The 57,671-nt window shown below is 33.1% G+C and carries 48 protein-coding genes (2 of these 48 cut by a window edge); 37 read left to right on the top strand and 11 right to left on the bottom strand.

Annotation, left to right across the window (positions count from 1 at the left end; genetic code table 11):
• Positions 1 to 979 carry the 3' portion of a dipeptide epimerase gene (locus PMI10_RS02970; protein ID WP_007804325.1) on the top strand. Its footprint begins 32 nt before the window's first position, so 979 of the gene's 1,011 nt are visible here — the last part of the coding sequence; its start codon lies off the left edge, out of view; the stop codon is at positions 977 to 979.
• A gap of 42 nt (positions 980 to 1,021) precedes the next feature.
• Positions 1,022 to 1,483 (top strand): DUF1456 family protein, encoded by a 462-nt coding sequence (locus tag PMI10_RS02965; RefSeq protein WP_007804323.1) that lies wholly within the window; start codon positions 1,022 to 1,024, stop codon positions 1,481 to 1,483.
• Positions 1,484 to 1,765: 282 nt separating this feature from the next.
• Here PMI10_RS02965 and sucC read toward each other — a convergent pair whose 3' ends face one another.
• On the bottom strand, positions 1,766 to 2,959 hold the full coding sequence (sucC, locus tag PMI10_RS02960) for an ADP-forming succinate--CoA ligase subunit beta (protein ID WP_035631260.1): 1,194 nt from the start codon (positions 2,957 to 2,959) through the stop codon (positions 1,766 to 1,768).
• Between the two features lie 416 nt (positions 2,960 to 3,375).
• Here sucC and gltB point away from each other — a divergent pair, with 416 nt between their 5' ends.
• The 18 genes from gltB (at position 3,376) to rlmF (ending at position 24,636) form a co-directional block, all read left to right on the top strand.
• Positions 3,376 to 7,890, top strand: coding sequence for a glutamate synthase large subunit (gene gltB / locus PMI10_RS02955; RefSeq protein WP_007804319.1), 4,515 nt, complete (start codon positions 3,376 to 3,378; stop codon positions 7,888 to 7,890).
• 4 nt (positions 7,891 to 7,894) lie between these two features.
• A complete protein-coding gene (locus PMI10_RS02950; RefSeq protein ID WP_007804317.1) occupies positions 7,895 to 9,349 on the top strand; it encodes a glutamate synthase subunit beta in 1,455 nt (484 codons plus the stop codon).
• A gap of 261 nt (positions 9,350 to 9,610) precedes the next feature.
• Entirely contained in the window at positions 9,611 to 10,615 is a 1,005-nt protein-coding gene (locus tag PMI10_RS02945) for a virulence RhuM family protein (RefSeq protein ID WP_007804315.1), read from the top strand.
• Between the two features lie 288 nt (positions 10,616 to 10,903).
• Positions 10,904 to 12,121 (top strand): diaminopimelate decarboxylase, encoded by a 1,218-nt coding sequence (lysA, locus tag PMI10_RS02940; protein WP_007804311.1) that lies wholly within the window; start codon positions 10,904 to 10,906, stop codon positions 12,119 to 12,121.
• Between the two features lie 429 nt (positions 12,122 to 12,550).
• Positions 12,551 to 13,501: a phosphatase PAP2 family protein gene (locus PMI10_RS02935; protein ID WP_007804309.1), complete on the top strand. Its 951-nt coding sequence runs from the start codon at positions 12,551 to 12,553 to the stop codon at positions 13,499 to 13,501.
• Positions 13,502 to 13,778: 277 nt separating this feature from the next.
• Positions 13,779 to 14,228, top strand: a complete 450-nt coding sequence (locus tag PMI10_RS02930) for a hypothetical protein (protein ID WP_007804307.1) — start codon at positions 13,779 to 13,781, stop codon at positions 14,226 to 14,228.
• 88 nt (positions 14,229 to 14,316) lie between these two features.
• A complete protein-coding gene (locus PMI10_RS02925; protein ID WP_007804305.1) occupies positions 14,317 to 14,694 on the top strand; it encodes a hypothetical protein in 378 nt (125 codons plus the stop codon).
• Positions 14,695 to 14,839: 145 nt separating this feature from the next.
• Positions 14,840 to 15,331, top strand: coding sequence for a YegJ family protein (locus tag PMI10_RS02920; RefSeq protein ID WP_035631258.1), 492 nt, complete (start codon positions 14,840 to 14,842; stop codon positions 15,329 to 15,331).
• Positions 15,332 to 15,526: 195 nt separating this feature from the next.
• Positions 15,527 to 16,708 carry a hypothetical protein gene (locus tag PMI10_RS02915; RefSeq protein ID WP_007804301.1) on the top strand — a complete coding sequence of 394 codons (1,182 nt, stop codon included), beginning with the start codon at positions 15,527 to 15,529 and terminating at the stop codon, positions 16,706 to 16,708.
• Positions 16,709 to 16,857: 149 nt separating this feature from the next.
• The gene (locus PMI10_RS02910; RefSeq protein WP_007804299.1) at positions 16,858 to 17,184 is read left to right on the top strand and encodes an ArsR/SmtB family transcription factor; all 327 of its coding nucleotides are present in this window, start codon (positions 16,858 to 16,860) and stop codon (positions 17,182 to 17,184) included.
• Complete coding sequence (locus PMI10_RS02905; protein WP_007804297.1) at positions 17,174 to 17,674, top strand: SRPBCC family protein; 501 nt, start codon at positions 17,174 to 17,176, stop codon at positions 17,672 to 17,674. The genes PMI10_RS02910 and PMI10_RS02905 overlap by 11 nt, the downstream gene beginning before the upstream one ends.
• A gap of 53 nt (positions 17,675 to 17,727) precedes the next feature.
• Complete coding sequence (locus PMI10_RS02900; RefSeq protein WP_007804296.1) at positions 17,728 to 18,231, top strand: SRPBCC family protein; 504 nt, start codon at positions 17,728 to 17,730, stop codon at positions 18,229 to 18,231.
• A 328-nt stretch (positions 18,232 to 18,559) separates the two neighbouring features.
• On the top strand, positions 18,560 to 20,938 hold the full coding sequence (locus tag PMI10_RS02895) for a TonB-dependent receptor (RefSeq protein ID WP_035631257.1): 2,379 nt from the start codon (positions 18,560 to 18,562) through the stop codon (positions 20,936 to 20,938).
• Positions 20,939 to 20,977: 39 nt separating this feature from the next.
• Positions 20,978 to 21,799, top strand: coding sequence for a DUF4249 domain-containing protein (locus tag PMI10_RS02890; RefSeq protein WP_007804291.1), 822 nt, complete (start codon positions 20,978 to 20,980; stop codon positions 21,797 to 21,799).
• Between the two features lie 12 nt (positions 21,800 to 21,811).
• Positions 21,812 to 22,297, top strand: a complete 486-nt coding sequence (locus tag PMI10_RS02885) for a GyrI-like domain-containing protein (protein ID WP_007804289.1) — start codon at positions 21,812 to 21,814, stop codon at positions 22,295 to 22,297.
• A 5-nt stretch (positions 22,298 to 22,302) separates the two neighbouring features.
• Positions 22,303 to 22,746: a DinB family protein gene (locus PMI10_RS02880; protein ID WP_007804287.1), complete on the top strand. Its 444-nt coding sequence runs from the start codon at positions 22,303 to 22,305 to the stop codon at positions 22,744 to 22,746.
• Positions 22,747 to 22,819: 73 nt separating this feature from the next.
• Positions 22,820 to 23,482, top strand: a complete 663-nt coding sequence (locus tag PMI10_RS02875; protein ID WP_007804285.1) for a thiamine diphosphokinase — start codon at positions 22,820 to 22,822, stop codon at positions 23,480 to 23,482.
• 203 nt (positions 23,483 to 23,685) lie between these two features.
• Positions 23,686 to 24,636 (top strand): 23S rRNA (adenine(1618)-N(6))-methyltransferase RlmF, encoded by a 951-nt coding sequence (rlmF, locus tag PMI10_RS02870; RefSeq protein ID WP_007804284.1) that lies wholly within the window; start codon positions 23,686 to 23,688, stop codon positions 24,634 to 24,636.
• A gap of 60 nt (positions 24,637 to 24,696) precedes the next feature.
• On the opposite strand, the gene PMI10_RS02865 is transcribed toward rlmF, so the two are convergent.
• Genes PMI10_RS02865 through PMI10_RS02845 form a run of 5 tightly spaced genes read right to left on the bottom strand, consistent with a single transcriptional unit; the run spans position 24,697 to position 31,438 of the window.
• The gene (locus PMI10_RS02865; RefSeq protein WP_202948177.1) at positions 24,697 to 25,776 is read right to left on the bottom strand and encodes a hypothetical protein; all 1,080 of its coding nucleotides are present in this window, start codon (positions 25,774 to 25,776) and stop codon (positions 24,697 to 24,699) included.
• A 1-nt stretch (position 25,777) separates the two neighbouring features.
• The gene (locus PMI10_RS02860) at positions 25,778 to 26,821 is read right to left on the bottom strand and encodes a hypothetical protein (protein ID WP_007804280.1); all 1,044 of its coding nucleotides are present in this window, start codon (positions 26,819 to 26,821) and stop codon (positions 25,778 to 25,780) included.
• A gap of 10 nt (positions 26,822 to 26,831) precedes the next feature.
• A complete protein-coding gene (locus PMI10_RS02855; protein ID WP_007804278.1) occupies positions 26,832 to 29,915 on the bottom strand; it encodes a hypothetical protein in 3,084 nt (1,027 codons plus the stop codon).
• 13 nt (positions 29,916 to 29,928) lie between these two features.
• Positions 29,929 to 30,420 carry a DUF4280 domain-containing protein gene (locus PMI10_RS02850; RefSeq protein ID WP_007804276.1) on the bottom strand — a complete coding sequence of 164 codons (492 nt, stop codon included), beginning with the start codon at positions 30,418 to 30,420 and terminating at the stop codon, positions 29,929 to 29,931.
• Between the two features lie 43 nt (positions 30,421 to 30,463).
• Positions 30,464 to 31,438, bottom strand: a complete 975-nt coding sequence (locus tag PMI10_RS02845) for a hypothetical protein (protein WP_007804274.1) — start codon at positions 31,436 to 31,438, stop codon at positions 30,464 to 30,466.
• A gap of 491 nt (positions 31,439 to 31,929) precedes the next feature.
• Between PMI10_RS02845 and PMI10_RS02840 the strand changes: the two genes are divergently transcribed.
• Entirely contained in the window at positions 31,930 to 32,874 is a 945-nt protein-coding gene (locus PMI10_RS02840; RefSeq protein ID WP_007804272.1) for an alpha/beta fold hydrolase, read from the top strand.
• Positions 32,875 to 32,954: 80 nt separating this feature from the next.
• Positions 32,955 to 34,946 carry an excinuclease ABC subunit UvrB gene (uvrB, locus tag PMI10_RS02835; RefSeq protein ID WP_007804269.1) on the top strand — a complete coding sequence of 664 codons (1,992 nt, stop codon included), beginning with the start codon at positions 32,955 to 32,957 and terminating at the stop codon, positions 34,944 to 34,946.
• 129 nt (positions 34,947 to 35,075) lie between these two features.
• Here the strand turns inward: uvrB and PMI10_RS02830 are convergent, their stop codons facing one another.
• The gene (locus PMI10_RS02830) at positions 35,076 to 36,572 is read right to left on the bottom strand and encodes a hypothetical protein (protein ID WP_007804267.1); all 1,497 of its coding nucleotides are present in this window, start codon (positions 36,570 to 36,572) and stop codon (positions 35,076 to 35,078) included.
• Positions 36,573 to 37,096: 524 nt separating this feature from the next.
• On the opposite strand from PMI10_RS02830, the gene tilS reads away from it, so the two are divergent.
• Both tilS and PMI10_RS02820 read left to right on the top strand, forming a co-directional pair.
• Positions 37,097 to 38,407, top strand: a complete 1,311-nt coding sequence (gene tilS, locus PMI10_RS02825; protein WP_007804265.1) for a tRNA lysidine(34) synthetase TilS — start codon at positions 37,097 to 37,099, stop codon at positions 38,405 to 38,407.
• Positions 38,407 to 40,494 (top strand): protein-disulfide reductase DsbD family protein, encoded by a 2,088-nt coding sequence (locus PMI10_RS02820; protein ID WP_007804263.1) that lies wholly within the window; start codon positions 38,407 to 38,409, stop codon positions 40,492 to 40,494. The genes tilS and PMI10_RS02820 overlap by 1 nt, the downstream gene beginning before the upstream one ends.
• Positions 40,495 to 40,774: 280 nt before the next feature.
• Here PMI10_RS02820 and PMI10_RS02815 read toward each other — a convergent pair whose 3' ends face one another.
• Complete coding sequence (locus PMI10_RS02815) at positions 40,775 to 42,091, bottom strand: ammonium transporter (protein ID WP_007804261.1); 1,317 nt, start codon at positions 42,089 to 42,091, stop codon at positions 40,775 to 40,777.
• 533 nt (positions 42,092 to 42,624) lie between these two features.
• Here PMI10_RS02815 and PMI10_RS02810 point away from each other — a divergent pair.
• The 5 genes from PMI10_RS02810 to PMI10_RS02790 all read left to right on the top strand — a co-directional run bounded on the left by PMI10_RS02810 (position 42,625) and on the right by PMI10_RS02790 (position 47,873).
• The gene (locus tag PMI10_RS02810) at positions 42,625 to 43,602 is read left to right on the top strand and encodes a Gfo/Idh/MocA family protein (RefSeq protein ID WP_007804259.1); all 978 of its coding nucleotides are present in this window, start codon (positions 42,625 to 42,627) and stop codon (positions 43,600 to 43,602) included.
• A 105-nt stretch (positions 43,603 to 43,707) separates the two neighbouring features.
• The gene (locus PMI10_RS02805) at positions 43,708 to 45,243 is read left to right on the top strand and encodes a YifB family Mg chelatase-like AAA ATPase (RefSeq protein ID WP_007804257.1); all 1,536 of its coding nucleotides are present in this window, start codon (positions 43,708 to 43,710) and stop codon (positions 45,241 to 45,243) included.
• Positions 45,244 to 45,298: 55 nt separating this feature from the next.
• Positions 45,299 to 45,931, top strand: a complete 633-nt coding sequence (locus PMI10_RS02800; RefSeq protein WP_007804255.1) for a hypothetical protein — start codon at positions 45,299 to 45,301, stop codon at positions 45,929 to 45,931.
• 50 nt (positions 45,932 to 45,981) lie between these two features.
• On the top strand, positions 45,982 to 46,782 hold the full coding sequence (locus tag PMI10_RS02795; protein ID WP_007804254.1) for a hypothetical protein: 801 nt from the start codon (positions 45,982 to 45,984) through the stop codon (positions 46,780 to 46,782).
• 53 nt (positions 46,783 to 46,835) lie between these two features.
• Positions 46,836 to 47,873, top strand: a complete 1,038-nt coding sequence (locus tag PMI10_RS02790; RefSeq protein ID WP_007804252.1) for a hypothetical protein — start codon at positions 46,836 to 46,838, stop codon at positions 47,871 to 47,873.
• Between the two features lie 318 nt (positions 47,874 to 48,191).
• Here PMI10_RS02790 and PMI10_RS02785 read toward each other — a convergent pair whose 3' ends face one another.
• From PMI10_RS02785 to trmD, 3 genes are all read right to left on the bottom strand, one after another.
• Positions 48,192 to 50,414, bottom strand: a complete 2,223-nt coding sequence (locus tag PMI10_RS02785) for an NADP-dependent isocitrate dehydrogenase (protein WP_007804250.1) — start codon at positions 50,412 to 50,414, stop codon at positions 48,192 to 48,194.
• A 278-nt stretch (positions 50,415 to 50,692) separates the two neighbouring features.
• Positions 50,693 to 51,043 carry a 50S ribosomal protein L19 gene (gene rplS / locus PMI10_RS02780; RefSeq protein WP_007804248.1) on the bottom strand — a complete coding sequence of 117 codons (351 nt, stop codon included), beginning with the start codon at positions 51,041 to 51,043 and terminating at the stop codon, positions 50,693 to 50,695.
• A gap of 220 nt (positions 51,044 to 51,263) precedes the next feature.
• Positions 51,264 to 51,944 carry a tRNA (guanosine(37)-N1)-methyltransferase TrmD gene (gene trmD / locus PMI10_RS02775; protein ID WP_007804246.1) on the bottom strand — a complete coding sequence of 227 codons (681 nt, stop codon included), beginning with the start codon at positions 51,942 to 51,944 and terminating at the stop codon, positions 51,264 to 51,266.
• Between the two features lie 246 nt (positions 51,945 to 52,190).
• Here trmD and PMI10_RS02770 point away from each other — a divergent pair, with 246 nt between their 5' ends.
• The 8 genes from PMI10_RS02770 to PMI10_RS02735 form a co-directional block, all read left to right on the top strand.
• On the top strand, positions 52,191 to 52,556 hold the full coding sequence (locus tag PMI10_RS02770) for a hypothetical protein (RefSeq protein ID WP_007804244.1): 366 nt from the start codon (positions 52,191 to 52,193) through the stop codon (positions 52,554 to 52,556).
• 265 nt (positions 52,557 to 52,821) lie between these two features.
• Entirely contained in the window at positions 52,822 to 53,694 is an 873-nt protein-coding gene (locus PMI10_RS02765) for a sugar phosphate isomerase/epimerase family protein (protein WP_007804242.1), read from the top strand.
• Positions 53,695 to 53,700: 6 nt separating this feature from the next.
• Entirely contained in the window at positions 53,701 to 54,567 is an 867-nt protein-coding gene (locus PMI10_RS02760; RefSeq protein WP_007804240.1) for an archaemetzincin family Zn-dependent metalloprotease, read from the top strand.
• 22 nt (positions 54,568 to 54,589) lie between these two features.
• Entirely contained in the window at positions 54,590 to 55,180 is a 591-nt protein-coding gene (locus tag PMI10_RS21505; protein ID WP_007804238.1) for a DUF7010 family protein, read from the top strand.
• 27 nt (positions 55,181 to 55,207) lie between these two features.
• Complete coding sequence (locus tag PMI10_RS02750) at positions 55,208 to 55,906, top strand: aspartate/glutamate racemase family protein (RefSeq protein ID WP_007804236.1); 699 nt, start codon at positions 55,208 to 55,210, stop codon at positions 55,904 to 55,906.
• 9 nt (positions 55,907 to 55,915) lie between these two features.
• Complete coding sequence (locus PMI10_RS02745; RefSeq protein WP_007804235.1) at positions 55,916 to 56,455, top strand: NADPH-dependent FMN reductase; 540 nt, start codon at positions 55,916 to 55,918, stop codon at positions 56,453 to 56,455.
• A gap of 16 nt (positions 56,456 to 56,471) precedes the next feature.
• Positions 56,472 to 56,819 (top strand): cupin domain-containing protein, encoded by a 348-nt coding sequence (locus tag PMI10_RS02740; RefSeq protein ID WP_007804233.1) that lies wholly within the window; start codon positions 56,472 to 56,474, stop codon positions 56,817 to 56,819.
• A gap of 224 nt (positions 56,820 to 57,043) precedes the next feature.
• A protein-coding gene (locus PMI10_RS02735; protein WP_007804231.1) for a peptidylprolyl isomerase crosses the window boundary here: on the top strand, positions 57,044 to 57,671 show its 5' portion. The gene runs 305 nt beyond the window's last position; the window shows 628 of its 933 coding nt (coding positions 1-628); its start codon is at positions 57,044 to 57,046; its stop codon lies beyond the right edge, outside the window.

The following is a 57,671-nucleotide window of genomic DNA, read 5'->3' as shown; positions in this document are numbered from 1 at the left end:
ATTAAAACACACTTTTAGAATTTCAAGAAAATCGATCGATTTTCAGCCTTCCCTTATAGTCGAATTACAGGAAGATGGGTTTTCAGGATACGGAGAAGCAACTTCAAATCCGTATTATAATATTACTGTTGAAATTTTGCAGAATGACATTGAAAGAATCCGTGATATTGTAGAGGCAGCTTCTGATGAAACGCCTGAGGAATTCTGGTCAAAAATAAATCCGTTACTTATCGAAAATCCTTTTGCTTTATGCGCTTTAGACAATGCGTATAACGATTTATATGCTCGAAAAAAAGGTAAAAAATTACACGAATTATGGAATTATGATATTACACATAATCCATTAACCAATTATACGATTGGGATTGATAGTATTGAAAATATGATTACTAAAATGAAGGAACTTCCATGGCCAATTTACAAAATTAAGCTCGGGACTCCTGATGATATTGCAATTGTAACCGAATTACGAAAACACAGCGATGCGATTTTTAGGGTTGATGCGAATTGTGCCTGGACTGTAGAAGAGACTTTATCGAATGCCGAAATCTTTAAAAAATTAGGTGTCGAATTTATAGAGCAGCCTTTAAAAGCGAATGATTGGGAAGGACAGCGTGAAGTTTTTAAAAATTCGGTTTTACCCATTATGGCTGATGAAAGCTGTATTGAAGAAGCAGATGTTGCCAGATGTCACAATCATTTTCACGGTGTAAACATAAAACTGATGAAATGCGGCGGTATAACTCCAGGCAGAAGAATGATTGCCGAAGCTAAAAAGCTAGGTTTAAAAACAATGGTAGGCTGCATGACGGAATCTACTGTTGGAATTTCGGCCATTGCACATTTATTACCCGAATTGGATTATGTAGATATGGACGGTGCATTATTATTAACCGAAGATATTGCGAGCGGTGTTATCATTAAAAATGGTAAGACATTTTATGCTGACGGAACCGGAACGGGAGTAATTTTGTTCTAACATTTCCTTTTAAAATAATGTACCTTTGTAAAAAATTAAACGATGACAAATAACGATATCCTAAAAAAACTTCGCGTGGCTTTAATGCTCCGTGATGACCAAATAGTTGAAATTTTAGAATTAGTAGATTTTAGAATTACAAAATCAGAATTAGGTGCTTTTTTCAGAGCTGAAGATCATGAGAATTACATGGAATGCGGTGATCAGGTTTTGCGTAACTTCTTAAACGGATTGGTGATTCATTTAAGAGGAACTAAGGAAAATCCGAAAAATCCAAATGATGTTTTAGCTAAACATAAAGCTGAAATTCCGAAGAAAGAAACTTCCAAAGAAAGACCTGAATTTAAAGCTAGCCCAAAAGACAGTGAAAGAGCAAGGGGCGATCAGAAGCCGTCAAAACCCGGAGCTGCTAAAAAACCTTTCAAGAAAAATAATTCGAAAGCTACACCTAAGATACAGGTTGTAGAAAAAGTAGTTTACAAAAACGGTAAAAACAAAAAATAATAGATATTATACAATATCATAATTTAATAAATCCCTTCGAGAAACAATCGAAGGGATTTTTTTATTACCAAAGATTTTATCGTAGAGGCGCACAGCAGTGCGTCTAACATGTCTCGTGAATCAAGATCGGTAACAAACATTGCGTAGACGCTGCTGTGCGACTCTACGTATATCTTGTTTTTCAAAAACATTTTGAAAACGGAATATTATTTGTGTAATAACTGCAAACAAAAATCCCTCCGATATTCGGAGGGATTTTTTATATAACTATTTCTTATTTGATTAAGATAATGCAGCTTTAACCTGATCTGCAGCTTCCTGAAATTGAACAGCAGATAAAATTGGCATACCTGAATTATCAATTAATTCTTTTGCAATTTCAGCATTTGTTCCTTGCAAACGAACAATAATCGGCACATTGATAGCATCACCCATATTTTTGTAAGCATCAACAACTCCTTGTGCCACACGGTCACAACGAACGATTCCACCAAAAATATTAATTAAAATTGCTTTTACGTTTGGATCTTTTAAGATAATACGGAAAGCAGTTTCAACACGTTTTGCATCGGCAGTTCCACCAACGTCAAGGAAGTTAGCAGGCTCAAAACCAGCATATTTAATTAAATCCATAGTTGCCATTGCAAGTCCGGCTCCGTTTACCATACATCCAACTGTACCGTCAAGATCTACATAATTTAGTCCTACTTCTTTAGCTTCAACCTCGATTGGATTCTCCTCACGGATGTCACGCATTTCAGCATATTTAGCTTGTCTGTATAAAGCATTATCATCGATATTTACTTTAGCATCAACAGCCATAATTTTATTGTCTGAAGTTTTCAAAACCGGGTTGATTTCAAACATAGAAGCATCAGAACCAATGTAAGCATTGTATAATGAATCGATAAATTTTACCATTTCTTTGAAAGCATTTCCTGAAAGACCTAAGTTAAAGGCAATTCTTCTTGCCTGAAAACCTTGTAATCCAACAGAAGGATCAACTTCTTCAGTAAAAATTAAATGAGGTGTGTGCTCAGCAACTTCTTCAATATCCATTCCACCTTCAGTAGAATACATAATCATGTTACGGCCTGTAGCTCTATTTAATAAAACAGAAACATAAAATTCAGAAGTTTCACTTTCACCAGGATAGTAAACATCTTCAGCTACTAAAACTTTGTTTACTTTTTTACCTTCAGCTGAAGTCTGAGGTGTAATCAATTGCATTCCGATGATTTGTCCAGCAATTTCTTCAACTTGTTGCAAGTTTTTAGCCAGCTTAACTCCACCACCTTTTCCACGTCCACCTGCGTGAATTTGTGCTTTTATTACATGCCATCCTGTACCGGTTTCGGCAGTTAATTGTTTTGCAGCAGCAACAGCTTCAACTGCATTATTAGCTACAATTCCGCGTTGAATGCGTACTCCGTAACTCGCTAAAATTTCTTTTCCTTGATATTCGTGTATGTTCATAATATAGAATTTGTCTGGTTCTGAATTTAGTTCAGAATAAAAGTGCGACAAAAGTAGCAAAATTCAACTTAAAAGTAAAATCTTTTTTAATTAATAATAAACCAGCTCCGGATTGTTAAATAATTTTATTTTAAAGTCAATATAAGGTTAAACAAATATGTTTTAAATGTTAATTCCGGGACCCTATATCGTTTTAGATTTAACATAAAAGCAATGTATTTCTGGTACTTCTTGTTGATTTTTCTTAATATAATTTAAAACAGATTATCATTTTGGCAATTCACAATGCGTTCTGTAAAATTATTATCATTTAAGAACCGTTTTTCTAATATTCCTATAAAAGTGTAAGCGAAATTATAATTTCGATACATTATGTTTAACGAAATCTTTATTTTTGTAAAAAAAAAATATCAAGAATGAAACTAAAAGAACAAGGCCTTTATTTGCCAGAATTCGAGCACGAAAACTGCGGAGCTGGTTTTATCTGCAATCTTAAAGGAGAAAAGACAAACCAAATTATTCATGACGCTCTTGAAATACTAGTTAAACTGGAACACAGGGGTGGAGTGAGTGCTGATGGTAAAACAGGAGATGGAGCTGGACTTTTAATAGATATTCCTCACGAGTACTTCAAGAGGGTGTCAGGTTTTGAATTGCCTGCTGCACGTGAATATGCTGTTGGAATGGTGTTTTTGCCAAAAATTACAAATCAATACGATTATTGTAAAGATATTTTTGAAAAAGAAGTCAAAGCACAAGGACTTTCTGTTTTAGGATGGAGAGAGGTGCCGGTTGATTCTTCTCAATTAGGTGAAATTGCATTAGCATCAGAGCCAAAAATCGAGCAACTTTTTATTGGAAAAAAAGAAGCTATTGAGGATGCTGTATTTAAAGCAAAATTATATGCTGCACGTAAAATTACGGAGCATATTATCAGAAGTTCAAAAATATCGCAAAGCTCTTATTTTTACGTTCCAAGTTTATCTACAACGACCATAATATATAAAGGTATCATTATGCCTGAAGATATTGGTCCGTATTATACCGATTTACAACAAACGGATTTGGTTACTCGTCTTGCATTAGTACACCAGCGTTTCTCTACTAATACAATGCCTACGTGGGAATTGGCTCAGCCATTTAGATATATGTGTCAAAATGGTGAGATCAATACTTTGCGTGGTAACGTGAGTAGAATGCGTGTTCGTGAAGAAATTATGAAAAGTGAGGTTTTCGGACCGCAAATCGATAAATTATTCCCAATTATTTTACCGGGCAAATCAGATTCTGCTTCTATGGATATGGTTGTGGAATTATTAACGCATACCGGAAGATCATTGCCTGAAGTAATGATGATGATGATTCCTGAAGCCTGGGAAAAACACAAAACAATGTCGCCTGAAAGAAAAGCATTTTATGAATATAATGCTTGTATCATGGAGCCATGGGATGGTCCTGCTTCTGTACCTTTTTCTGACGGTGATTATGTGGGTGCTTTATTGGACCGTAACGGACTAAGACCTTCAAGATATACTGTTACCAAAAGTGGTAAGTTAATTATGGCATCCGAAATCGGAGTTGTAGATGTTCCTGCAGAAGATGTAGAAAGCCATGGTAGATTAGAGCCGGGGAAAATGTTCCTGGTTGATATGAACAATGGACGCATCATTAATGATGAAGAAATTAAAAGCAAAATTGTTTCTGAAAGACCTTATCAGGAATGGCTTGATCAATATAGATTACATCTAAGGGATGTTCCTTCAACATCTGAAGTTTGTCCTATAGAAACTATCGATCTGCCAACAAGAGAACGTCTTTTTAACTATACCTTAGAAGATATTCAGGATGTGATTACGCCAATGGCTCAAACCGGTAAAGAGGCTTTGGGTTCGATGGGAACAGATACACCTCTTGCGGTATTATCAGACAGACCTCAGTTAATTCCAAATTACTTCAAACAGTTATTTGCTCAGGTTACCAATCCGCCTTTGGATGGAATCCGTGAAGAAATTGTGACTGATATTGCTTTGAATTTAGGCCAGGATCGTAATATTTTTGATATTACCAGTAAACAATGCCGAAAATTAAGAATTCAGAATCCGGTTATTTCTAATGGTGATTTAGAAAAAATCAGAACGATTTCTATTGATAATTTTAAAGCAGAAACGTTTGAAATTTTATATCCTAAATTGGAGGGTATGAATGGTTTGGAAAATGCTTTAGACGCAATTATTGTCCAAATAACAAAGGCAGTAGAAAGAGGTACAAATATTATTATTCTTTCAGACAGAGGGGCTAATAAAGAGTTTGCACCGATTCCTGCGTTATTGGCATGTTCCTATGTAAATCATCAAATGAACCGTTTGCGTAAGCGTTCTTATTTTGATATTATTATGGAATCTGCTGAACCACGTGAACCGCATCATTTTGCTACATTGTTTGGATATGGCGCCAGTGCGATTAATCCATATATGGTAAATGAAATTATTCGTGTACAGGTACAGGAAGGATTCATTACCGGAATCAGTGAACAAAAAGCGGTTGACAATTTCAATAAAGCTATTGGTTCAGGGATCTTGAAAATTATGAATAAAATTGGAATCTCAACATTACATTCATACAGAGGTTCTCAAATTTTTGAAATTGTTGGATTCAATTCTAAATTTGTTCAAAAATACTTCCCATATACTACTTCAAGAATTGAAGGTATTGGATTGTATGAAATTGAAAAAGAAATTACGGAAAGATACAAATATGCATACCCTGATAAATTAATTCCAAACAGATTAGGTTTAAATATTGGAGGAGAATACAGATGGAGACGTAATGGAGAAAGACACATGTTTAATCCAACTACGATTGCCAAATTACAACAGGCTGTTCGATTGAGTGATCAGGCTAGTTACGATGTATATTCGAATGCAGTTAACGATCAGGCTAAAAATTTAATGACTATTCGTGGATTATTTGAATTTGATAATTTAAATCCAATTCCATTAGACGAAGTTGAACCATGGACAGAAATTGTAAAACGTTTCAAAACGGGAGCAATGTCTTACGGATCTATCTCAAGAGAAGCGCATGAAAATTTAGCTATTGCAATGAACCGTATTGGAGGAAAATCCAATTCAGGTGAAGGTGGAGAAGACAGAAAACGTTTTCAGCCGGACATCAATGGAGACAGTCGTAACTCGGCTATCAAGCAAGTTGCTTCGGGACGTTTTGGAGTTACTTCCCACTACTTATCAAGCGCAAAAGAAATTCAGATTAAAATGGCTCAGGGAGCTAAACCCGGAGAAGGTGGTCAGTTACCCGGAGAAAAAGTATTACCGTGGATTGCAGAAGCACGTAATTCAACTCCTTTCGTAGGATTGATTTCGCCTCCGCCACACCACGATATTTATTCTATTGAAGATTTGGCACAATTAATCTTTGACTTGAAAAATGCCAACAGAGAAGCCCGTATCAATGTGAAATTGGTTTCTGAAGTTGGAGTTGGAACAATCGCTGCAGGTGTTGCTAAAGCGAAAGCTGATGTTGTTTTAATTGCAGGTTATGATGGTGGAACAGGAGCTTCTCCTTTAACATCATTGAAACATGCCGGACTTCCCTGGGAACTTGGATTGGCAGAAGCACAACAAACTTTGGTATTGAATAACTTAAGAAGCAGAATTGTTGTAGAATGTGACGGTCAGTTAAAAACTGGACGTGATGTAGCTATTGCTGCTTTATTAGGTGCTGAAGAATTTGGTTTTGCAACCGCTCCTCTTGTAGCTTCCGGTTGTATCATGATGCGTAAATGTCACCTGAATACTTGTCCGGTAGGAATTGCTACTCAGGATAAAGATTTGCGTAAAAATTTCAAAGGAACACCAGAACACGTTATTAATTTCTTCTATTATGTTGCAGAAGAATTGAGAGGTATTATGGCGCAATTAGGATTCAGAACTTTAGGAGAAATGGTGGGACAAACCCATAAAATCAATTCTAACAAAGCTATTGATCACTATAAAGCAAGAGGTTTAGACTTATCTTCTATTTTGTACAGACCGGCAGCGTATAAAACAATGCCAGTTTCAAATACAGAAAAGCAGGACCATAATTTAGAAGGTGTATTGGATTTCCAAATCCTGAAAGATTCTCACCGTGCTTTATACAGAAAAGAAAAAATGACTTTAGCGTATCCAATCAACAACATAAACCGTTCAGTTGGTGCTATTGTAAGTAATGAAATTTCTAAAATATATGGTCACCTTGGATTACCTGAGGATACCTTAAATATTAATTTTACTGGTTCTGCAGGTCAGAGTTTAGGGGCGTTTAGTGCTCATGGACTGACATTTACTGTAGAAGGAAATACGAATGATTATTTAGGTAAAGGATTGTCCGGAGCTAAATTAATCATTAAAAAACCTGCAAAAGCCACTTTTGTAGCTGAGAAGAATATCATTGTTGGAAACGTTTGTTTATTTGGTGCAATCGAAGGAGAGGCTTATATTAATGGTATAGCCGGAGAACGATTTGCAGTACGTAATTCTGGAGCGGTTGCTGTAGTGGAAGGTGTTGGAGATCACGGTTGTGAGTACATGACCGGAGGTAAAGTTGTAGTACTGGGCAGTACCGGCCGTAATTTTGCGGCAGGTATGAGTGGTGGTATTGCTTATATCTATGATCCTGAACACAAATTTAAGAACGGATTGTGTAATACTGAAACAATTGAATTCGAAACAGTCGAAGGCGAAGATGAAGCTGACTTAAGAGGATTGATTGAAAAACACGTTCTGTACACGGAAAGCAGCAGAGGGAAAGAATTATTAAATGATTGGGCAACAAGCTTAGACAATTTTGTAAAAGTTATGCCTACAGAGTACAAAAAAGCGTTAAAGCGTCTGGAAACAGAAGAACAAATGGTAGAAGAATTAACAGCATAATACAATGGGAAAAGTAACAGGTTTTAAAGAATTCGAAAGACAAGACGAATCATATCTAGCGGTTAAAGAACGTGTAGGAAATTATAATGAATTTACGATTCCTTTGAGTGAAGCTGAAATTACTACTCAAGGATCTCGTTGCATGGATTGTGGTATTCCTTTTTGTCACAGTGGTTGCCCTCTTGGGAATTTAATTCCCGATTTCAATCACATGGTGTATCAGGAAGAATGGCAAAAAGCCTCATGGATTTTACATTCAACCAATAATTTTCCTGAATTTACAGGACGTCTTTGCCCGGCACCATGTGAAAAAGCATGTGTGTTAGGACTTATTGAAGATCCAATTTCTATAGAGAATATTGAAAAAAATATCGTTGAACGTGCTTTTAAGGAAGGATGGATCAAACCACAGCCACCAAAGGTAAGAACTGGTAAAACAGTTGCAGTTGTAGGTTCCGGTCCTGCAGGTTTGGCAGCAGCACAACAATTAAACAGAGCAGGTCATACTGTTACTGTTTTTGAAAGAGACAATGCTATTGGAGGTTTATTGCGTTATGGAATTCCGAATTTTAAATTAGAAAAAGGGATTATCGACAGACGTGTGGCTATTTTAGAAGCAGAAGGAATTACTTTTAAAGTAAATGCTAATGTTGGTGTAAATTACGCTATTGAAGATTTAAAAGCATTCGATTCTATTGTACTTTGTGGCGGAGCTACAGAAAGAAGAGGTTTGCCTACTCCGGGAGCTGATGCTGATGGTGTGGTTCAGGCTATGGATTTCTTGTCTCAACAAACAAAAGTACTATACGGAGAGAAAATTGAAAATCAGGTATTGGCAACCGGTAAAGATGTTATTGTAATTGGAGGTGGAGATACAGGATCTGATTGCGTAGGGACATCAAACCGTCACGGGGCAAAATCGGTAACTAACTTCGAAATCATGCCTAAGCCGCCGGTAGGAAGAGATAAATCGACTCCTTGGCCTTACTGGCCGCTGCAGTTAAAAACATCAACTTCACACAAAGAAGGTTGTGACAGAAACTGGTTAATTAACACAAAAGAATTTATCAAGGATGCCAATGGTAAATTGATAGCTTTAAAAACAGTAAATGTTGACTGGAAAATAGTTCCCGGACAACGTCCTGAGTTAATTGAAGTAGAAGGTTCTGAAAAAGTATGGCCTTGTGATTTAGCTTTATTGGCACTTGGATTTACCGGACCGGAAAAAACGTTAAGCGAGCAATTAGGATTAGAACTTGATTTTAGAAGCAACTACAAAGCTCATAATTACCAGACTAATGTTCCAAACGTATTTACTGCCGGAGATATGAGAAGAGGGCAATCATTAATTGTCTGGGCGATATCTGAAGGTAGAGAGGCCGCCAGACAAGTTGATATTTACTTAATGGGTAAATCTGATTTGCCTACTAAAGAAGGTGGAGATTTATTGGGAGTATAATAACAAAAGAAATATTTTTAAAAGACCTTGATTCATTTTCAAGGTCTTTTTTTTGTTCAAAAAATATCTTGAAATGTAAAAATGAATAAACTAAATCTTCCTTATTGAACAGTATCTATTGATGAATTCCAAAAATAAATACCTCAAAAATTATTAAGTGTTGATAGATTATTTAGTTCAAAAAGGATTACTTTTAGTCGGTTTTAAAGATTATAAATTCTCAAGCAATAGTTGAAATTTAAGCATTTTTAATGAGACATTATGGAAGATAAAAATATCATTATATACAATACCCAGGATGGAAAATCTGCTGTTTCTCTTTATGTAAAAGAGGATTCTGTTTGGATGAATCAGCAACAACTTGCAGAACTTTTTGACACCTCTAAACAAAATATCAGCTTGCATATAATAAATATACTGGAGGATAGAGAGTTAGATGTGAATTCAGTTGTCAAGGATTACTTGACAACTGCTTCAGATGGTAAAAATTATAATGTAACTTTTTACAGTTTAGATATGATTTTGGCTATTGGCTTTAGGGTACGAAGCAAACGAGGTACACAGTTCAGGCAATGGGCAAATCACAATCTGAAAGAATATATGATTAAGGGATTTGTTATGGATGATGAACGCCTTAAAAATCCTGATGGAAGACCTGACTATTTTGATGAACTGCTTGCCAGGATAAGAGACGTTAGAGCTTCTGAAAAACGTTTTTACCAAAAAGTAAGAGATTTGTTTGCCCTGAGCAGCGACTATGATGCTACTGACAAAGCAACTCAAATGTTTTTTGCTGAAACACAGAATAAATTACTCTTTGCTATTACAGGAAAAACTGCTGCCGAAATTATAGTAAGCAGGGCTAATGAAAACGAAACCAATATGGCATTAACCAATTGGAAAGGAACTGTGGTAAGAAAACAGGATATTTTTATTGCAAAGAATTACCTAACCGAAGATGAAATTGACAGCCTGAATCGTTTTATAGTTGTCTTTTTGGAAACAGCGGAATTGAGAGCCAAAAACAGGCAGGATATTACAATGAATTTTTGGAAAGAAAATGTAGATAAAATTTTAGACCTGAACGACAAACCTATCTTACATGGCAAAGGCAGTATTAGTAATCCCCAAATGGAGGAAATAGCAGAAAAAGTCTATCGCACTTTTAATACAAAACGAAAAACAGAAGAAGCTAAAAAAGCAGATCTCGAAGATTTGCAAGAACTGAAAGCTTTGGAACAAGAGATTAAAAATAATAAAAAATAATAACCTGAAATTAATATTTTAACCATTGTTTTCTAATGTAAGTAAGATAGAATTTACTGATGATTATGGGTGTTCTTAACGAATATATGAACGTTTGGATAATCAAAGATAATTTGCAACTGGAAGTTACAAAAAATCAAATATTACTTTATATTACATTTGTTCCAAAAAACAATAATATAAAAGATAAATGTTTATTTTGAAACAATTTGTTATAATTTGTTATTTTTCTACATTTAATTTGTATACTCTCAAAAGAGTAATAAATTTGCTTAAAATAGTTTAACAATGCAAGCAAAAGATTTACTGCAGTTAGCAGACCAATTTGGAAGTCCATTATATGTTTATGATGCCGAAAAAATCCAATCACAGTACAACAGGTTAACGAAAGCTTTCTCTAAGGTAGAAAACTTGCGAATTAACTATGCCATGAAGGCTTTGTCTAATGTTGCGATTCTTCAGTTATTAAAGAACATGGGGTCAGGCTTAGATACTGTATCAATTCAGGAAGTTTTATTAGGGCTTCATGCTGGCTATGAACCTGAAAAAATCTTCTTTACACCAAACGGTGTTTCGTTGGAAGAGATCGAGCAAGTTGCCGAAATGGGGGTTCAGATTAATATTGACAACCTTTCCATATTAGAGCAATTCGGAACAAAATATCCAACCGTACCTGTATGTATACGTATCAATCCGCACGTAATGGCGGGTGGGAACGAAAATATTTCGGTAGGTCATATTGATAGTAAATTCGGAATTTCTGTACATCAATTACCTCATTTAGTGCGTATTGTAGAAAATACGAATATGAATATCGTAGGTATCCACATGCACACAGGATCTGATATTTTAGATATTGAAGTGTTTTTATATGCAGCCGAAATATTATTCGACGCAGCTAAAAAATTCAAAAACCTGGAGTTTTTAGATTTCGGAAGCGGATTCAAAGTACCTTACAAAAAAGACGATATCGAAACGGATATTGAGGAATTAGGTAAAAAATTATCAAAAAGATTCAATTCTTTTTGTGCTGAATATGGCAAAGATTTAACCCTGATTTTCGAACCTGGAAAATTCTTAGTGAGCGAAGCAGGTTTCTTTTTGGCGAAAGTAAACGTAGTAAAACAAACGACTTCAACAGTTTTTGCCGGAATTGATAGTGGTTTCAACCATTTGATTCGTCCAATGTTCTACGGTTCACAGCACCATATTGAAAACATCTCAAATCCAAAAGGGAAAGAGCGTTTTTACTCCGTAGTAGGATACATTTGCGAAACCGATACGTTTGCAAGCAACAGAAGAATCCCGGAAATTGCAGAAGGCGATATCTTAGCATTCAGAAACGCAGGAGCATATTGTTTCTCAATGGCATCGAACTACAATTCAAGATACAAACCGGCTGAGGTTTTATGGATGAACGGTCAGGGAATCCTGATTCGTCAACACGAAACATTCGAAGATTTGCTTAAAAATCAAATTCCGTTGCCTGTAGAAGCAACAGTTTAAAAATAAAAAAAAAAGAGAATATCAATGATGAAGTCCCATTCCCGAAAGGTGAATGGGATTTTTTTTGCTCAATAAGGTCAGGCTGAGCGAAGTCGAAGCTCTCATCCCGTTTGTCATAATGATGAAGGAAGACACGAGCGATAGCCAAATCCCTTTAAACAAAGAATTTTCACTGTCAATAGAGATAAATTCAACTACTTCTAAATCAGATATTTTATTTCTGTAAACATCTGATTTAGTCTAATTTACAATACAAAGAATTTATTATTTATAAAAATTCTTACATATTTTTTTATTAAATTTGAGATAGAGGGTGTTTTTGTGTTTCAAGATGCTGATTTTTAACATTTTGTGGAAGTATGTTTTACTTACAAATAATTGCATCCATAGATATGTATTAAATAAAGTTTTAATTTAAAATGGTTTACTATGAAATTTTACATTCTAATCTTTTTAAGCATACTTTCGGTTTCCTGCCTTTCTCAGAATGACAGCCTAAAGATAAAAAATGACAGCATAAAAATAAAAAAAGACAATCGGTTCAAAGTAGCAGGTTCCGTACTTGCAGACAGCTTTCATAGTGTCCCGGGTGATTTTTCAGCAATGGGACATAACGTGTCAGGTAACTGGAAAAGAACAGCTCTTTATACTGCGGGGATAATTGGTTTAATAGCCATTGACAAACAAACTACAGGTTTTTTGCACGATAAGATTGAACCGAATATTGATTATAGTTTGCCTGATATTGGACCAAAAAATACTAAAATTATAACCGGAGATGACCCCTATATTGTTTACCCAATCATTGGACTGTATGCAGGTTCATTAATTATTAACAACAAAAAAGGACAAGTTGTTGCTCTTAATGCTGCTAAATCTTTAGCATATTCTTATGTTATAACTCAGATATTTCTAAAAACGATAACATCGAGAAACAGGCCTCAAAGAAGAATAAATGATGATAAACCTGTAGTAGAGCCCTGGACAAAAGATCCATGGGATTTTGGAAACTTCCATGGGATTCACTTCGAGCAAGGTGGTCCTGGTACTTCATTTCCTTCTTTTCATACTACCTCTTATTTTGCTGTTGCAAAAGTATTCCAAATGGAATACAACAACTATTGGATCCCTTATACATTTGTAACAGCGGTATTCCTTGCAGATATAAAAAGTCATGACCATTGGGTTTCCGACTTATTGGTAGGTGGATTAATAGGTACAATAATTGGACGATCTGTAGTAATTAGCAGCCGTAAGCAAATAGCAAAAAATGAATCCAGTGCTTTTAACGACAATTCTAAAAAATTTAGAATGCAAAAACAATTAATCCCTCAAATTTCAAATTCTATGATTGGGCTCCATTTTATTGGAACTTTTTAGACTCTGAATTATAACAAAATTTATTTTAACCATCTGTCACGATATAAACTTCGATATTGAATGCTTCGGCGATATGTTCAGAAATGACATGTGGCTCTAGCTTGCGACTTATAACAACACGTTATGACATCTCAAAAGATGAATGGGATTTTTTTGCTCTTCCATACCAAATGAACTTCCATTAACTCAAATAAAAATATTATTTTAGCTTAATAGAAATTCAATTACAGTTAAAATAATTGTACCTGCCATAATCCAAAAATTAAAAACAAAACCCATGAAAATTACGATTCCCCTGTCGGCATTATTTCTGTTACTTACTACTAATTTATTCAGCCAGACTATCGCTGATTTAAAACTAAAAAATAAAGAAATTCCCAAAAGCTACTTTTTAAGCGATGGTAACAACTGTGTTTCTGCTCAGGCCTGCACTTTTTATAACGATATTGAAACATATAGCAATATTGTTGGAACGGTAAAAAGCAAACAAATGCAAAGTTTTAAAAGTAAAACAGATAGTGGGTCTATCATGTATTTTGAATTTGAAAACAGATTCAAAGGTGATAGGTTTCTGCAAGGATTGCTGTGGGGAAAAGACAACGAACCAACAGACGCACATCCGGAAGAATATCTTGCAAAAGGAAAATTTCTGATTATCTGGAGTTTTCATCCGGACAGTACCATCAAAGAAAAATCAGAAGCTAAAATAGATGCGATTTTGCAATAAGCAGCAAAACGCCACGCTTTGAGAAATGGTAAGCAAAAAACGTTTTTTAGACCATGACATTATTATTTCAAACAATTAAACATAAAAAATGAAACCACAAATACGAATTTTAATCTATTCCATATTATTTTTTACATATAGTTTTTCAACTTCACTTTTCCTCACGCTAGGCGAAAAGTTAAAAGACTATAGATTTATAACTTTAGGCTGCGGTTTTTTACTTATAAATCTTATTTATTCCTTTTTGATATTAAAATGGACACCTTTATTAAATATAGTCTGTTCTGTTATAATTGCACCTTTGGCCTTATTCTTAGCTTTAAAGTTTGGAGATTTACATCTATTTTCACAATATGATGCTTATGGTATCAAGACGGCATTAATGGCCAATGCTCTTTTTCCTATTATTTTTTGGGAAATTGTTTATCAAATAAAAACGAAAAATAGTATTTCTACAACTAAATAATATTGTAATTCAGGTATCTAAATTTTCTCCTTCTAAATTAAATTTAGGAAAAATCATTCAAATATTATTCTATCTTTGCGAAAAAATACGCTGTTCACTATAACTTTTCCAAAACCACACAGCGTTGCAATATTTTAGAACTACTATGAAAAAAGCATTTATTCTAATTATTCTTTTTACAATTATTGGTTGTAAGAAGTCTGATAAAATAGAAAGAGAAAACCAGCCAGCAATTTATAACGTTGAAAATCAGGATGCCGAAATGAACAATATCATCATTGAAGCTAAACAAACGCTACCGGAATTTTATAAGGCATTGGAAAGTAAGAATGCAAATCAGGATTTTTTTGCTATTAAAATACATTTTAAAGTAAATAACGATGGAGAACATATCTGGATCAACGGTTTGTTTAAACGAAACGGAGAATATTTTGGCGTAGTTGATAACCTTCCTGAACTAACAAAGGAAGTTAAACAAGGAGATACAATTAAAATAGATTCAAGCAGGGTAAGTGACTGGATGTATTTGGATAATGGTGAATTGAAAGGCGGCTATACAATAAGATTACTTAGAAACAGAATGTCGGAAGAAGAAAGGGCAGAGTTTGATAAAACAAGCGGAATGGCTATAAAATAATTACGGAATAATAATAATGGTTCCTTGTGCCACAAGTTTAACATTGGGTGTTGTAATGTAGCCCCGTAGAGGCGCACGGCAGTGCGTCTGCGTTATATCTGATTACACAATTCATTCAGTCAAAATTAAATTTCAGAAAAGGCATAGTTGTTGAAAGCTAAAAAAGATATATTTACACCTTTAAAAGCGATACTTATGCAAAAAATTACTTTACTGGTTTCTATCTTATTTCTGGTGTTTTCATGTGGCGTAAAAACAACGCAATCGCTTATAAACGATGGTGATTACGACGGTGCTATAAACCGTGCTGTTGAGGCATTAAAAACTAAAAAGGACTCCAAAGGAAAACAAGATTATGTGTATCTGCTCGAAGAAGCTTTTGCCAAAGCAAAGGACAGGGATTTACGAGATCTTGAAATGATGGAGAAAGAAAAAAATCCGGCCAATCTGGAGCGTATCTACAATACTTATATACAATTAAATAATCGTCAGGAAAAAATCAGGCCTTTATTACCACTTCAATTGCTAAAACAGGGTAGAAATGCTCAGTTTCAGTTCGATAATTATTCAGATCAGATTGTAAGCAGCAAAAATGCCTTATCAAAATATTTATATGAAAATGCACAAGTTCTTTTAAAGTCATCAAACAAACTTGATTTCAGAAAGGCGTATGATGATTTAGCATATCTGGAAAGCATTAATCCAAATTATAAGAATGCCAGGAAATTAATGGACGATGCACAATTTAAGGGAACTGACTTTGTAAATGTGTATGCGACGAACGAAACCAATATGATCATTCCGAGACAATTGCAAAATGATTTATTAGATTTCAGTACTTACGGATTAAATGATAAATGGACAGTTTATCACAACGTCAAACAAAAAAATATTAGTTACGATTATGGCCTGATTTTAAACTTCAGAGAAATATTCATTTCGCCGGAACAGATAAAAGAAAAAGAATTCACTAAAGAAAGAGAAATTAAAGATGGTGTAAGAACACTTTTGGATAGTAGAGGAAAGCCTGTAAAAGACAGTTTAGGACGCCCGATAAAAGTCGATAATTTTAAGATAATCAAAATCAGAATTTTCGAATTCAGGCAATACAAAGCATGTCAGGTAACTGCTAAAGTAGATTATGTAAATTTAAAAACCAATCAGTTAATGCAATCATTTCCTGTGGCTAGCGAATATGTTTTTGAAAATGTTTATTCAACTTATCGCGGTAACATAAATGCATGCGATGAAAATTATTTAGGTTATTTCAATAAGCGACCAGTACCTTTCCCAAACAATGAACAAATGGTTTTTGATACCGGTGAAGACCTTAAAGCCAAATTCAAAAATATTATCGTCCGAAACAGATTCAGATAAAAACAAAAAATATTTATAATCCCATTTGTCATAAGGCAAATGGGATTTTTTTTTGGAGGTTGCCAAAAAAAAAATTAAAAAAAATAATGCGAAACCAAAAAGTTGCGTATATTTGCAACTGATTGATTGCGTAATTAAATAAATCAAAAATGAAACGAGATATTTTTCAAGCTATTGCCGACCCAACCCGCAGAGCTATTTTGGTACTGATTTCTTCGTCTGCATTAACACCAAATGCAATAGCCGAAAAATTCAATACAACGCGGCAGGCAGTTTCAAAACACATTAAAATCCTTAATGAATGTGAATTATTAGAGGAAAGAAAAACGGGAAGGGAAATCTATTATCAGCTTAAGATTGATAAAATGAAAGAAGTAGACCAATGGCTGGAACAATTTAAACAGATATGGGAAAACCGTTTCAATCAACTGGATCAAGTATTAATTAATTTAAAAGCTAAAGAAAATGAAAACTAATCTTTTAATGAATTTTTCCGTAGATAAAGAAAATTGTACGGTTAATGTAAAACGTGAATTTAATGCTCCAATTGCGAATGTTTGGTCTGCCTGGACAGAAGTAGAAATCCTGGATCAATGGTGGGCTCCAACTCCCTGGAAGTCTAAAACAAAAAGGATGGATTTTAAAGTTGGAGGCCGAAGACTGTATGCAATGGTTGGTCCTGAAGGTCAGGAACGCTGGAGTTTCTTTGATTATACTTCAATTTCTCCAAAAACGAATTTTAAGCATTCTTCGACTTTTTGTGATTCTGAAGAGAATCCGGATCCAAATTTAGGAAGTTCTTACTGGGATCTCACTTTCTCCGAACAGGGCAATTCGACAATTGTTGATATTGCGATTCGACGCGATAGCTTAGCCGAGTTAGAAATGATTATCGAAATGGGCTTCAAGGAAGGATTTACAATTGCAATGGAAGGTTTGGATAAAATCTTTGAGGCAGGAAAGTAAAAACCGTTTCAATAAACTGAATTAAGTAATAATGAATTTAAAATCTAAAGAAAATGAAATCTAATCTTTTAATGAATTTTACCGTAGATAAAGAAAATAGCACGGTTAATGTAAAACGTGAATTTAACGCTCCAATTGCTAATGTTTGGTCTGCTTGGACAGAAGCTGAAATCCTGGATCAATGGTGGGCGCCTGCTCCGTGGAAATCGAGAACAAAAAGTATGAATTTTAAAGAAGGAGGTCAGAGACTTTATGCAATGGTCGGACCGGAAGGTGAAGAGCATTGGGCTTTGGCTGACTTTAAATCTATAACGCCTAAAACAAATTTTAAATATCTGGATGCTTTTTGCGACAGCGAAGGCAATTTAAACAATGATTTTCCGCGTTCTGACTGGGACGTGACTTTTTCTCATCATGGGAATTCAACTTTTGTTGATATCGTAATAAAACATGAAAAATTATCCGATTTGGAAATGATTATCGAAATGGGCTTCAAGGAAGGATTCACAATTGCAATGGAAGGGCTGGATAAAATTTTTGAATCAGAAATAAAATAGATTACATTAATTTGGTAAAAAAGACTGTAATATAATAAAGCTTTTGAGCAACGAGAAAACTCTACAGGGTAATTAACTGCAGAGTTTCTCTTTTTTTATATATTATCAGGAATTGTAAAAAAATAATGAATTTTTCTCCAAACGAAAAGAGAAAAGGACAATGAAGAAATTTTATAAGACACAAATTAAATTTTTTGAGATAAACAAAACAATTTCTGAAATTTATCTTTGGTTTAAGATGAAAGAAAATTTTCTTAACTCATAATTAACAGTTGTAATACAACAATATTTGATTGCAGTTGTTAAATATGTATATCAAACTCAGAAGATGGTTACAAAAAAAATCAGCACATTTGTTATTTTTCTTACTACTTTAATTTCGTTTTCTCAAGAAAAATTTGCGCTAAGCGGTACTATAACTGACTTTAAAAATAATGAAACTTTAATTGGTGTGAATATTTATATCCCGGCTTTGGAAATTGGAACTACAACAAACGAATACGGGTTTTATTCACTTACACTTCCTGAAGGGGAATATCAGGTAGAAATCAGCTTTTTAGGTTATGAGACTGTAGAAAAAACGATACTCTTAAATCAGAATACCAAAAATAATTTATCCTTAAATGAAAGTGGCGAAGAGCTTCAGGAAGTTATAATTATCGATAATAAAGAGATGAGTAACATTAAGTCCCCGGAAATGAGTGTTAATAAACTTTCTATTTCTGTTATCAAAAAAATGCCTGTCGTTTTGGGCGAAGTCGATGTTTTGAAATCTATTTTATTGCTTCCGGGAGTTACAAATGCAGGAGAAGGGGCTTCAGGGTTTAATGTACGGGGTGGAGGGGCAGACCAGAATTTAATTTTATTGGACGAAGCGGCCATATTTAATTCTTCACATGTTTTTGGTTTTTTTTCTGTTTTTAATCCTGATGCCGTAAAGGATTTAAAATTATACAAAGGAGGAATTCCGGCACGTTACGGAGGCAGGGCTTCTTCTGTTTTGGATATTTATCAGAAAGACGGGAACAGTAAAGAATTTCATGTAAATGGAGGAATTGGGGTGATTTCGAGCCGAATTCTTGCAGAAGGTCCTTTAGTAAAAAATAAAGGTTCATTTTTGATAGGAGGTAGGGCGTCCTATGCGCATTTATTCCTGAAACTTTCAGAGGGTCAAAAAGGCAACGCTGCCTATTTTTATGATTTGAATACCAAATTAAACTATAAATTAAACAATAACAACAGTTTATTTTTGTCAGGTTATTTTGGTCGTGATGTTTTTAGTATGAATAAAGTTTTTGCGAATATTTATGGGAATTCGACCTTGAATTTGCGTTGGAATCATTTGTATTCGGATAAATTATTTGCAAATTTATCATTGATTTATAGTGATTATTTTTATGAACTTACTTTAGATTTTGTCGGTTTCAAATGGGATTCAGGTATTAAAAATTACAATATTAAATACGATTTTAAAAACTATATTTCAGATAAACTCAAATTGGATTATGGTTTAAGCGGAATTTACTATGAGTTTAATCCCGGTACAATTATACCCTCAGATGATGCAATTAGAATTAACGCTGATCAATTGGATAAGAAATACGCATTCGAACCCTCGGTGTATATTGGTGCAGAACATGAGCTTTCGAAAAAAATTACTGTTTCTTACGGATTGAGATTCAGCTTGTTTTATCGTTTGGGAGCTTCAACAATTAATTTGTATGAAAACAATAATCCGGTGGTTTTTAATCCGGATATGCAGATTTATGAAAAAGGAACTCCGGTTTCTACCAAATATTACCGTAAAAATAAGATGATTGAAAGTTATAATAATTTAGAACCACGATTTTCAATTTCTTATCAATTGAATGATAATCAGGCGATAAAAGCAAGTTATAACAAAATGACCCAATATCTTCAGTTAATCTCAAACACTACATCACAAACACCGCTTGATGTCTGGATGCCAAGCGATAATTACATCAAACCACAAATTGCGGATCAGGTAGCTTTAGGATATTTCAGAAATATGAATGAAGGGACTTATTCATTTGAAGTGGAAACCTATTACAAGAAAATTCAGAACAGACTGAATTATATTGATGGTGCCGATTTGATTGCGAATGATGCTATCGAACAGGTAATTTTAAATGGGCGGATGCGGGCTTATGGTATAGAAATGATGTTTAAGAAAAACAAAGGAAAACTCAATGGCTGGATTTCTTATACACTTTCAAAATCAGAGCAGCAAACACCGGGGAGAACAGCTGAAGAACCAGGTATTAATAATGGTCAATGGTATAGTTCTGTTTATGATAAAACGCATAATTTAGCTATTACGTCTACTTATAATTTAAATGAAAGATGGTCATTTGGAGCTAATTTTGTTTTGCAATCCGGTCAGCCGGTTACTTATCCAAACGGGCAGTATGAATATTTGGGAATAACTGTTCCCAGTTATGGATTACGAAATGAAAATCGTTTACCGGCTTATCACCATTTGGATATCTCGGCCACTTTAGCCCTGGAAAAAAACAAAGAAAGAAAATGGAAAGGGGAGTGGGTTTTTAGTATTTACAATGTGTATAATCGTCAGAATGCTGCTTCAGTGAACTTCCGTCAAAATGCAGATACCGGAAATAATGAAGCGATAAAAACATCCATTTTTGGAATTGTGCCTGCAGTCAGTTATAATTTTAAATTTTAGAAACTATTTTCTGTAAAAGAAAGTAAAAAAATACAGAGTATGAAAAAAGTAATCTTATTAATGGCATTTTTTATATCGTTATTCTTTACAAGCTGTGAAGAGGTTATTGATGTTGATTTAAATGATAGTGCTCCAAAATTAGTCATAGAAGCTGCCATAAATTGGAAAAAAGGAACTTCGGGCGCACAGCAAACCATAAAGCTGACAACCACAGCCAATTATTTTGGAGATGAAATCCCAATAGTTTCAGGAGCTACTGTTTATATTAGAAATAGTGCTAACCAACAATTTAATTTTGCAGAAGTACCTGAATCAGGCAGATATGTTTGTAATAATTTCAAACCTGTAATTGAAGGAACTTATACCCTCACGGTTATAAGTAATGGTAATACCTATACAGCTACTGAAACTTTAAAATCTATAGTTCCTATAAAAACTATTACACAAAACAATATAGGTGAACCCATGGGTAGTGATATTATAATTAGGGCTTTTTATAACGATCCGGCTAATGCAGATAATTATTATTTGTATAAATACGTATATTCGAATAAAATTACATCAAATTACTCTGTTGATGAAGATAAGCTTTTTCAGGGCAATGAATTTTTTAGTTTTTCAGATGGTAAGGATTTAAAAATTGGAGACGAAGTCGAAGTAACCCACTACGGAATTTCAAAACAATATTATAATTACATGAGTATAGTAATAAGTATTGCAGGCGATAATATAGGAGGGCCTTTTCAATCTCCTCCGGCAACAGTAAAAGGAAATATTATCAATACAACAGATAAAAGTAACTATCCTTTGGGTTATTTTTCGCTTAGCGAAATGGTTTCAAAAAAATATACTATCAAATAATTCAGTATGAAAATGAAGGGCAGAATTGAAAATTTAACGGAGAAAAAATTAATCGGAAAACATACTACCATGTCTTTTGTCGAAAATAAAACATTTCAATTATGGAGTAGTTTTATGCCAAGACGTAAAGAAATCAAAAATTCAGTTGATTCTGATTTATATTCGCTTGAAGTATTTCCTGTAGGGTATTTTGATCATTTTAATCCGGAAAACACTTTTGAAAAATGGGCGGCTGTAGAAGTTGAAAATTTCGATTTTATTCCATCAGAAATGGAAGGCTTAATAATTCCGGGAGGTTTGTATGCCGTTTTTATTCACAAAGGCCCGCAAAGCGAAGGGCATAAAACATATAATGCTATTTTTACCGAATGGCTTCCAAATTCAGAATACAGTGTAGACTATCGGCCTCATTTTGCAGTAATGAATGAAAAATACAAAAAAGAAGATCCTGATTCTGAAGAAGAAATCTGGATTCCAATAAAAACTAAAAATTTATAATTATTATGTTAATCGAAACTTTAAAATCACTTTTTGACCGGGATCTGAATAAACTAAAATTAGAAATCGAATCGTATCAAAACGAATCACAAATTTGGGAAATTGATAAAAATATATCAAATTCAGCGGGAAACCTCTGTTTACATTTGATCGGGAATCTCAATACATACATTGGTGCCGAAATTGGAAAAACTGGTTATATCAGAAATCGTGAACTTGAGTTTTCATTAAAAGATGTTCCAAGATCAGAATTAATAGAAAAAATTGAAAACACAATTTTAGTTGTAAATAAAGCACTCGATACTTTGACTGAAACCGATTTGGAAGCAATTTATCCATTGGTTGTTTTCGAAAAGGAAATGACAACAGGCTTTTTTCTTATTCATCTGTCAACACATTTAGCGTATCATTTAGGGCAGATTAATTACCATCGTAGACTGTTAGCATAGGTTTTGAGATTTAAGGCACTAAGTTTCTAAGATTCCATATCTTTGAATTCGAAAATTAAATCCTAAAATTAAAATGTCATCACACCATATAGTTCGCGACGATCAGGAACCCGCTTTAATAATTGCCAATGGCGCCGCCTGCAATTTTGAGTTATTAGGGCAATTGCTTGAGTGGTCTCCCTTGGTTATTGTACTCGATTCTGCCATCGAAAGAGTGATTGAATTAGATATAAAAGTAGATGTGCTTTTGGGTGATTTCGACCTTGGTTTTGACCCTGAAATCTATAAAACTTCACAATATCCAATCGAAATTGTTCATACTCCGGATCAAAACAAAACCGATCTGGAAAAAGCATTTGACTATTTAATTGACAGAAAAATTCCTGCTGTTAATGTAGTTTGGGCCACCGGAAGACGTGCCGATCATACGATTACCAATCTGACAAATATTGTTCGTTATCGAAATTTACTCAAAATTGTAATTCTTGACGATCATTCCAAAATATTTTTATTGCCTAATAAATTTGAAAAATGGTACACAGCCAAAACTCCAATCTCATTGATTCCGATTGGAGTTGTAAATGGTATTTTTTCGACTAATTTAGAATATCCTTTGCATAACGATACACTAACAATGGGTTACAGAACCGGCAGCAGTAATTCTGTTGCAAACGACGGATTGGTTACCATTACACATTCTGATGGCGACTTGTTATTGATGGAGTGTATGGATTGATTTTAGTATTCAGATACTATATATTTTGAATTGAATTTTGAATATCAGGGAGCTATTCCTGCTGTTCGCTGTATCTTTTGTGGTCTCGTTAGAAAAAAACGAGACCACAAAAGGATGCCGCTTCCATCAGGGCTAAGGCTTTAGGTTTCATAAGTTCGTTTTCTGGAAAAGGAATGACTATCTTTGCACCCAAAATTCACAAAATGAAAGCAATAGATAATTCCGAAAAAAATAATTTACATCCTCGAAACCTGCATCGTTCGCGATATGATTTCGAGCTTCTTATTAGCAATTGCCCGGAATTAAAAAAGCATGTTGCCGTGAATCTTCATGGTGTTGAAACTATTGATTTCAGCGATCCAAAAGCAGTAAAATCGCTTAACAAAGCATTGCTGCAAACCTATTACGATATTCAGGACTGGGATATTCCGGTCAATTATCTTTGTCCGCCAATTCCCGGCCGGGCAGATTATATTCATTACCTGGCTGATTTATTAGCCGAAACAAATAATGGAGTTATTCCTGAAGGTTCTTCCGTATTAGGTTTAGATATAGGAGCAGGCGCCAATTGCATTTACCCAATTTTAGGAAATGCCATTTACGATTGGAGTTTTGTAGGGACAGATATTGATGAAAAAGCAATCGAAAACTGCAGTAAAATTATTGAAGCAAATCCAAAGTTAATTGATGCAATAAGTTTACAGCAACAAACGGAATCACGCTTTATTTTCAAAAATATCATTACGCCCGAAGATCGCTTTACATTTACTATCTGTAATCCGCCATTTCATGCTTCTGCCGAAGATGCGAATCAAAGTACGGTTAGAAAAGTATCCAATTTAAATCCGAAGGAAAAGAAAAAAACAAATCCTGTTTTAAACTTTGGAGGTCATAATGCCGAATTATGGTGTGATGGCGGCGAAATTGGTTTTGTAACCCAAATGATTTACGAAAGTGCCAAATACCCAATGCAATGTTTATGGTTTACTACTTTGGTCTCCAAAAGAGACAATCTTTCAAGTATTTATAAAACCCTGAACAAAGTAAATGCTGCATCTGTAAAAACAATTGATATGGCTCAGGGTCAAAAAAACAGCCGTATTGTAGCATGGACTTTCTTAACGGAAGCGCAGCAGAAAGCATGGAAGATTTAAGAAACCTGGAAAAGCAGATTTTCTTAAAAATTCCCCATTTGTCCTAACTAAGACCATTCATTATTCATTTTTTACATTTATATTTTCTGATATCAAATAATTGAAATTCAATATTTTGTTCATTTCTTCAATTGAATTTGCCCCTTTAGTCTGAGATTGATAAACATCAGAATAAATGAAGATGTGAGACTTATTTACGTTATAGTATTTAAGACAAAAAAACGAATTTATAATTGCTTTTTCAAAGTTATTATCATAGCCGAGTTCATATCCAACGATGCTATTATTATCTTTTTTTAAAACAACTAAATTTGAAGCCTGGGCAAGATATTGATCTATATTAAAATTAGATGGGTCAGTAGAAACCCAAATTGTAAGTTGTCTTAATCCATAATTATTTTTAGGATCTTCAACGTCATATATTTTAGAATTATCTTTAAATGTCCCAATTTTTATAGCATCAAATTTTCTATTCTTGATGTCACCTGATTCTTTTAGCTCTATTTGTTGAGGAATTTGCAACACAATTTTGCCCTCTTTATCATTTTGTATCGTATAATTTTTTAAAGGGAGTTTTACCACATTATTCAATTTGATTTGTGGTTTTGAAGCTAACTCTGTTTTTAGATTATTAGTTTTTTGTTTTAATTCTTTTACATATGCAATCTCTTCATTAATATCTTTTTGAAATTTTTCTTTTGAAATTTGACTGAATTCAATAATAGTATTTTTTGAACTGGAAAATGTTGCATTGTCTTTAAATTTTATATTGAAAGTTTTATCGCTAAAAGAGAAGTCATACATTTCATAATAATCTTTGTCCATTATTTTTATTTGTATCAGACTTTTAAGATTATTGATATTCACTGTGAATTTTTCGGGTAATTCAAAGAATAAGCTGTCATTTTTTTTGATAAAGTGAAAATTTTGATCAAGAATTTGTTGCATATAATTACCCGTTAATCCTTTAAAATCTTCTTTGTCTTCCCTATAAATATTTGATATTTCCCAATATGTTTCTTTGTTTTGAGAATCACAACTTACGTTCATTAAAGTAAACACTATTATTAAAATTAGTTGTTTGGTTTTCATTAGTTTATATGATTTGTGAAGCTGAATCCCATTTTTTATTCTTTTCATTTTAATATACAGATAAGTCATTGCTTCCTTTTGAACGATATAGATAAAGAGGAATATAAGTTGTTGTCACTTCTTTTTTATCTTTTCGTTTAAATCCACCCCAAAGAGCTGATTTTTTATTGTTTATTTTTTGTAAGCATACAATTTTACCATTAGCATAAAATTTGACAGTAAATTTTTCAATAGGTTTTAAATCAAAAAAGTCAAGATTTTGATCAGTTCTGAATTGATAATCATTATCCCATCTGTCTTTTATTTCAGCAGATGATAAATAAAGTTGCTGTGCAATTCTTTTCTCCTTATTATAATTTATGTTAGCCAGTTCATCTTTAGTACCTAACATATAAATTTCTCTAATTTCATTGTATTTTGTTACTACCTGTTTTTCTAATTGTTTAAGTTTCTCTATGTTTTTTGTGAAAAGGATTTCAGAGTCTTCTAAAGTTTTGATTTCATAAGGAACCTCAGAAATAAATGTGAAACTGTCTTCATAAAATGCTTTACCTGAAAATACTGAAACTAAGGTTCCATTTACTTTATTTTGAGGGGTGCTGTACGTTATAACTTCTTGTTCATCAGTCATTGTGTTATTATTGTCTAAAAATGATTTAACTATTTTTATTTGTATAGCTGAGTTATTCTCTAAAATTTGATTAAAAGCATTTGTATCCTGATTAAAACCCGGATACATTTTAATTGTTATATTTTGTACTCCTTTTTTAGAAATATGCCAATTTAAAGGATAGTATGACCCTTTTAAAGTTGCATTTGATGACATAAAATGATTAACTATCGGCAAATCATTTATGAGTATTTCAAATGAACAATTATTAGTATAAATATACGCTCCATAATGATATTCTTTTTCAAATCGGCTTATTTCTTTGCTTAAGGAATAAATGTCCTGACTATTTTTCATTGTTTTTGATTTATAGTATGTAATTTCTTTATTAGTTTGTTCTCTGATTTCTTTTTTTTGTGTGTTTTGACAGCTCGTTATTTGAGATAATAGAGCTATCAGATAAAATACTTTTATATATTTCATAATGTTATATTTAAGTTAAATAAAATTGAATTTTTTTACCATTAGAATCTTCAAAACTCCCCTCATATTCATGCATTAAAACTAAATTAAATTCCATTGATTCTTCACCAGACGAATATTCTCCTCCATCAGAATTTTCAGCTGCATATCCAGCAGCAACTGTAATCTGTAATTTTATACCATGAAAAGTTAGCAGAGGATCTAAATAAAATCCTTTATCATCCGCTTTTATAGCTCCCGATAAAGTAAAACCTGTGACTATTTCAACTCCAGCTTCTACATACGCTGATATAGTTCCTAACAATATAGTATAATTGAATTTTTTTGACGATTTAATATTAGCTTCTAGTTTTAAACCAAAAACACCATTTACAGTTAATGGGCTATCATCTTCAGCATCACCTGTCAGTGATTGTTGATTTAGGTTAGTTGTTCCGCTTGCACTGTTATACCTAAGCATGCCACTAATTTCTAACTGTCCACTTACCTCTAAATTGACGTTTATTTCAGGAGCTACTCCCATCGCAGCTCCAACATCAATTAATGTAATAATCCCCCTTGCAATTGGGTGAGCTTTTTGTGCTAAAGCTAAAAAATCCATCATTATTGATGCTCCAATTAATGGTTTTGCCAAAATTTGAATTTCACCAACAATTCCCACTTGGTCTGTATTTATATCTTTAGGATTTTCGGCATACCAAGAACCTAATATTGCTAATGAAGGAGGTATGACATCAAAAGAAAATAAGGGCCTGCCTTTTAACGCGTCACCAATTTTAGCAAACTGCTCGGATGCCTTTTCTTCATCAATTTCTTTTAATTTTTTGTCTAACTTCTTTTTTGATTTTTTTTTACCATCCAAAATTAATTCAATCATTTTGGTGACTTCAATAATTTGTTTTACTAAATTAATGTACCTTTTATAACTTGCTGATATTTCAATTGCTTTTCCCGGACGATCATATTCTACATTTAAGGATAATACTAAATCCGATAATCCTGATTCGACATTATCTTTAAAACTAAATAAATCAGGTCTGTCTTCTTTATATTGTTTTTTTGCTTTTGATTTTCCTTTATTATATTTTTTTTCAATGTTTAATTGCTCTTTCTTTCTTTCATTTAGTTTTGCTATTAATTTTTTAAATTTCTCCTTATCCTTTTTTTTAGCTTCGCTCAAACCTAAATTTGCGTTAGCTATATCTTGGTCTATTTTGTTGATTTTTGAAGCAATTTTTTTTGGTTTTAACTTTTCATCTAATTCTTCAATCCTAACCAAGTATTCATCGTACTTTTCATTCCTCATATTTTGAAATTCTTCAGGATCACAATCATATGAAAATTGTAATACCCACTTAATATCAGGATAAACAGCAATATCTAATTGCTTCGTAAAACAACACGTTTGCAAAATAATAGGATAGTGTTGTAATACGCTTTGGCGTAGAGGCCAAATATACTTTAACAAACTAACTACGGATTCATTCCCGTAATCAAATCCAATATCTAAAACTACCTCAGTATCTGAATTAGGATATTTACCTATTGTTTTTTTATCTTTATACAATGACGAATTACTCGTTGATGAAACGCCAATAATACTTTTTAATCTAGAATTACCACTTGTATGAGAAGCACTAATTTCATTATCGTCATTAGTATCTTCATGTCCTTCTTCTTCCTTGCTAAAATTGAGACGTCCTATTTTAAGCTTATTTTCACTAAATATCAAATGTTCATCTACCCTTGTAGTATTTTCAATTACAATGCTGTTTTGTATTAGCGATAAATCAATAACTTTTCCTTTATGAGTTCTCATTTTATCATTAATAAAAAGACATTCGTCAGTTTTTGTATCTAATACAATCTTAACATCTCGACGGGCTTCTCTTACACCGGCTATCACAGGCATAATTAATTTTTGTTTCGATGCATCTGTCTTGGAATTGAAAATTTCAATTTCAAGAGCCTCATTATTTTCTCTATTTGCCTTTTTAGCATATGAGCCTTTAATAGTATCATACCTGCATGGTCTGAAACTTGCTATATTAGTTTCTACTTTTCCTATGAGTAAAGGATTATTAGTAGGTTCTATAACAGTCTCGTGCATTTTGCCTTTCAGTGCTACTTCCAAAAAACAATCTTCTTGAGGTAATTTTAAAAACTCATCAGTTTCCTTTGATTTTACAGTAGGATAAATTTTCAGTTGATTTCCCGCCGAAGACATCCATTTATGGTCAACTAAAACTGGAATTCTTACTTTTTGAACTTGCGCTTCTGTTTTTTTGTCTACTTTTATACCGCCGGAAATTCCGGACTTATTGATTTCGTTTGGAAGTAATTTATGTATTAATGCTTCAGTTGTAAAATTGTCCTTATTAGAAATGGGCAGTAAATCATCCGGATCTACGGTATCTTTATCCCATAATCCAACCTCTAAATCTTGCCCATACATATGTTTTGTATAGATATTTAATAAAACTTTTGAACCAAATTTTACTGGAGCTGTAATGGGTTTGCAATCAAGATCTGTCCATGCTACACGAATAATTTCAGGGATTCCGGTAGCACGAATAAACAATCCATGCGGGGCTTTTCCTGTTGGAGGATCATTATTAGTAAAAACTTCAAGCCATGCAAAACCGCCGCCGACAATAATTTCAGGAAAGAAAATTTGTTTTTCTTCATTTTTAGGCATTCCTATAGCAAAATCTGTGTGATGCGTTATTGTTTTGCCATTCATCCCGTTACCTACAAGCTCCCAGGACCAGCTTAATGTAGTAAGCTCCTGACGAAGTTTCTCATTAAAAGCATCCCTTTCCTCAGCATATTGGGCTTCTTTCTTTTCTCTTTTTTTATGATTAGCAACATACCGCTTTCTATCATCGATATCGGGCATTTTCCAGACCTCTTCCTGAGTCCGTTTTTTAAAAGGGGGCAGCTTTTCCGGAGCTTCTTTATAAAATCCTTCTGTAGGTGTAATTTCAACTGTAAAAAATCCTGCCTTGGATAGTGTTAGGCATCCCATTGCTTTATCAAATTTTTGATCTTTGCCAAGGGGCATTTTTGGAACAAGATGTAAATTTTTGCTCATGTTTTCCTTATTTTTAATCTTTGTTTTCAATCATTAAAACGGCGTTGCCTAAATCTCCAAAATTCACTCCCGGTAAGATTTCGTTTAATACCTCGGGTTTGCTGCTTTCCACATTTTTTTTAGTCACTTCTGAAGTTTGTCCATGATTTTTTATAGTAATGCAATCCGGACCTCCAATTGGACAAGTTCCCTTACTGTCTTCTAACAATATTTTACCCTGATTAGATAAAGTCGTTTTTTCATAAAAACCACTCCATTTTGTAATTGTGGCTTGACACGGCAGGTAATCTCCACTTCCGTTAGGTTGCATTTTGCATTTACCAAAAGTGTTTTTTTCTAATGTTTGTCCAATTTCTTTGTCAGTGGCAATAAGTTTATCTTTTCCGTCTTTATCATTTCCATAATGTTTGGATTGGGTTTTTACTTTTAACTTATCGGTTTTTGGCTCAACGCTAAACTTGCATTGGCATGTTGCACCCTGAACGACAAAATGTTTTTCAGCCATAATATATTTTTTTAGTTGACTTTAATTCTTGGTTATATCTGTTTTAAAATAATTTGCTCCAGAAACCTGCCTTTGCTTTAACGGGTTCGTCTTCTTCTATCCAAAACGCAATATTCTTTTGTTTAGGTTTCGATTGAGGTCTATAAGAGCTGTTTTCAGGTAAGTGATAGATTTCTATTTGAGTTGTTTTATGCTTTTTCTCCGTAATCTTTGTTTTGTAAGTTCCTATTATTGAAAAAATACTTCGATCTTCTCCATACAGCTTATATTGCACTTCCATTTCAGATTCTAAAGGCTGAATTTTAATTCCGGTCATTTCAGATTTGGGGTAACTGCATCCATTCAAAACTTCATTTATGGATCTTTTATCTATGGATTTTCCTTTAACATTAATAAAAATTTTATCAGTTGCAGAATAGTATTCTTCTATAGTCTGATGAATATCATAACTGATGATTTGGTTTCCAAAAACGGGAGATTCCCATATATAATTATGTGGTTCGTCCTGATCATAGTTGGTATATAAGGGTTTAAAGTAAAGATGAAAAAACCAGGTTTTGCAGATTGATTCTTCCAGTAGGCTTTTGTTGTTTAAAGTAGTCTCAATTTTATGAAGTATTTCAGGAACTATATTTCCGCAATAATATTTTGATAACCGTTTTTTTATAGGAAACCATCTTTCTATAATGTCCTTGTGATTTGTTATTTCGATAATGCTGCCTTCTTCACTTACTTTTATTCTGATAGGAAAAATTGCCTGCGAACTGATATCAGCTATTTGTTCTATTTTTAAATCAGGTGCCATATTATCTATATAGACTTGTTTCCTGTTTATTTCAAAAGTGAAATTGTTATCATAACTTTGAATGCATACTATATCTACTTTGTAGTGTACAGTACTAATTAAATTATCGTTTTCAAAATTTTGTGACATAAAGCCATAAACTCTGTTTTGACTAAAAGGATTAAAGTGTATTAAAGTGTTTTTTTCTAAAAACACTCTTTTTAAATCTGACATATTTATTAATTATCGACTATAAATTTTTCTATTTAACCACACAAGAACCATACATAACCAATAAATACAAATTCTATAATCACCTATTTTGTTTCAAATGCTTACAGGTGAATTTAGCTGTTTAATAGTTTTAGATGTAAGATTAATATTTCGGTTTTAAAGATACATATTTTTCTTACATTGTAAAATCAAACATCAAAAATTAGCAATATCTTAAAGAAAATTAATTCAAATATTTTCTTGTTAACTGTAATTTACTTGTTTACAAGTGTTTGCTTTCTATTTAGAATGAACAGGATAATGGAGATTATCGTGCTTTTGAAATTTACAGCTATCGGATTTCTTATAAAATCACACCTGAGGCAATTCACGTTTTGAGGGTTCGGCATATCAGCAGGAATCCTAAAATATTGTAATTATGATAGTTTAAAACAAAATTCTGATACAATAAACAAGTTCATTTAAAGTAACTTTATAGGAAATTGAGTTTTATGACTACCCGAAAATTACTTTTTAAATTAACATTGTTTCTTTTACTTGCCGGTTGTGCATCCTCTAAAAAGGCAAAATTTGACGACTACACTTTTCAGACAAAAAAAGAAAAAGAAGCTTACATAAATTCATATAATAAAGCACTGAAACTTTGGGATGTTCCTTATACGGAGGAAAATATAAAAACTTCCTACGGAACTGCACATGTTATATTAGCAGGTCCGAAGGACGGGAAAGATTTAGTTTTGCTCCACGGAATGGATGCCAGTTCAACAATGTGGTATCCGGGGATTAAAAGTCTGGCAAAAAATCATCGTGTGTATGCCATCGATTTTATTATGGAACCCGGAAAATCGACTTTAACATCAAAGCCGCTTTCAACAGAAGATATTGTGATTTGGTACAATGAAATTTTCAATCATTATAAATTAAAAAACTACGACATTGTAGCTGCCTCCCGAGGCGGATGGATTGCTATGTTATTGGCTACTCAAAAAAGAAATTCAATTGATAAAATCGTTTTATTGAGTCCGGCGCAAACTTTTAAATTTATTGATAAACCAAGGAAAACATCTTCAGCATTGTTCCTGAAACTTTTTCCAAGCGAAAAGAAATTCGAAAAAACATTAAGAGCCTTTTCCACTCATCCTGAAAAAATTAGTCCGATCTATAAAAAGCAATTTTATTTGGCTAATAAATATGCAAAATCGAATTCGAATATGCTGCGGATGATGCCTTTTTCAGATGATGAATTAAAATCTGTAAAAAATCCTGTTTTGGTGTTAATAGGCGACCATGACGTTATAAATTCTGAAGAAAGTATAGAGCGTGCTCAAAAGTATTTACCCAATAGTAAAATTAAAATTGTAAAAGATGCAGGTCACTTTTTAACCATAGATCAGTCCAAAATTGTAAATGACGCAGTTGTTAATTTTTTAGAATAGTTATGATTTTAAATTAGGTAATATATTTATAGAATTCAAACTTTGTATCTTTACAAAACTAAATTTTTCATCAGTCAAAAATGAATTTCCAGGTATCCTCAGAATATAGTCCAAAAGGAGATCAGCCACAAGCGATCCAAAAATTATCCCAAGGTATAAGAGACGGAGAAAAATATCAAACGTTATTAGGTGTTACAGGTTCCGGTAAAACATTTACTGTTGCCAATGTGATTGAGGAAATACAAAAACCTACTCTGGTTTTGGCTCATAACAAAACTTTGGCGGCACAGTTATATTCGGAATTCAAGCAATTTTTCCCCAATAATGCTGTAGAGTATTTTGTTTCCTATTACGATTATTACCAACCGGAAGCTTTTATGCCGGTAACCGGTGTTTTTATTGAAAAAGATTTATCTATCAATGAAGAGCTTGAAAAAATGCGATTGAGTACTACCTCTTCGTTGCTTTCGGGGCGCAGGGATATTTTGGTTGTTGCCTCTGTTTCCTGTTTATATGGTATTGGGAATCCGGTAGAATTTCAGAAAAACGTAATTGCAATTGAGAAAGATCAGGTAATTTCCCGAACTAAATTATTGCATAGCCTGGTTCAGAGTTTATATGCCAGGACTGAAGCCGATTTTACTCCCGGGACTTTCAGAATCAAAGGTGATACAGTCGAAGTATACCCAAGTTATGCAGATGATGCTTTCAGAATTCATTTTTTTGGAGATGAAATTGAAGAAATTGAATCATTTGATATTAAGACATCACAAGTTTTAGAAAAATTTGATAAACTTACTATTTACCCTGCCAATATGTTTGTGACATCTCCTGATGTTCTGCAAGGCGCCATCTGGCAAATTCAGCAGGATTTGGTTAAGCAAGTCGATTATTTTAAAGAAATAGGAAAACATCTCGAAGCAAAACGTCTGGAAGAAAGAACGAATTTCGATTTGGAGATGATTCGGGAATTAGGTTATTGCTCCGGAATCGAAAATTATTCGCGTTATCTTGACGGAAGGGAAGCCGGAACAAGGCCTTTCTGTTTATTAGACTACTTTCCAAATGATTATTTGATGGTAGTTGATGAGAGCCACGTAACAGTTTCTCAGGTTCACGCTATGTATGGAGGCGACCGCAGCCGAAAAGAAAATTTAGTGGAATACGGTTTTCGTTTACCTGCCGCAATGGATAACCGCCCATTAAAATTTGAAGAGTTTGAGGCAATGCAAAATCAGGTTATTTATGTATCAGCGACTCCGGCTGATTATGAATTGCAGAAAACGGACGGGGTTTATGTGGAGCAGGTCATTCGCCCGACAGGATTGTTGGATCCGATTATTGAAATTCGCCCAAGTCTGAATCAGATTGATGATTTAATTGAAGAGATTCAGGTGCGTTGTGAATTGGATGAAAGGGTTTTGATTACTACTTTGACTAAAAGAATGGCCGAAGAATTGGCAAAATATTTAACCAAAGTAAATATCCGTTGTCGTTATATTCACTCAGATGTAGATACTTTAGAACGTATCGAAATCATGCAGGATTTACGTAAAGGTATTTTTGATGTTTTGATTGGAGTGAATTTACTTCGTGAGGGTCTGGATTTACCGGAAGTTTCTTTAGTAGCTATTTTAGATGCTGATAAAGAAGGTTTTCTTCGCAGCCACAGGTCATTAACACAAACTATTGGTCGTGCGGCGAGAAACCTTAACGGAAAAGCCATAATGTATGCGGATAAAATTACGGCAAGTATGCAGAAGACTATTGACGAAACGAATTACAGAAGGACAAAACAGATAAATTTCAATAAAGAAAATAATATTACGCCCCAGGCTTTAAATAAGAAAATAGACAGTGCTTTTACGAAAAATCCGTTGGTGGAATATGAATTAGGGCATACTTTGGCAGCTGCTGCAGAACCTGAAACGGCTTATTTATCTAAAACAGAATTAGAAAAAATGATTCGTGAGAAACGCAAATCTATGGAAAAAGCAGCAAAAGAACTGGATTTCCTGCAGGCAGCAAAATTACGTGATGATATTAAAAAATTACAGGAGCAGCTTTCTTAAAAAGTGAATTATAATTAGTCAGACATATAAAAAACAACAGTCTCAAAAAAATTGAGACTGTTGTTTTTTATATAGTTTCAAATAGTGACATGTTTCGATTATTATTTTATCGGCAAGGTTTTGAAATGATTAAAATGCCGTTAAAGTTAGAGAAGTTACCTTTATTTTACCCGCTGATCCCGAATAATAATCAGCATATACCTCCAAATAATCATTAGTATTCATCTCTATAGACCCCGATAGTGGAACTGGTGATGTATCAGTTACCGAGCCTGTATAACCATATACTTTTGACTGGCCAATTATTGTTCCGTTTTTAGCAATATAATATATATATATCCCTGTTTTTCCAGCACTTTCGGCAACAAATGAAAGGCTTCCGGCAAATTTTATAATTCGTTTTTTAGCTCCGGTATAGGTAAGCCTCCCTGTATTATTAGCAGAAAATCTAAAAAGAGAAGTGGATGCTGTTGTTGCTAATATTTTAGCTGCAGTACCTGAATTATCAATTGTAACCGTAACCCCGGTTCCTGGCGTCAGATTAACACTAAATTCTCCTGTCGCATTAGCATCCGTTTCTGTTGGAATCCCCGGACATCTTACATTCCATTTATTATCAAAATTATATCCGGTATAGCCTCCTGTTGTATAACCATTAACATATTTTCCTGTCGTAAGAGTTCCTGTATATACCACTGATTCCATTACTGCATCACCTGTTATGACAGGATTACCCGATACATCAAGTCCGATTTTAGCACCAATAACCTCACTAAATCCCCCTAGTTTTTCAACTAATCCAAAAGTTCCCTGGAATGTTTCATAAGTTCCCGAATTATTTCCAAACCAGGCAGCATTACTGAGCAATATCTTACTGATATCTTTATAAATGATTCCACTTGTATTATTAAAGAATTGAACAATACTTAAAAACATTAATGCCATATTTTCAATTTTACCTACATTACTGGAATTCGCAATGATACAGTCCCTAACTATCAAATTCTGTGTTTGAGTACCTGAAGCTATTGATCCTGTTCCTGTAATGTCAAAAACTTTTCCGGATAAAGCAGCAAGAGTCAAAATTTTTATTGACCCGCCTGTGGTCCCAACAAATAAATCCCCGCTTGCTCTGATTAATTTATCCTCCCCGGAATCCAAACCTACTAAATAAGCATTATTTAGTTCCACAGAACGATCAAGATATACAGTGCCATTAATTTCATAATAGGTAGCCGAATCCAAAAGATATTTTGTACCTCCCCCAGCAGCTAATTCTGAAGCTAAAACAGTTGCTAAAACATCGGTTGATTTAATAAGCTTATATTTAAGCCTTCCTTCATTATCACTATAAATTTTTTTCCAGCCTGCGGTACTAGAATCATAATATTGAAAAGAATGAAGATCAGTATCATAAACCATCAATCCATTAGTTGGGCTTGAGATAGCATTCCTTTGTGCCGTAGTCATTCTGGGAGTAAGAAATCCCTGAGTTGTAGAAGTTACATCTAAAATAGAACTTGCCGCAGGAGTTATCGTTCCTATTCCAATCTGAGAAAAAACAAAAGACTGAAATAAAAGACAAACAAGTATTATAACTTTGCTAATATGTGATTTTTTTTTCATAATAATTAATAATTAAAATTTTAACAATAAAATTATTCGTCTTCTTATTGTTAAATGTAAGAAAAAACAATTTAAGAAGCGCATTTAATTCCGACAAAATGAAAACGAGGCTGCAGGGTGTTGTTTATGAAATTAAAAATCTCACAGAACGATTTATTTAGAACAAAATCCCTAAAGTCATTAAAATGCCATTATTATAAATTCGGGAATTGCTGAAGGTCACGTTCTTCCTGAATTATTGATCAGGTTTTAAATCTGAGGACTTACTATTGCCAAATGTTGAAAAATATTTTTTTTAAAATTCTGTAAAGTGATTGAAAATGAAAATAACTATGAAGAAAGGCAATAAGAAAAAAAATACCATTAAAATAGAACGAATACTTAATATTTGAAAAATGCAGAATCAACTTTCATAAAATTTTAAAAATTAATTGTTTTTGCTGCTTCCAATTTATATTTTATAAGTTATTTGTTCTTAAAAGACTTAATTTTGTTTTTTCATATTCATTCTTTTAATTTTATTAATGCTGTCAAATTTCAAAAATCATATTTCTTCAAGGTTTCCATTTCTGGAAAACACAAAGCTATTCCTGGCTGTTAGCGGTGGTTTGGATAGTATGGTTTTATTGCATTTATTTCAGAAATTACCTTATGAAATTACCGTTTTGCATTGCAATTTTCAATTACGTGGTTTAGAAAGTTTTGGTGATCAAAATTTCATTCAAAATTATTGTGATCAAAACAATATACCTGTTTTTATAACTCAATTTGATACTGAAGCTTTTGCTAAAGATTACAAACTTTCTACACAGGTAGCAGCTCGCGAATTACGATATAATTGGTTTTATGAACTTCTGGAGATCCATGAATTCGATTATATTTTAACAGCACATCATGCTGATGATAATCTGGAAACCTTTATTATTAATTTAAGCCGTGGTACAGGATTAGACGGATTAACTGGTATTCCGGAGCAAAATGATAAAATTATTCGTCCGCTTTTGCCATTTTCCAGAGATGAAATTCTTAAATATGCTCAGGAAAATAATATTGAATGGCGGGAAGACAGCAGCAATTCTTCTAATAAATATCTGAGAAATAAAATCCGTCATGATTTGGTTCCGATTCTAAAAGAAATTAATCCTGACTTTTTAAAAGTTTTCCAAAAAACACAATCTTATCTGCAGGAATCAAAAGAAATGGTTGAAGATGCCTCGATTATGATTTATCAGCAAGTAGCAAAAGAAGCTGGAGATGACATACATTTCGATTTAAATCAGCTTAAAAAATTGCCTAATTACAAGTCATATTTATATCAGTGGCTGAATGAATTTGGATTTCTGGCATGGAATGATATTTATGATTTAGTGGACGGACAATCTGGGAAACAGGTATTTTCAACAGAGTTCAGGTTGCTGAAAAATAGAGACACATTGATTTTAAGTTCAATTTCTGAAATATCAGAAAAGGAAGAATTTGAAATTAATGAAAACGATAAAGAAGTTAATTTTCCCTTAAAGTTAAAACTTTGTAACGTTAGTCACATAACTATAGATTCAAATAAGGCTATATTTGTGGATGCTGAAAAAATCCGGTTTCCTTTGATTTTGCGTAAATGGAAAGTGGGTGATTCTTTTCAACCGTTTGGAATGGAAGGAAAGTCAAAAAAAGTCAGTAAGCTTTTTAAAGATGAGAAGTTATCCCTGATTGAAAAAGAAAATATCTGGCTTTTATGTTCAAATAATCAAATTATATGGGTTGTTGGAATCAGGCAGGACGAAAGATTTAAAATAGAAAATTCCTCAAATAAAATACTTAAAATAGAATTACAATAATGAAGTCAAACTCACATCGTCAGACTATAATCTCAAAAAATATCTGGAATAAAACTTTTGTGTTTTTAGTGTTTTTCATTTTTGCTTTTGCAAAAGGAAATGCTCAGATTTTAGAACCTGTAAAATGGACTGCTAAAATTGAAAAAAAATCAGGAAGCAATGCTATTTTGATTTTTGATGGAATAATAGAAAAAGACTGGCATATGTATTCGCAATTTACGCCGGACGGAGGACCACTTCCGTTGGAAATTGTGTTTAAAAACCAAAAAGGAAATTACAATTTGGTTGGCAAAGCCAAAGAAGGGAAAACCAAAACTGCTTTTAATGATATTTTTGGTGTCAATGAAACTTTCTTTGAAGGAAAAGCACATATTGAACAGGAAATCACGATTACAAATCCAGATTTAAAAACGGTTGATGTTGATTTTGATTTTCAGGTTTGTAAGGAAGTTTGCATCAATTCAAATAAAAAATTCTCAATAGTAATTCCGGCATCATTTAATATGAAAGCCGTTGCGACTGTTTCTGAAGTTAAGGAAGATGAAACAAAAAGAATTGGTTTAGCCGTTGATACAATAGAAAAAGTAGTTGCCCCTTCAACAGAAAAAGCAAAAGTTGAAGTTGCTAAAACATTAGAAAAGCAAAAAAAGCCTGCTCCGGCTCCGCAAAGAAGCTTATGGTCTATCTTTTTCATTGCTTTTTTATCAGGTTTTGCAGCATTGTTAACGCCATGTGTATTTCCTATGATTCCGATGACGGTAAGTTTTTTTACAAAACAAAGTAAGACCAGGGCAGCGGGAATTAGAAATGCAATTATTTATGGAGTTTCAATCATCCTGATATATGTGATCCTTGGTTTTTCTGTCTCATGGATCTTTGGTGCAGATGCATTGAATTCATTAGCAACAAATGTTTATTTTAATATATTGTTTTTTATATTATTGGTGGTTTTCGCATCATCATTTTTGGGTGCATTTGAAATTATGCTGCCTAATTCCTGGGCAAATAAAGTAGATCAGCAGGCAGATAAAGGCGGAATTATAGGGATCTTATTCATGGCCTTGGCGCTTGCAATTGTGTCATTTTCATGTACAGGACCAATCGTTGGATCACTTTTGTTTGAAGCTGCAACAAATGGTTTTTTAGGACCAATAACAGGAATGTTTGGGTTTTCATTAGCATTAGCTTTACCCTTTATGCTTTTTGCAATGTTTCCGGGTTGGCTAAATTCATTGCCAAAATCTGGCGGATGGCTGAATACCGTAAAAGTTGTATTGGGTTTCTTGGAATTAGCACTGGCTTTCAAATTTTTATCAAACGCCGATTTGGTTTTACAATTACATTTATTGGAAAGAGAAATTTTCTTAGTGATCTGGATTGCAATTTTTGGAGCACTGGCACTATATTTATTTGGGAAAATTACGCTTCCGCATGATAGTCCACTGCATCATATTTCTGTCGGAAGATTATATTTAGGATTAACTGTTCTGGCATTTACAATTTATTTAATTCCGGGACTTTGGGGAGCACCGTTAAAACTAATTAGTGCATTTCCGCCACCACCGCAATATAGTGAAAGTCCGTTTGGAGTTGGAGGATCTGGTAATAATGGCATTTCTGAAAAAGGATTACCAAAAGGTGCAGAGTCAGGGCCTCACGGAATTACGATTTTTCATGATTACGAAGATGGATTGGCGTTTGCAAAATCAGTAAATAAACCTATTATGTTGGATTTTACAGGGTTTGCATGTGTCAATTGCCGTAAAATGGAAAATAATGTTTGGTCCGACAAAAGGGTTTTATCAATCTTAAAAAACGATGTTGTTTTGATTTCTTTATATGTTGATGATAAACGTGAATTGCCGGCAAGTGAGCAATTTGTAACAGCTGCTGGAGATGAAATTATTACAGTTGGTGATAAATGGACAGATTTTATGATTTCTAAATATAAAACCAATACACAACCGTTGTATGTTTTAACAGATTTAAAAGGTGAAAATTTAAATGATTCAAAACCTACTGTTAGTTATGTAGGTGTTGAAGAATATTTGAACTGGTTAAAAACGGGGATCTCAAATTTCAAATAGGTTTATTAATTTTTGGTCAGATGATTTATTCTTTGAGAATGAAGGCTGGACAAATAAATTGTTGAAATGTAGCCCCGAGAGGTGATATCCTTGTGTAGTTTACGGAGCAAGATAAAACCGAAAGCGGGAAGATTGTTTATAAAAAAGCAAATTGTATGCTCTAAATAATATTAAAAAATAAGGCTAATAAGTAAATAACAGGTTGAAATTAATTCAAACAAAAAGCACTCTAAAACAAGATTTAGAGTGCTTTTTTTATTAAGGAAACGAATTTAATTTCTTATAAGAATTCTCCGTGTTGAGAAATGTCTAATCCTAATTCTTCTTTTTCTTCAGTAACTCTTAGTGGTGTAATTTTATTAACGATAAAGAATAAAATATACGAACCAACAAAAGCAAATATTGATACAGCTATTAATGCTATCAATTGATTGATGAACAAAGTTGGAGTTCCAAAAATTAAACCTTGATTATCACCAACAACCGGGTTGATTGCTTTTGAAGCAAAAACTCCTGTTAGCAACATACCTACCATACCACCAACACCGTGACATGCAAAAACATCAAGAGCATCATCGATTTTTCCTTTAGGGAATTTACTTACTACAAAGTTACTTACTATTGCGGCAAAAGCTCCAATAAAAATTGCATGAGGGATACTTACAAAACCTGCAGCAGGTGTAATCGCAACAAGACCAACTACAGCTCCAATACAAGCTCCAAGAGCAGATAATTTGTGTCCTAAAATTTTATCAAGGAAAACCCATGCCATAGCTGCTGCTGCAGCAGCAACAGTTGTAGTTCCTAAAGCCTGAACAGCTAAACCGTTAGATCCTAAAGCAGATCCTGCATTAAAACCAAACCATCCAAACCATAATAAACCTGTTCCTAATAATACATAAGTAATTCTTGCAGGATTTACTTTTTGAACTTTTCTTTTTCCTAAGAAAATAGCTCCTGCTAATGCAGCCCAACCAGCACTCATGTGTACTACAGTTCCACCGGCAAAGTCTAATACTCCCATTTTAAAGAAGATCCCGTCAGGATGCCAAGTCATGTGGCATAATGGTGCATATATAAGTAATATAAATAAAACCATGAATAATAAGTATGCCCAGAAACGTACACGTTCTGCAAAAGCACCTGTAATTAAAGCTGGTGTAATGATTGCAAATTTTGCCTGAAATAATGCGAATAACATAAAAGGAATAGTTGGAGCAAGACTCCATGCAGTACTAGTACCTACGCCCTGAAAAAATAAATTAGAAGTAGGATTTCCAATGATTCCTCCAATAGTAGGACCAAAAGCTAATCCAAAAGCAACAACAACCCATAAAATAGTAACAATTACCATTGCCATAAAACTTTGCAGCATTGTACTAATTACATTTTTCTTACCAACCATACCTCCGTAGAAAAAACCTAGCCCTGGCGTCATTAACAATACAAATGCAGTTGCTACGATCATCCAAGCTGTATCTCCCGTATCAAACTTTACAGCTTCTGCTGGTATCGGGTTGTCTGATAAGATGAAGTTTGATACAAAGGTTAGTACCAAAATAGTGATAAGAATCACACTTAAAATAATTTTTCGCATAGTTATTTAGTTTTAAAAATTTTGATAAAAATATAAAATCATTTGACACCCCTATCAAAAATAGTGGTCAATGTTTAATTTTTGTTAATTTTTCAATTTAACCCCCCTTTGTTTTGCACCTATTTGTTAAAATGGACTTAAAATTTATAATTCGTTAATATAAAATTTAAGAAATGACAATTTAGTGATAAAAAAGATAATTATAATTTTTATTTTGAGAGAAATTACGACTTTATTATGATCATTTTTCTAAATTTTTTTAGATTATAATAAAAAAGTACTAAATACTTGTTGCAAATAGTATTTTTTAAATGAAACAATTACCAATAATACTGTTGTAAAATGTTTCCCTTTTGCATCAATACAGTATGCTGAAGAAACTAAATAATTTTCACCAGATAGCAGCAATTGGCCCGTTTTTTAAAACATATACAGTTATACAAGTTTAATTTTTTCTATTTGTTTAGAATCTTTTCGTTAATTTTAAATTACTTTTTATAAGTCCTTTAAATTAGCACATTTGCAAAAGTTATATGAAAAATACAAATAAAATAAGGTGGGGAATTATTGGTTTAGGAAATATTGCCAGCCAGTTTGCCTCTGATTTACAATTGATAGATGATGCCGAGCTAACGGGCGTAGCTTCCAGAAATAATGATAAAGCAAATGAATTTGCAAAAAAATACAATTGTAAAAAGTCTTATGGCTCTTATGATGCTCTTTTTATAGATGATGAAATTGATATCGTTTATATTGCAACACCGCATGATTCACATGCTGAACTAGCAATCAGGGCAATGCAAAACGGTAAACATGTATTGTGTGAAAAACCTTTAGCCCTATCGTATAATGATGCTATGAAAATGACAGAAACTTCAAAAAAATATAATAAATTTTTTATGGAAGCTTTTTGGACACGATTTATCCCATCCATTCGGGAAGTATTATCAAAAGTAAAAAATGATGAGATAGGAGATATTAAATATCTTAAAGCTGATTTTGCTTTTTATGTAAATGAATTAGAAGGAAACCGATTGACTGACAAAAAATTAGGCGGAGGCGCTCTTTTTGATATTGGGGTTTATCCATTATTTCTGTCCTATATTATACTAGGGATTCCAACGGAAATTATTGCAAAATCTATCTATCATACAACCGGGGTTGATTTGCAAACCAGTATGATTTTGCAATATCAATCGGCACAGGCGGTTTTGCACGCTGGTTTTGTTTCAACTTCTGATATGAAAGCGATTATTAGCGGTACTAAAGGGAGGATTGAGATACAATCGCCCTGGTTTATGACTGAAGGTTATTCAATTTTTAAGGAGGAAGAAGAGACCAATTTCAATTTGCCTAATATTGGGAAAGGATATGCGCATGAAGCTATAGAATGTCATAACTGTATTAGGAATAGCCGAATTGAAAGCGAATTCTGGTCACACCAAAATAGTCTGGATTTAAGTAAAATGGTTGAGGAAGTCAAGTTACAGATTGGATTGGAGTTTTCTTAGACTGCCGTAGAAATTTTATTTTAAATTGTAATACTTTATTTATTAAAAATATCCCGTTTATTTTAATTAGATTTAGCAATAATTTACAATTAAAGATATTAAAGTATGCTGGTTAAAGTTTTTGGAAGCGCAGTTTTTGGGGTTGAAGCCACTACCATTACGGTTGAGGTAAATATAGATAAGGGAATTGGTTATCATTTGGTAGGATTACCTGATAATGCGATAAAAGAAAGCAGTTACCGAATTGCTGCAGCTCTTAAAAATAACGGTTATGCGCTGCCGGGTAAAAAAATAACTATTAATATGGCTCCGGCCGATTTACGCAAAGAAGGTTCTGCTTATGATTTGACACTGGCCGTAGGAATTTTAGTAGCGTCAGAGCAGATAAAAGCTCCTGAGGTTGATCGGTATATTATTATGGGTGAACTCTCGTTAGATGGTGGTTTACAACCTATTCGAGGCGCTTTACCAATTGCAATCAAAGCTAAGGAAGAAGGTTATAAAGGATTTTTTCTTCCGAAGCAAAATGTAAAAGAAGCCGCAATAGTTGCCGGACTAGATGTTTACGGAGTCGAAAATGTGCAGGAAGTTATTGATTTCTTTGAAGGGAAAGGAACTCTCGAACCAACAACTATTGATACCAGGGCAGAATTTTATAAAACCCTCGATTTTCCCGAATTTGATTTTTCAGATGTCCGAGGACAGGAAAGTATAAAGCGATGTATGGAGATTGCTGCTGCCGGAGGGCATAACATAATTTTGATTGGACCGCCCGGTGCAGGAAAAACAATGCTTGCCAAACGATTACCAAGTATTTTACCGCCTATGACTTTGCGTGAAGCATTAGAAACTACAAAAATTCATAGTGTTGCCGGTAAACTAAAAGAAGTTGGATTAATGAGCCAGCGGCCATTTCGCAGTCCGCATCATACGATTTCTAATGTTGCCCTTGTTGGTGGAGGAAGTTATCCGCAGCCCGGTGAGATCTCGATGGCACACAATGGTATTTTGTTTTTGGATGAATTACCGGAATTCAAAAGAGACGTTTTAGAAGTTATGAGACAACCTCTGGAGGATCGCGAAGTTACTATTTCAAGGGCTAAATTTACAATAACCTATCCTTCTTCTTTTATGTTGGTAGCAAGTATGAACCCAAGTCCGAGTGGCTTTTTTAACGATCCGGGTTCGCCAAGTACTTCTTCTCCACATGAAATGCAGCGTTATTTGAGTAAGATTTCAGGACCTTTACTGGATCGGATTGATATTCATATAGAAGTTACACCGGTTCCTTTCGAGAAATTATCAGATGACAATAAAGCGGAAAGCAGTGTTTCTATCAGGGAAAGGGTTACGGCAGCCCGAGAACTTCAATCTGTTCGATTTGAAGAAATGGCCAATATTCATTACAACGCACAAATGAGCAGTAAATTAATTCGGGAGTTTTGTCCTTTGGATGATCAATCCAAGCAATTATTGAAAACGGCAATGGAACGTTTAAATCTTTCAGCAAGAGCTTATGACAGAATTTTGAAAGTTTCGAGAACTATAGCTGATTTAGATTCTGCTCCGCATATAATTTCCTCACATATTGCAGAGGCGATTCAGTATAGAAGTTTGGATCGTGATGGATGGCTGGGATAATTTGCATCATTGAAAATTAAACATTTGTATATAATAAAGTAAAAAATAATTATTTATGGAAGTTGTCAAAATCATTTTACAAATATCTGGGTTTCTTGGAATTTCTTCTTTGTTTACTCTTTATATAACAGAGCGCATAAAAAATAAAATTAAGAACTCTTTTGATATTAAATTAGAAGAAGTAAAAATGATCAATTCAAAAGAAATCTCTCAGTTTCAATCGGAGCTTAACCACCTGAAATCTAAAGAAAGTTTTAAGTTTACTAAACTTCACGAAAAGCGATTTGAGGTGATGGTAGAAACTTATAAGTATTTGACTGATGCTTTGTTTAAGCTAAGAATTTATGTAGCTCCGCTAAAAGGTGTACCTACTGATAAAACAGCTGAAGAAATTAATTACACACAATTTACCGATTATAGTAACGCTCATAATAAATTTTACGAGTACTACAGTTTTAATAAGATTTATTTCAATGATGAAATTGAAGAATTATTAGAAAAATATTTTACTTCCTCATTAGATATTTTTAATCAGTATGTTGAAAATGAGTTTGTAAATCGAGAAGGAGCACTGTTTAATAGTAAAGTCTATATGTCAGCCGCAACTGCGTATAAAAAAATTCCAGAATTGATAGAACCAATCCAATTGGAAATAAAAAATAAATTTAGAGAACTTTTAGGTGAATAATGTTATGTGCAATCCACCGCTATGCTCTACTTTAAATTAACATTTAATAAATGATTCAAACAGGTATAAGCGCAACAAAAATTATTAATTATATTAAGGAACATCTTAATGTTATATTAATTGTTCCAGCATTTATTGGTGGTCTTTGGCAATCAATAGAATTAATGAGTATATCTATACCATATATTAGATTTTTTTCAATTTCACAGATTGTTCCCGATGGTATATTAATACTGGTACTCATTTTTTCAATTATAATCGCCACAGAAATTGGAACTTTTTTTAGAAAATACATTCTACCAGAGCTAAATATAAATACGTCAAATAAAGAATTGGGCCCATTAGAAGTTCAGAAAAAAAGACAAAGGGAAATTTTAAATCTGTTAATTCAATTATTTCTTGTTTACAGCATTGCAATATATATGTTTATTAAATCTATAAATGGCGAGACAAGAGATTTGTTTGATGTTTTTTACAAATTTATTTGGGCTGTTTTTTACATAACAATATTGAATAATTACTTACATCAATTATATAATTTAGCTACTGGGAAATTAAAAAAGTATTTTAAATATTTTAACCTTCTATTACTTGTACTTTATATTATTATATTAATTACTGTTTACAATATTATCCATAAAAACTTTTTAATTACAAGTGAATTAGATAATATTGAAAATATACAATCTATATTAAAAGAAAAATATCCAACCTCTAAAAGAGAAATTTTATACTTCAATGATAAATATATTTTTATAAATGTTACTGATACGCTTAAACTAGATAAAGTTTCAAAGTTGCCTATTGAAAAAGTTCATATAATTGAATTAGAAAAGCTATTTAATGAATAAAAATTAAAATAAATTAGCAACATTTTTAAGTACTTAAAATAAAATTATTTACTATGAAGCACAGATACGCTTTAATTATCTTCTTTCTTTTTTACATATCATTTGCAAACAGCAAGGATTCTTTAATTCACAAAATTAAAGTTGAAAAAGTACTTGTTTTATCTAAAAAAGAAGATTCCTTGTTAATTAAAAATAAGGAATTACAAAATAAAGATTTTAAATTATTTATTTTAAAGAATGAAAAAAGTAATTTACTAAAAGACATACTACCTATTATAACTTTATTCCTTGGTTTCTTTTTAAATAGAGGATTCGATTACTTTAACGAACGAAAAAAAATTAAAAAAAGTGGAGAACGTTGGAAATCGGAAATTAATTCATTACAAGAACCCATTTCTAAACAAATTCAATCTTTGCAGAGTTTTCTGGTAGAACATAATAAAGAGAAATATCAAATTCCGATATTGACCATCTTTTCACCATTAGATTGTGCCGTTTTTGATTCCCTTGATAAATCTGATTTGATACAATATTTTGAAAAGTTTGAATCCAACAACTATAACGAAGCAATTAAAAATTCGAACTTCTTTAATTTTTTAATTGTTACGCTAAAAGATATATTTAAAATAATAAGAGAAAAGTATACTGACTACTTGAAAGAAACATCTAAATTCACAGTTAGTCTCAATATCAACCTTAATGAGTTAATAGATAATTTTACAGATTATGCTACTCAAATAGAAAAAGAGTTAGATAATCCTGAAAAGTTATATACTGATGCAAGATTCCTTCCACTAGCATCTCTGATTCAAGCTGAAATAATACCATATCAAAATAACTCCGAGTATGATATTTATATTCTTGAAGAGAAGTTCTTTACACCTTTTTTAAAAGAATTAAATAAATTAAGAACCGATGACAGAACAAAGTCATTATTTCGTTCTGCAAAAAACGGAATTATCGATATACAAAAATTAAAAAGAGAAAAACAATATTTGGATATGCATTTTAATAAAGTGATTGAAAGATATACTGAAATTCTGCCTGATATAGAAATAGCTGTAAAACATTTTAAGGATATAAAAGATTGATTAAGAATTAAAACAAAAAAGCTACTTATTTTAAAACAGCTTAATTTAATCTGTTTCATAAGCCATTATCAATTTCAATACATCATCTAGTTTTACCGTTTTTCTTTCCAGATTATGATAATCAAATTTCTTTAGAGGATTTTTGTTTTAAACATTTTGGTTCAGTTATCGGTGTCCATTCATTATATATAGTTCAACTGTGCAGGGCATCTTGTTAATTGCTTTAATTAGCTTTTAAATTTCATTTTACTATCAGCAAAAAAAAGACAACCGTTTCCAGTTGTCTTTTGAATATAAATAGGTTTTACTATTTTTTAATTATGCTATTTTAGCAATAATAGAATTGAATGTTTCGCTAGGACGCATTGCTTTACTGGTTAATTCAGGAGTTGGTTGGTAATAACCACCAATATTTTGAGGTTTCCCCTGAGCACCAATTAATTCAGCATCAATTTTAGATTCATTAGCTTCAAATTCAGCAGCAATTGGAGTAAAGATAGCTTTCAATTCGGCATCTTTGTTTTGGGCAGCCAAAGCCTGAGCCCAATAAAATGCTAAATAAAAGTGAGAACCACGGTTGTCAATCTGACCTACTTTACGAGCCGGTGATTTATCGTTAGCTAAGAATTTGTCATTTGCTTCGTCAAGTGTTTCTGCTAAAACAATCGCTTTAGAATTATTTAAAGTTTGTCCCAAATGCTCTAATGAAGCACCAAGAGCTAAAAATTCCCCTAATGAATCCCAACGTAAATAACCTTCCTGAGTAAATTGCTCAACATGTTTAGGAGCAGAACCTCCGGCACCGGTTTCGAACAATCCACCACCATTCATTAACGGAACGATAGATAACATTTTAGCTGAAGTTCCTAGTTCTAAAATTGGGAATAAGTCAGTTAAGTAATCACGTAAAACGTTTCCTGTTACTGAGATTGTATCTAAACCTTTGATGATTCTGTCTAAAGTAAATTCAGTTGCAGCAATTGGATTTAAAATACGGATATCTAAGTTTGTAGTATCGTAATCTTTTAAATATTTTTGAACTTTTACAATCAATTCTCTGTCATGTGCTCTGTTTTCATCTAACCAGAAAACAGCAGGAGTAGCAGATAAACGGGCTCTGTTTACAGCCAATTTAACCCAGTCCTGAATAGGAGCGTCTTTTGCCTGACACATTCTGAAAATGTCATTAGCTTCAACGTTTTGTTCCATTAAAACGGTTCCTTTATTGTCAACTACACGAACAACACCGTCAGCTTGTAATTGAAAAGTTTTGTCATGAGATCCGTATTCTTCCGCTTTTTGAGCCATCAAACCTACGTTAGGAACACTTCCCATTGTTTTAGGATCAAAAGCACCATGTTTTTTACAGAAATCTATAGTTGCAGTATAAAGTCCGGCGTAAGAACGGTCCGGAATAACAGCGATGGTATCTTGTGCTTTTCCTTCTTTGTTCCACATTTGTCCGGAAGTACGGATCATTGCCGGCATAGAAGCATCAACAATAACATCAGAAGGAACGTGTAAATTGGTAATTCCTTTATCAGAATTTACCATTGCTAAAGCTGGTCCGTTTTCGATAGCTTTAGTAATGTCAGCTTCAACTGCAGCCTGTTCAGGTCTTCCTGCAATTTTTGCATAGATATCGCCTAAACCATTTCTGGTATCAATATTTATTTCATTGAATAAAGCTTCATATTTTTTGAAAACATCGGCAAAATAAACTTCAACGATAGCGCCAAAGATAATTGGATCTGAAACTTTCATCATAGTTGCCTTTAAATGCACAGAAAGTAAAACGCCTTCTTTTTTAGCCTCAGCAATAGCTTCAGCAGCAAAAGATTTTAAAGTTTTTACACTTAAAACAGAACTGTCAATAATTTCACCGGCTTTAAGGGGAGTACTTGCTTTTAAAACAGTAGTTGTTCCGTCTTTCGCCACAAATTCGATTTTTACATCATTAGCTTCTGCAACAGTTAGTGACTTTTCACTTCCGTAGAAATCACCATTTGACATTGAAGCAACTTTAGTTTTTGAGTCAGCAGACCAAGCACCCATTGAGTGTGGATTTGCTTTTGCGAAGTTTTTTACTGCTCTTGGTGCTCTACGATCAGAATTTCCTTCACGTAAAACAGGATTTACAGCAGAACCTAAAACTTTAGCATATTTTGCTTTGATTTCTTTTTCAGCATCATTTTGAGGCTCTTCAGGAAAATCAGGTATTTTGTAACCGTGTGATTGTAATTCAGTAATAGCTGCTTTTAATTGCGGTACTGAAGCAGATACGTTTGGTAATTTAATGATGTTAGCTTCAGGTTGTGTAGCCAATTGACCTAGTTCAGCCAAAGCATCACCTGTTTTCTGGGCATCTGTTAAAAATTCAGGAAAATTAGATAAAATTCTACCTGCTAACGAAATGTCTCTGGTTTCAATAGCAATACCGGCCGTAGCAGTAAATGCCTGAACAATAGGTAAAAAAGAATAAGTCGCTAACAATGGCGCCTCATCAGTTAAGGTGTAAAAAATTTTTGAATTCTGTGTCATTTTTTTTTTTTTTATAATCGTATCGCTGGGAGTCAGCAATTTCAAGGTATAGTTGGCTCAAAATGAGCGGAGCAAATATAATAAAAACAGTCCGAAAACGGTTTAGTTTTCTGTATAAATCCTGAAATTAATAGATTGTTATTTCGAAGACTTTAAATTATCAAATCAATGATTTTTATAATGAAAAATTACAGTTTTAGTATTTCGAAAATTACCTCCAAAAAAAAACTCGTTTCAAATTACCTGAAACGAGTTTTTTATAACAAAGAGATAAATGATTATCTTCTTTTATCTTTAATCTTAGCTTTTTTACCAGTAAGTTCTCTGAAGTAGAAAATTCTGGCTCTACGAACAGCTCCTTTTTTGTTGATTTCAATTTTTTGCAAAGCTGGCAAGTTTACCGGGAAGATACGCTCAACTCCAATAGCTCCTGACATTTTACGAATAGTGAAAGTTTCTGTGTTACCAGAACCTCTTCTTTGAATAACAACTCCTTTAAAAAACTGAGTTCTTGTTTTTTCACCCTCTTTAATTTCGTAGAAAACTGTGATAGTATCTCCAGCTCCAAAAACAGGGAAATCTTTTTTAGCAACTAATTCGGTTTGAACGAATTTCATTAAATCTGCCATGATATCTTATAATTATGGTTTTTATATAGAGCAACATTCACGGATCTCGCCAGAGGTTAGTCTAATTCGGGTGCAAATGTAGAAAATAATTATGAATTATAAATTGTAAATTATAAATTATTTTAAGTATTTGATAAAATGGTAGTTAGTCGCAGTTTTCAGTCTCAATCTCAATCTTTGGCGAATCCAATCTGGAAACTGAGACTGAGACTGAAAACTCTTATTTCTCTTCAAGCAAATCTGGACGTCTGTTTTTAGTATGTTCATAAGCCATATCTTCGCGCCATTTGTCAATTTTAGCAAAATGCCCGCTGGTTAAAACTTCCGGGACTTTCCATCCTTTATAGTCTGCCGGTCTTGTATAAATTGGTCCTGAAAGCAAATTGTCCTGAAAACTATCTGTCAATGCCGAAGTTTCATCGCTTAAAACACCGGGAATTAATCGGATTAATGCATCAGACAAAACCAAAGCGCCTAATTCACCGCCGGATAATACATAATCGCCAATCGAAATTTCTTTAGTAATAAAATGATCGCGTACACGTTGATCTACACCTTTATAATGTCCACACAAAATAATAATGTTTTCATACATTGACATTGTGTTAGCCATTTTTTGGTTCAGCGTTTCACCATCCGGAGACATATAAATAATCTCATCATATTCGCGTTCACTTTTCAAATGTGTAATGCAGGCATCAATTGGCTGAACCGTCATTACCATTCCGGCGCCTCCGCCAAACGGATAATCATCGACACTTTTTTGTCTATTAGTGGTATAATCACGTAAATTATGAAAATGAACTTCAACCAAACCCTTATCAATGGCACGTTTCATAATCGAAGCCTCAAACGGGCTTTTTAATAATTCCGGCAAAATCGTTATAATGTCAATTCGCATTTTTTTTTCTTCAAAATTGTAAAGCGCAAAGATACAAAGTAAATATTTGAGAATTTAAATATTTAAAAATTGGAGACGATTAACAGATATCGGTTTTAAAAATAAAAATGGAGCTTTTATAATGCTTTATTTTTTAAACAAAAATAATTAATATATTGATAAACAATAAATTAGTTTTATTATATGGAAATTTTTCTTACTTTTATTCGGAAAAATAATGATCTAGAATAAGTAAATAAAATCTTTATGAAAAAAATAATTTTCTTAGCCGCTATATTGATTATTCACGCATCATGTTCAACAGAAAAAAAAGCGATGGATACATGGGTAGGGAAAACTGAACAAAGCTTTATTAAAAGCTGGGGGTTGCCAATACGTATCTTAAATAATGATAAAAAAGGTGAAATACTTATTTACGCAGATCAAGTTTATGCAAATTCAAATAATCAGCATAGTTCTACAATAGCGGGTTCAAACTATTGGAATTATATGTTTGTTTATATAAATACGGAAGGAAGAGTTGCTTCATGGCGAAAAGAAAAACAAGTATTTCCACCCCAGCAAATTAATGCAGGTGAATTGATAAGCACGAGTTCGCTTAGTGTAAAATAATTACACCCATCTGGTTATTAAATAATTTTACCTTCTGTACTTGCGATAAAGTTAAACATCTATCCTGTAGATGAGGAACATATTATTGTAAAATTTGTTTCAACAGGAACTGCTGCAGACAGTTCAAAGCTCAGGTTGCCTGTTTGTACTATCTTCACAATTGAAAACGGAAAAATAACCAAAGATTTTACTTATTTTGATAATTTTGATGATCCAAAATCTGATAAATAAAGTTAAATTTACTGTATAAATTCCAAAATAAAATATGACCTCCAGACGAAACTTTATAAAAAATAGCGGTTTGGCAGTTGTCTCTGTTTTAGCTTTACCATCATTAGCTTTCAATATGAATAAAAAAGAAATTGGTTTGCAATTGTACACCTTGCGGGATGAACTGCCAAAAAATGTAAAAGATGTTTTAGAAAAAGTAGCTTCAGCGGGGTTTACAACTGTTGAAACATATGGTTTTTCGATTAAAGATCAGTTTTGGGGATTATCTGCAATCGAATTAAAGAAAATATTAGACGAAAACAATCTAAAAGCAATAAGCGGCCATTACGGAATTGGCAGTTTTTTGGCTGACGGAAATACAACTGAGCTCGAAGCTGCAATTAATGCCGCGAAAATTTTAAAGAGCAAATACTTGACAATTCCCTGGGTAGATCCGCCTTTTAGAAGTAATATCGACGATTACAAAAAAATTGCTGCCCGATTAAATGAAGCTGGGAGAATGTGTCAAAAAGCGGATATAAAATTAGCATATCACAATCACGATTTTGAATTTGAAAATTATAACGGAATCACTGGCTATAACATTTTATTAAAAGAAACCGATCAGGATTTGGTTTATTTTGAAATGGATTTATATTGGGTTGTTCGCTCGGGAAAAGATCCACTGCAATTATTTAGAGAAAACCCGGGGCGCTTTAAAATGTGGCATGTTAAGGACATGGATATACTGAAACCGGTTTTAAATACAGAAGTCGGTTCAGGTTCTATAGACTTTAAACCTATTTTTAAAGAAGCAAAACTTGCGGGAATGAAATACTTTTTTGTAGAACAGGAGAATAATTTTGCAGTAAATTCTTTTGAGTCTATAAAAACAAGCTGTGATTTTATTTCGAAGAACTTAATTTAAGCATTTATGAGAAAACTGTCTCTTTTGGTCATTATACTTCTTTGGTCATGTCATTCAAATAAAGAAAATCAGTATTTCGAAAACATAAAAGATAATGATGTTGCACTTTCTAAACCGGTTGAAGGAGAATGGTTATTTGATCATAAAGAAAAAGGACAGAGTTTTGAGGGGTTCATGAAATCAAAACATGCTATTCCGACGGTCGCAGCTAACATCATTTATATAAAGCCCATTGGTAATTTTGACGCTTTGCAAACCAAACAGATTGCATTGGTCAGAGAATATTTAGAAATATATTTTCAGTTAAAAACTAAAGTTTCAGAAAGTATCTCAAATGATATTATTCCTGATCAAGCGAGAAGAATCGGGAATGAAAATCAGGAACAATTCCTGGCAGGTTATATTTTAGACAGTGTTTTAAAAAAGGAAAAACCATTAAACAGAATTGCTTTAATGGGATTAACAGAAATAGATTTGTATCCTAAACCGGAATGGAATTTTGTTTTCGGATTGGCGTCTTATGTAGATAAAGTTGGGGTAAGCTCGATTTATAGGTTGCAGGATGGAAAATTAACGGAAGCCAATTTTAATTTGTGTCTGTCCCGGTTATTAAAAATATGCTCGCACGAAATTGGTCATATGTTTGGCTTGCATCATTGTGTTGAGGTTAATTGCGTCATGAATGGAACAAATAGCTTATCAGAAACGGATAGAAACTCAATTCGATTATGTTCTGTCTGTCAGAAGAAATTAAACTCCGGCATAAAATACGACAATAAAAAAAGGTTAACAGGACTTGCAAACTATTTTAAAAGTAATAATTTGACTGAAGAATTACAATTAATGGAAAATGATCTTGTAAGTATTAAATAATTAAAACTAAATAATAATTATAATGGAATTAAACACAAAAAAAGAGATCGAAAAAGCAATTGGCGGACTATTTTTTATGATTATTAACACAGTAATATGGACTTTGATTGCCGAATATTATTTAGAGAATAAAGACAATAGGATTGTTGGGGTTTTAATTGGGATTGTAATTTTAGGCTTTTTATTTTTTTATGTCCGTTTTACAAAATTTTACAAAGCATTACCTGATTCTGCTATTGAAAAAACGGATGAAGAAGATAAAAAAGATAAGCGGTTTCTGTGGATTTTTGGTTTGGAAGGATTAGGAATCTTTTTGGCAAAAAATATATTGATAAACATAAATCATAATGAATTATTTATTCCGTTTTTTGCTTTAATCGTCGGGCTTCACTTTTTCCCTTTAGGTAAATTATTCAAAAGAAAATTTGATTATTATATGGGAATCTGGACTTCTGCAGTTGCAATTATCGGGCTGTATGTCATAATTCAAAAAATAACAACAGTAAATTTGGCTAATGCAATTATTAGTATTTGCTGTGCAGTTTCAACAATTTGCTATGGTGTAAAAATGATAATAAGCGGTCAGAAAGCAATAATAAATAATGTAAAATAAAAATCTCGGAATTAAGAAACACTAAATATGAAAAAACTAGGACTTGTAGGCGGAATCAGCTGGGTTTCGACAATTGATTATTATCGATTTATAAATGAAGGAATCAACGAGAAATTAGGAGGTCTTAATTTTGCAGAGTGTATTATTTATTCTTTGAATTTTGATGATTTTCAGAGAAATAATACGAATGACAATTGGGATGCAACTTTTGAATTGCTTTTAAATGCCTGTAAAAGTTTAGAAAAAAGTGGTGCCGAAGCAATTGTTTTATGTGCTAATACAGCGCATGCAGTTTCAGACAGACTTGAAAAAGAAATACAGCTTCCTATTATTCATGTTGCAACAGCTACAGCAAACAAAATAAATGAACAAGGATTAAAGAAAGTAGGTTTGTTGGGAACAAAATTCACCATGGAGATGGATTTTTATTTCAAAAAACTTACAGAAAATAATATAGAAGCAATTGTTCCTTTTCTTCAAGAAGAACGAGATTTTATTCAGCAGACTTTAAAAGAAGAGTTAGGACGGGGAATAATCAAGGAACAAACCAAAAGAGCCTACCTTTCTATTATTGAAAAATTAATTGAAAATGGTGCTGAAGGAATTATTTTGGGCTGTACTGAAATTCCAATGTTGATTAGTCAGGAAGATGTTGCGGTCCCGGTTTTTGATACCACAAAAATACATTCGGAAGCAGCGGTAAATTTTGCCGTTTCATTAGATTAAAAAATTGAAATGCCTGACAATAAGAAAAAAATAATTGCTGTTTCCGGAAGTACAAGAAAGAATTCCAGTAATTTTAAAATTCTGAAATTTATTTCTGAACATACAAATAGTCAGTATGAGGTTGAAATATTCGAAGATTTAGAAAGTATTCCGCACTTTAATCCGGATTTAGATACCGAAAATCCACCGGAAGAAGTAACGATTTTCAGAAATAAAATTTTGGCTGCTGATGGTGTAATAATCTGTACGCCGGAATATGTTTTCAGTTTACCGGGAAGTTTAAAAAACGCCTTGGAATGGTGTGTTTCGACAACAGTTTTTTCAAATAAAAAAGTAGGTCTGATAACTGCTTCGGCATCCGGAGAAAAGGGACATGAGCAATTAAGCCTGATAATGAAAACGATTGAAGCTAAGTTTGATGATAAAACGCAGCTTTTGATACAGGGAATTCGAGGTAAATTAGATGATGAAGGGAATATTATTGATGAAAAAACGTTGCTTAATCTTCGGGAATTCATCAGGAATTTTGAAAAACATATTGAAAATTAATAATAAATAAAAAAGTATGGAAAGTTCTGTTACAAGTAATGAGTTTCTTTTTGCAGAAGAAATAGAGTGGGAAATTGTAGGTGAAGGTATAAAACGTAAAATTTTAGCTTTTGATAATCGCGCAATGTTAGTCAATGTCTATTTTGAAACCGGAGCTATTGGTACTTTGCATGAGCATTATCATACTCAGGTTACGTATGTGGCAAAAGGGAAATTTGATGTTACTATAAACGGAGTTACAAAAATGCTGAAAGAAGGAGATAGTTTTTACATTCCTCCACATGCAATTCATGGAGTTTTATGTGTAGAAGAAGGAATGCTCATAGATGTTTTTAGCCCGATGCGGGAAGACTTTATGAAATAATAAATGTCCTTTTTTCAATAGAAAGTGTAATTGCAGGTTCTGCCTATGGATTATTACTGTAGAAACCTGAATAATGGCAAGCGGTAACTATCGGATGTGTAGTTTTGTACTATTATCATTATTAGTCTCCAGACTTACTTACAAATCAAATCCTAAAAAATAGAAAGCACAAATTGATATAAAATTAATTCGTAAATTTGCATTCAAAATTAAAAATAACAACAATGGAAAACGGAATATACGCTAAATTCAACACAAGTAAAGGTTCGATTTTAGTAAAACTTGCGCATGATTTAGCTCCTGGTACCGTAGGGAATTTTGTAGCTCTTGCAGAAGGAAATATGGAAAATAAAGTAAAGCCTCAAGGGAATAAATTCTATGATGGATTAACATTTCACAGAGTAATTCCTGATTTTATGATTCAGGGAGGTTGTCCTAAGGGAACAGGAACAGGAGATCCTGGTTATAAATTTGATGACGAATTTCACCCAAGTTTAAAACACGATCGTCCGGGAGTTTTGGCAATGGCAAATTCAGGTCCTGCAACTAATGGTTCTCAATTTTACATCACACACGTTCCAACTTCATGGTTAGACGGTAAGCATACTGTTTTTGGACATGTTATCGAAGGTCAGGATGTTGTTGATGCTGTTGCTCAGGGTGATGCTCTTGAAACGGTAGAAATCATCAGAGTTGGAGAAGAAGCAGAGAAATGGAATGCTATTGAAGCTTTCATCGCTTTAAAAGGTGCCCGACTTAAACGTGATGCAGCTTTAAAAGCAGAATCTGAAGCAAAAATGGAACAATTGGCTGCTGGTTTTGATAAAACGGATAGTGGTTTACGTTATAAAA

It is taken from the genome of Flavobacterium sp. CF136 (genome assembly GCF_000282055.1).
Classification (GTDB): Bacteria; Bacteroidota; Bacteroidia; order Flavobacteriales; family Flavobacteriaceae; genus Flavobacterium.
The sequence above is the reverse complement of the archived record's forward strand: the minus strand, read 5'-3'. Positions and strand labels throughout refer to the sequence as shown.

Coding starts and splice junctions, on each gene's coding strand:
- PMI10_RS02945 (WP_007804315.1), top strand. CDS start 9,611: ATGGAAGATAAAAATATCATTATATACAATACCCAGGATGGAAAATCT.
- PMI10_RS02855 (WP_007804278.1), bottom strand. CDS start 29,915: ATGAGCAAAAATTTACATCTTGTTCCAAAAATGCCCCTTGGCAAAGAT.
- PMI10_RS02805 (WP_007804257.1), top strand. CDS start 43,708: ATGCTGGTTAAAGTTTTTGGAAGCGCAGTTTTTGGGGTTGAAGCCACT.
- PMI10_RS02830 (WP_007804267.1), bottom strand. CDS start 36,572: ATGAAAAAAAAATCACATATTAGCAAAGTTATAATACTTGTTTGTCTT.
- lysA (WP_007804311.1), top strand. CDS start 10,904: ATGCAAGCAAAAGATTTACTGCAGTTAGCAGACCAATTTGGAAGTCCA.
- PMI10_RS02820 (WP_007804263.1), top strand. CDS start 38,407: ATGAAGTCAAACTCACATCGTCAGACTATAATCTCAAAAAATATCTGG.
- PMI10_RS02935 (WP_007804309.1), top strand. CDS start 12,551: ATGAAATTTTACATTCTAATCTTTTTAAGCATACTTTCGGTTTCCTGC.
- PMI10_RS02840 (WP_007804272.1), top strand. CDS start 31,930: ATGACTACCCGAAAATTACTTTTTAAATTAACATTGTTTCTTTTACTT.
- PMI10_RS02800 (WP_007804255.1), top strand. CDS start 45,299: ATGGAAGTTGTCAAAATCATTTTACAAATATCTGGGTTTCTTGGAATT.
- PMI10_RS02770 (WP_007804244.1), top strand. CDS start 52,191: ATGAAAAAAATAATTTTCTTAGCCGCTATATTGATTATTCACGCATCA.
- PMI10_RS02845 (WP_007804274.1), bottom strand. CDS start 31,438: ATGTCAGATTTAAAAAGAGTGTTTTTAGAAAAAAACACTTTAATACAC.
- sucC (WP_035631260.1), bottom strand. CDS start 2,959: ATGAACATACACGAATATCAAGGAAAAGAAATTTTAGCGAGTTACGGA.
- PMI10_RS02880 (WP_007804287.1), top strand. CDS start 22,303: ATGTTAATCGAAACTTTAAAATCACTTTTTGACCGGGATCTGAATAAA.
- rlmF (WP_007804284.1), top strand. CDS start 23,686: ATGAAAGCAATAGATAATTCCGAAAAAAATAATTTACATCCTCGAAAC.
- PMI10_RS02760 (WP_007804240.1), top strand. CDS start 53,701: ATGAGAAAACTGTCTCTTTTGGTCATTATACTTCTTTGGTCATGTCAT.
- PMI10_RS02905 (WP_007804297.1), top strand. CDS start 17,174: ATGAAAACTAATCTTTTAATGAATTTTTCCGTAGATAAAGAAAATTGT.
- gltB (WP_007804319.1), top strand. CDS start 3,376: ATGAAACTAAAAGAACAAGGCCTTTATTTGCCAGAATTCGAGCACGAA.
- PMI10_RS02900 (WP_007804296.1), top strand. CDS start 17,728: ATGAAATCTAATCTTTTAATGAATTTTACCGTAGATAAAGAAAATAGC.
- PMI10_RS02750 (WP_007804236.1), top strand. CDS start 55,208: ATGAAAAAACTAGGACTTGTAGGCGGAATCAGCTGGGTTTCGACAATT.
- uvrB (WP_007804269.1), top strand. CDS start 32,955: ATGAATTTCCAGGTATCCTCAGAATATAGTCCAAAAGGAGATCAGCCA.
- PMI10_RS02885 (WP_007804289.1), top strand. CDS start 21,812: ATGAAGGGCAGAATTGAAAATTTAACGGAGAAAAAATTAATCGGAAAA.
- PMI10_RS02865 (WP_202948177.1), bottom strand. CDS start 25,776: ATGAAAAGAATAAAAAATGGGATTCAGCTTCACAAATCATATAAACTA.
- PMI10_RS02790 (WP_007804252.1), top strand. CDS start 46,836: ATGAAGCACAGATACGCTTTAATTATCTTCTTTCTTTTTTACATATCA.
- PMI10_RS02875 (WP_007804285.1), top strand. CDS start 22,820: ATGTCATCACACCATATAGTTCGCGACGATCAGGAACCCGCTTTAATA.
- PMI10_RS02810 (WP_007804259.1), top strand. CDS start 42,625: ATGAAAAATACAAATAAAATAAGGTGGGGAATTATTGGTTTAGGAAAT.
- PMI10_RS02740 (WP_007804233.1), top strand. CDS start 56,472: ATGGAAAGTTCTGTTACAAGTAATGAGTTTCTTTTTGCAGAAGAAATA.
- PMI10_RS02815 (WP_007804261.1), bottom strand. CDS start 42,091: ATGCGAAAAATTATTTTAAGTGTGATTCTTATCACTATTTTGGTACTA.
- rplS (WP_007804248.1), bottom strand. CDS start 51,043: ATGGCAGATTTAATGAAATTCGTTCAAACCGAATTAGTTGCTAAAAAA.
- PMI10_RS02785 (WP_007804250.1), bottom strand. CDS start 50,414: ATGACACAGAATTCAAAAATTTTTTACACCTTAACTGATGAGGCGCCA.
- PMI10_RS02920 (WP_035631258.1), top strand. CDS start 14,840: ATGAAAAAAGCATTTATTCTAATTATTCTTTTTACAATTATTGGTTGT.
- PMI10_RS02895 (WP_035631257.1), top strand. CDS start 18,560: ATGGTTACAAAAAAAATCAGCACATTTGTTATTTTTCTTACTACTTTA.
- PMI10_RS02950 (WP_007804317.1), top strand. CDS start 7,895: ATGGGAAAAGTAACAGGTTTTAAAGAATTCGAAAGACAAGACGAATCA.
- PMI10_RS02850 (WP_007804276.1), bottom strand. CDS start 30,420: ATGGCTGAAAAACATTTTGTCGTTCAGGGTGCAACATGCCAATGCAAG.
- PMI10_RS02915 (WP_007804301.1), top strand. CDS start 15,527: ATGCAAAAAATTACTTTACTGGTTTCTATCTTATTTCTGGTGTTTTCA.
- PMI10_RS02965 (WP_007804323.1), top strand. CDS start 1,022: ATGACAAATAACGATATCCTAAAAAAACTTCGCGTGGCTTTAATGCTC.
- trmD (WP_007804246.1), bottom strand. CDS start 51,944: ATGCGAATTGACATTATAACGATTTTGCCGGAATTATTAAAAAGCCCG.
- PMI10_RS02765 (WP_007804242.1), top strand. CDS start 52,822: ATGACCTCCAGACGAAACTTTATAAAAAATAGCGGTTTGGCAGTTGTC.
- PMI10_RS02910 (WP_007804299.1), top strand. CDS start 16,858: ATGAAACGAGATATTTTTCAAGCTATTGCCGACCCAACCCGCAGAGCT.
- PMI10_RS21505 (WP_007804238.1), top strand. CDS start 54,590: ATGGAATTAAACACAAAAAAAGAGATCGAAAAAGCAATTGGCGGACTA.
- PMI10_RS02925 (WP_007804305.1), top strand. CDS start 14,317: ATGAAACCACAAATACGAATTTTAATCTATTCCATATTATTTTTTACA.
- PMI10_RS02745 (WP_007804235.1), top strand. CDS start 55,916: ATGCCTGACAATAAGAAAAAAATAATTGCTGTTTCCGGAAGTACAAGA.
- PMI10_RS02795 (WP_007804254.1), top strand. CDS start 45,982: ATGATTCAAACAGGTATAAGCGCAACAAAAATTATTAATTATATTAAG.
- PMI10_RS02860 (WP_007804280.1), bottom strand. CDS start 26,821: ATGAAATATATAAAAGTATTTTATCTGATAGCTCTATTATCTCAAATA.
- PMI10_RS02890 (WP_007804291.1), top strand. CDS start 20,978: ATGAAAAAAGTAATCTTATTAATGGCATTTTTTATATCGTTATTCTTT.
- PMI10_RS02930 (WP_007804307.1), top strand. CDS start 13,779: ATGAAAATTACGATTCCCCTGTCGGCATTATTTCTGTTACTTACTACT.
- tilS (WP_007804265.1), top strand. CDS start 37,097: ATGCTGTCAAATTTCAAAAATCATATTTCTTCAAGGTTTCCATTTCTG.